This window comes from Xenophilus azovorans DSM 13620 (assembly GCF_000745855.1).
Lineage (GTDB): Bacteria > Pseudomonadota > Gammaproteobacteria > Burkholderiales > Burkholderiaceae_C > Xenophilus > Xenophilus azovorans.
On the sequence record NZ_JQKD01000018.1, the window covers coordinates 54,655 to 108,709 of the forward strand.

Annotated in this window: 60 protein-coding genes (2 of these 60 running past the window's edge); 31 read left to right on the forward strand and 29 right to left on the reverse strand. The window is 70.6% G+C overall.

Features of this window, described 5'->3' with window-relative positions:
* Positions 1-29 carry the beginning of a Crp/Fnr family transcriptional regulator gene (locus Q392_RS11665; RefSeq protein WP_038206833.1) on the reverse strand. It extends 646 nt beyond the left edge of the window, so 29 of the gene's 675 nt are visible here — the first part of the coding sequence; its start codon is at positions 27-29; its stop codon lies off the left edge, out of view.
* Between the two features lie 177 nt (positions 30-206).
* Here Q392_RS11665 and trxB point away from each other — a divergent pair, with 177 nt between their 5' ends.
* The 3 genes from trxB to rpmG all read left to right on the forward strand — a co-directional run bounded on the left by trxB (position 207) and on the right by rpmG (position 1,815).
* Complete coding sequence (trxB, locus tag Q392_RS11670) at positions 207-1,166, forward strand: thioredoxin-disulfide reductase (RefSeq protein ID WP_038206837.1); 960 nt, start codon at positions 207-209, stop codon at positions 1,164-1,166.
* Between the two features lie 205 nt (positions 1,167-1,371).
* Positions 1,372-1,605 carry a 50S ribosomal protein L28 gene (gene rpmB, locus Q392_RS11675; protein ID WP_038206842.1) on the forward strand — a complete coding sequence of 78 codons (234 nt, stop codon included), beginning with the start codon at positions 1,372-1,374 and terminating at the stop codon, positions 1,603-1,605.
* A 36-nt stretch (positions 1,606-1,641) separates the two neighbouring features.
* Positions 1,642-1,815, forward strand: coding sequence for a 50S ribosomal protein L33 (gene rpmG, locus Q392_RS11680; RefSeq protein ID WP_007830291.1), 174 nt, complete (start codon positions 1,642-1,644; stop codon positions 1,813-1,815).
* Between the two features lie 172 nt (positions 1,816-1,987).
* Here rpmG and Q392_RS11685 read toward each other — a convergent pair whose 3' ends face one another.
* The 4 genes from Q392_RS11685 to purN form a co-directional block, all read right to left on the reverse strand.
* The gene (locus tag Q392_RS11685; RefSeq protein WP_038206858.1) at positions 1,988-3,199 is read right to left on the reverse strand and encodes a DesA family fatty acid desaturase; all 1,212 of its coding nucleotides are present in this window, start codon (positions 3,197-3,199) and stop codon (positions 1,988-1,990) included.
* Between the two features lie 130 nt (positions 3,200-3,329).
* On the reverse strand, positions 3,330-4,604 hold the full coding sequence (locus Q392_RS11690; RefSeq protein ID WP_038206861.1) for an RsmB/NOP family class I SAM-dependent RNA methyltransferase: 1,275 nt from the start codon (positions 4,602-4,604) through the stop codon (positions 3,330-3,332).
* Positions 4,605-4,654: 50 nt separating this feature from the next.
* A complete protein-coding gene (locus Q392_RS11695) occupies positions 4,655-4,993 on the reverse strand; it encodes an I78 family peptidase inhibitor (RefSeq protein ID WP_245610702.1) in 339 nt (112 codons plus the stop codon).
* A gap of 34 nt (positions 4,994-5,027) precedes the next feature.
* Positions 5,028-5,645, reverse strand: a complete 618-nt coding sequence (gene purN / locus Q392_RS11700) for a phosphoribosylglycinamide formyltransferase (protein ID WP_038206863.1) — start codon at positions 5,643-5,645, stop codon at positions 5,028-5,030.
* A 151-nt stretch (positions 5,646-5,796) separates the two neighbouring features.
* Between purN and Q392_RS11705 the strand changes: the two genes are divergently transcribed.
* The 4 genes from Q392_RS11705 to Q392_RS11720 all read left to right on the forward strand — a co-directional run bounded on the left by Q392_RS11705 (position 5,797) and on the right by Q392_RS11720 (position 10,377).
* Positions 5,797-6,978, forward strand: a complete 1,182-nt coding sequence (locus Q392_RS11705; RefSeq protein ID WP_038206866.1) for an acyl-CoA dehydrogenase family protein — start codon at positions 5,797-5,799, stop codon at positions 6,976-6,978.
* Positions 6,979-6,993: 15 nt separating this feature from the next.
* Positions 6,994-8,109 carry an acyl-CoA dehydrogenase family protein gene (locus Q392_RS11710; RefSeq protein ID WP_038206869.1) on the forward strand — a complete coding sequence of 372 codons (1,116 nt, stop codon included), beginning with the start codon at positions 6,994-6,996 and terminating at the stop codon, positions 8,107-8,109.
* 91 nt (positions 8,110-8,200) lie between these two features.
* Positions 8,201-9,580 carry an alpha/beta fold hydrolase gene (locus tag Q392_RS11715; protein WP_038206873.1) on the forward strand — a complete coding sequence of 460 codons (1,380 nt, stop codon included), beginning with the start codon at positions 8,201-8,203 and terminating at the stop codon, positions 9,578-9,580.
* A 14-nt stretch (positions 9,581-9,594) separates the two neighbouring features.
* Positions 9,595-10,377 carry an enoyl-CoA hydratase gene (locus tag Q392_RS11720; protein WP_038206876.1) on the forward strand — a complete coding sequence of 261 codons (783 nt, stop codon included), beginning with the start codon at positions 9,595-9,597 and terminating at the stop codon, positions 10,375-10,377.
* A 7-nt stretch (positions 10,378-10,384) separates the two neighbouring features.
* On the opposite strand, the gene Q392_RS11725 is transcribed toward Q392_RS11720, so the two are convergent.
* Positions 10,385-10,942, reverse strand: a complete 558-nt coding sequence (locus tag Q392_RS11725) for an HNH endonuclease (RefSeq protein WP_038207032.1) — start codon at positions 10,940-10,942, stop codon at positions 10,385-10,387.
* Positions 10,943-11,096: 154 nt separating this feature from the next.
* Between Q392_RS11725 and Q392_RS11730 the strand changes: the two genes are divergently transcribed.
* The 3 genes from Q392_RS11730 (at position 11,097) to lspA (ending at position 15,621) form a co-directional block, all read left to right on the forward strand.
* Positions 11,097-12,134, forward strand: a complete 1,038-nt coding sequence (locus Q392_RS11730; protein WP_038206879.1) for a bifunctional riboflavin kinase/FAD synthetase — start codon at positions 11,097-11,099, stop codon at positions 12,132-12,134.
* Between the two features lie 122 nt (positions 12,135-12,256).
* Positions 12,257-15,106 (forward strand): isoleucine--tRNA ligase, encoded by a 2,850-nt coding sequence (gene ileS / locus Q392_RS11735; RefSeq protein ID WP_038206882.1) that lies wholly within the window; start codon positions 12,257-12,259, stop codon positions 15,104-15,106.
* Positions 15,106-15,621, forward strand: a complete 516-nt coding sequence (lspA, locus tag Q392_RS11740) for a signal peptidase II (protein WP_038207035.1) — start codon at positions 15,106-15,108, stop codon at positions 15,619-15,621. The genes ileS and lspA overlap by 1 nt, the downstream gene beginning before the upstream one ends.
* A 3-nt stretch (positions 15,622-15,624) precedes the next feature.
* Here lspA and phnE (Q392_RS11745) read toward each other — a convergent pair whose 3' ends face one another.
* The 4 genes from phnE (Q392_RS11745) to phnD are packed head-to-tail and all read right to left on the reverse strand — an operon-like array spanning position 15,625 to position 19,052.
* A complete protein-coding gene (gene phnE / locus Q392_RS11745) occupies positions 15,625-16,467 on the reverse strand; it encodes a phosphonate ABC transporter, permease protein PhnE (protein ID WP_051953304.1) in 843 nt (280 codons plus the stop codon).
* Entirely contained in the window at positions 16,460-17,269 is an 810-nt protein-coding gene (gene phnE / locus Q392_RS11750) for a phosphonate ABC transporter, permease protein PhnE (protein WP_038206887.1), read from the reverse strand. Before phnE (Q392_RS11750) ends, phnE (Q392_RS11745) begins: the two co-directional genes overlap by 8 nt.
* Positions 17,266-18,051, reverse strand: a complete 786-nt coding sequence (gene phnC / locus Q392_RS11755) for a phosphonate ABC transporter ATP-binding protein (protein ID WP_038206890.1) — start codon at positions 18,049-18,051, stop codon at positions 17,266-17,268. The genes phnE (Q392_RS11750) and phnC overlap by 4 nt, the downstream gene beginning before the upstream one ends.
* On the reverse strand, positions 18,048-19,052 hold the full coding sequence (gene phnD / locus Q392_RS11760; RefSeq protein WP_051953307.1) for a phosphate/phosphite/phosphonate ABC transporter substrate-binding protein: 1,005 nt from the start codon (positions 19,050-19,052) through the stop codon (positions 18,048-18,050). The genes phnC and phnD overlap by 4 nt, the downstream gene beginning before the upstream one ends.
* A 188-nt stretch (positions 19,053-19,240) precedes the next feature.
* On the opposite strand from phnD, the gene Q392_RS11765 reads away from it, so the two are divergent.
* The 6 genes from Q392_RS11765 (at position 19,241) to Q392_RS11790 (ending at position 25,348) form a co-directional block, all read left to right on the forward strand.
* Positions 19,241-19,921, forward strand: coding sequence for a response regulator transcription factor (locus Q392_RS11765; RefSeq protein ID WP_038206892.1), 681 nt, complete (start codon positions 19,241-19,243; stop codon positions 19,919-19,921).
* Positions 19,918-21,345 (forward strand): sensor histidine kinase, encoded by a 1,428-nt coding sequence (locus Q392_RS11770; protein ID WP_157007934.1) that lies wholly within the window; start codon positions 19,918-19,920, stop codon positions 21,343-21,345. The genes Q392_RS11765 and Q392_RS11770 overlap by 4 nt, the downstream gene beginning before the upstream one ends.
* 12 nt (positions 21,346-21,357) lie before the next feature.
* Positions 21,358-23,022: a Na/Pi cotransporter family protein gene (locus Q392_RS11775; protein WP_038206895.1), complete on the forward strand. Its 1,665-nt coding sequence runs from the start codon at positions 21,358-21,360 to the stop codon at positions 23,020-23,022.
* Positions 23,023-23,067: 45 nt separating this feature from the next.
* Positions 23,068-24,423, forward strand: coding sequence for a tetratricopeptide repeat protein (locus tag Q392_RS11780; protein ID WP_038206898.1), 1,356 nt, complete (start codon positions 23,068-23,070; stop codon positions 24,421-24,423).
* A 71-nt stretch (positions 24,424-24,494) separates the two neighbouring features.
* Entirely contained in the window at positions 24,495-25,124 is a 630-nt protein-coding gene (locus tag Q392_RS11785) for a GDSL-type esterase/lipase family protein (RefSeq protein WP_038206901.1), read from the forward strand.
* A complete protein-coding gene (locus tag Q392_RS11790; protein WP_425425178.1) occupies positions 25,121-25,348 on the forward strand; it encodes an oxidoreductase-like domain-containing protein in 228 nt (75 codons plus the stop codon). Before Q392_RS11785 ends, Q392_RS11790 begins: the two co-directional genes overlap by 4 nt.
* A gap of 2 nt (positions 25,349-25,350) precedes the next feature.
* Here the strand turns inward: Q392_RS11790 and Q392_RS11795 are convergent, their stop codons facing one another.
* Both Q392_RS11795 and Q392_RS11800 read right to left on the reverse strand, forming a co-directional pair.
* Positions 25,351-26,022 (reverse strand): histidine phosphatase family protein, encoded by a 672-nt coding sequence (locus Q392_RS11795; RefSeq protein WP_038206905.1) that lies wholly within the window; start codon positions 26,020-26,022, stop codon positions 25,351-25,353.
* A gap of 32 nt (positions 26,023-26,054) precedes the next feature.
* Positions 26,055-27,236, reverse strand: coding sequence for a Yip1 family protein (locus Q392_RS11800; RefSeq protein WP_169748301.1), 1,182 nt, complete (start codon positions 27,234-27,236; stop codon positions 26,055-26,057).
* An 85-nt stretch (positions 27,237-27,321) separates the two neighbouring features.
* On the opposite strand from Q392_RS11800, the gene Q392_RS11805 reads away from it, so the two are divergent.
* The gene (locus Q392_RS11805) at positions 27,322-28,035 is read left to right on the forward strand and encodes an alpha/beta fold hydrolase (protein WP_038206908.1); all 714 of its coding nucleotides are present in this window, start codon (positions 27,322-27,324) and stop codon (positions 28,033-28,035) included.
* A 3-nt stretch (positions 28,036-28,038) separates the two neighbouring features.
* On the opposite strand, the gene Q392_RS11810 is transcribed toward Q392_RS11805, so the two are convergent.
* The 7 genes from Q392_RS11810 to Q392_RS33630 all read right to left on the reverse strand — a co-directional run bounded on the left by Q392_RS11810 (position 28,039) and on the right by Q392_RS33630 (position 32,851).
* Positions 28,039-28,269: a hypothetical protein gene (locus Q392_RS11810; protein ID WP_051953311.1), complete on the reverse strand. Its 231-nt coding sequence runs from the start codon at positions 28,267-28,269 to the stop codon at positions 28,039-28,041.
* Between the two features lie 122 nt (positions 28,270-28,391).
* Positions 28,392-29,144: a 5-oxoprolinase subunit PxpA gene (gene pxpA, locus Q392_RS11815; RefSeq protein WP_038207052.1), complete on the reverse strand. Its 753-nt coding sequence runs from the start codon at positions 29,142-29,144 to the stop codon at positions 28,392-28,394.
* 32 nt (positions 29,145-29,176) lie between these two features.
* Positions 29,177-30,190, reverse strand: coding sequence for a 5-oxoprolinase subunit C family protein (locus tag Q392_RS11820; protein ID WP_281173408.1), 1,014 nt, complete (start codon positions 30,188-30,190; stop codon positions 29,177-29,179).
* A complete protein-coding gene (gene pxpB, locus Q392_RS11825; RefSeq protein WP_051953319.1) occupies positions 30,187-30,855 on the reverse strand; it encodes a 5-oxoprolinase subunit PxpB in 669 nt (222 codons plus the stop codon). The genes Q392_RS11820 and pxpB overlap by 4 nt, the downstream gene beginning before the upstream one ends.
* A 12-nt stretch (positions 30,856-30,867) precedes the next feature.
* Positions 30,868-31,371 carry a pantetheine-phosphate adenylyltransferase gene (gene coaD, locus Q392_RS11830; protein WP_038206910.1) on the reverse strand — a complete coding sequence of 168 codons (504 nt, stop codon included), beginning with the start codon at positions 31,369-31,371 and terminating at the stop codon, positions 30,868-30,870.
* 60 nt (positions 31,372-31,431) lie between these two features.
* Positions 31,432-32,055 (reverse strand): 16S rRNA (guanine(966)-N(2))-methyltransferase RsmD, encoded by a 624-nt coding sequence (rsmD, locus tag Q392_RS11835; protein ID WP_038206912.1) that lies wholly within the window; start codon positions 32,053-32,055, stop codon positions 31,432-31,434.
* A gap of 10 nt (positions 32,056-32,065) precedes the next feature.
* Positions 32,066-32,851 carry an IclR family transcriptional regulator gene (locus tag Q392_RS33630; protein ID WP_038206915.1) on the reverse strand — a complete coding sequence of 262 codons (786 nt, stop codon included), beginning with the start codon at positions 32,849-32,851 and terminating at the stop codon, positions 32,066-32,068.
* 99 nt (positions 32,852-32,950) lie between these two features.
* Between Q392_RS33630 and Q392_RS11845 the strand changes: the two genes are divergently transcribed.
* Both Q392_RS11845 and Q392_RS11850 read left to right on the forward strand, forming a co-directional pair.
* On the forward strand, positions 32,951-33,907 hold the full coding sequence (locus tag Q392_RS11845) for a tripartite tricarboxylate transporter substrate binding protein (RefSeq protein ID WP_038206918.1): 957 nt from the start codon (positions 32,951-32,953) through the stop codon (positions 33,905-33,907).
* A 13-nt stretch (positions 33,908-33,920) separates the two neighbouring features.
* Positions 33,921-34,799 carry a TauD/TfdA dioxygenase family protein gene (locus tag Q392_RS11850; RefSeq protein ID WP_038206921.1) on the forward strand — a complete coding sequence of 293 codons (879 nt, stop codon included), beginning with the start codon at positions 33,921-33,923 and terminating at the stop codon, positions 34,797-34,799.
* A 10-nt stretch (positions 34,800-34,809) separates the two neighbouring features.
* Here the strand turns inward: Q392_RS11850 and Q392_RS11855 are convergent, their stop codons facing one another.
* Positions 34,810-35,448 (reverse strand): LysE/ArgO family amino acid transporter, encoded by a 639-nt coding sequence (locus Q392_RS11855; RefSeq protein WP_038206925.1) that lies wholly within the window; start codon positions 35,446-35,448, stop codon positions 34,810-34,812.
* A 75-nt stretch (positions 35,449-35,523) separates the two neighbouring features.
* Here Q392_RS11855 and Q392_RS11860 point away from each other — a divergent pair, with 75 nt between their 5' ends.
* On the forward strand, positions 35,524-36,432 hold the full coding sequence (locus Q392_RS11860; protein WP_038206928.1) for a LysR family transcriptional regulator ArgP: 909 nt from the start codon (positions 35,524-35,526) through the stop codon (positions 36,430-36,432).
* A 102-nt stretch (positions 36,433-36,534) separates the two neighbouring features.
* Here the strand turns inward: Q392_RS11860 and Q392_RS11865 are convergent, their stop codons facing one another.
* Both Q392_RS11865 and Q392_RS11870 read right to left on the reverse strand, forming a co-directional pair.
* A complete protein-coding gene (locus tag Q392_RS11865) occupies positions 36,535-37,908 on the reverse strand; it encodes a M16 family metallopeptidase (protein ID WP_051953313.1) in 1,374 nt (457 codons plus the stop codon).
* Positions 37,909-37,916: 8 nt separating this feature from the next.
* The gene (locus Q392_RS11870) at positions 37,917-39,377 is read right to left on the reverse strand and encodes a M16 family metallopeptidase (protein ID WP_051953315.1); all 1,461 of its coding nucleotides are present in this window, start codon (positions 39,375-39,377) and stop codon (positions 37,917-37,919) included.
* Between the two features lie 29 nt (positions 39,378-39,406).
* Here Q392_RS11870 and ftsY point away from each other — a divergent pair, with 29 nt between their 5' ends.
* The gene (gene ftsY / locus Q392_RS11875) at positions 39,407-40,615 is read left to right on the forward strand and encodes a signal recognition particle-docking protein FtsY (protein WP_038206934.1); all 1,209 of its coding nucleotides are present in this window, start codon (positions 39,407-39,409) and stop codon (positions 40,613-40,615) included.
* Between the two features lie 22 nt (positions 40,616-40,637).
* Here ftsY and Q392_RS33395 read toward each other — a convergent pair whose 3' ends face one another.
* On the reverse strand, positions 40,638-40,973 hold the full coding sequence (locus Q392_RS33395; RefSeq protein ID WP_169748302.1) for an FHA domain-containing protein: 336 nt from the start codon (positions 40,971-40,973) through the stop codon (positions 40,638-40,640).
* 198 nt (positions 40,974-41,171) lie between these two features.
* Between Q392_RS33395 and Q392_RS11885 the strand changes: the two genes are divergently transcribed.
* The gene (locus tag Q392_RS11885) at positions 41,172-41,642 is read left to right on the forward strand and encodes an Mpo1 family 2-hydroxy fatty acid dioxygenase (RefSeq protein ID WP_038206936.1); all 471 of its coding nucleotides are present in this window, start codon (positions 41,172-41,174) and stop codon (positions 41,640-41,642) included.
* 134 nt (positions 41,643-41,776) lie between these two features.
* Complete coding sequence (gene rpoH, locus Q392_RS11890; RefSeq protein WP_038206938.1) at positions 41,777-42,712, forward strand: RNA polymerase sigma factor RpoH; 936 nt, start codon at positions 41,777-41,779, stop codon at positions 42,710-42,712.
* Positions 42,713-42,770: 58 nt separating this feature from the next.
* Here the strand turns inward: rpoH and Q392_RS11895 are convergent, their stop codons facing one another.
* From Q392_RS11895 to Q392_RS11920, 6 genes are read right to left on the reverse strand one after another with little or no spacing between them, the layout of a single operon-like run.
* Entirely contained in the window at positions 42,771-43,580 is an 810-nt protein-coding gene (locus Q392_RS11895) for a DNA alkylation repair protein (RefSeq protein WP_038207071.1), read from the reverse strand.
* 17 nt (positions 43,581-43,597) lie between these two features.
* Positions 43,598-44,224, reverse strand: a complete 627-nt coding sequence (locus Q392_RS11900; protein ID WP_038206941.1) for an SCO family protein — start codon at positions 44,222-44,224, stop codon at positions 43,598-43,600.
* 3 nt (positions 44,225-44,227) lie between these two features.
* The gene (gene cyoE, locus Q392_RS11905) at positions 44,228-45,133 is read right to left on the reverse strand and encodes a heme o synthase (RefSeq protein ID WP_038206944.1); all 906 of its coding nucleotides are present in this window, start codon (positions 45,131-45,133) and stop codon (positions 44,228-44,230) included.
* A complete protein-coding gene (locus tag Q392_RS11910) occupies positions 45,130-46,404 on the reverse strand; it encodes a COX15/CtaA family protein (protein WP_038206946.1) in 1,275 nt (424 codons plus the stop codon). The genes cyoE and Q392_RS11910 overlap by 4 nt, the downstream gene beginning before the upstream one ends.
* A complete protein-coding gene (locus Q392_RS11915; RefSeq protein ID WP_038206949.1) occupies positions 46,401-47,111 on the reverse strand; it encodes an SCO family protein in 711 nt (236 codons plus the stop codon). Before Q392_RS11915 ends, Q392_RS11910 begins: the two co-directional genes overlap by 4 nt.
* A complete protein-coding gene (locus Q392_RS11920; protein WP_038206952.1) occupies positions 47,071-47,880 on the reverse strand; it encodes an SURF1 family protein in 810 nt (269 codons plus the stop codon). The genes Q392_RS11915 and Q392_RS11920 overlap by 41 nt, the downstream gene beginning before the upstream one ends.
* A gap of 54 nt (positions 47,881-47,934) precedes the next feature.
* Between Q392_RS11920 and Q392_RS11925 the strand changes: the two genes are divergently transcribed.
* The 8 genes from Q392_RS11925 to Q392_RS11960 form a co-directional block, all read left to right on the forward strand.
* Positions 47,935-48,156, forward strand: a complete 222-nt coding sequence (locus tag Q392_RS11925) for a twin transmembrane helix small protein (protein WP_038206956.1) — start codon at positions 47,935-47,937, stop codon at positions 48,154-48,156.
* Positions 48,157-48,477: 321 nt separating this feature from the next.
* Entirely contained in the window at positions 48,478-49,677 is a 1,200-nt protein-coding gene (locus tag Q392_RS11930) for a tyrosine-type recombinase/integrase (RefSeq protein WP_023114164.1), read from the forward strand.
* Complete coding sequence (locus tag Q392_RS11935) at positions 49,674-50,738, forward strand: PDDEXK nuclease domain-containing protein (protein WP_023114165.1); 1,065 nt, start codon at positions 49,674-49,676, stop codon at positions 50,736-50,738. Before Q392_RS11930 ends, Q392_RS11935 begins: the two co-directional genes overlap by 4 nt.
* A 352-nt stretch (positions 50,739-51,090) precedes the next feature.
* A complete protein-coding gene (locus tag Q392_RS11940) occupies positions 51,091-51,483 on the forward strand; it encodes a hypothetical protein (protein ID WP_023114166.1) in 393 nt (130 codons plus the stop codon).
* Between the two features lie 83 nt (positions 51,484-51,566).
* Complete coding sequence (locus Q392_RS31970) at positions 51,567-51,824, forward strand: metal-sensing transcriptional repressor (protein ID WP_003111693.1); 258 nt, start codon at positions 51,567-51,569, stop codon at positions 51,822-51,824.
* Positions 51,825-51,833: 9 nt separating this feature from the next.
* Positions 51,834-53,138 (forward strand): MFS transporter, encoded by a 1,305-nt coding sequence (locus Q392_RS11950; RefSeq protein WP_038206985.1) that lies wholly within the window; start codon positions 51,834-51,836, stop codon positions 53,136-53,138.
* Between the two features lie 268 nt (positions 53,139-53,406).
* The gene (locus tag Q392_RS11955; protein ID WP_023114168.1) at positions 53,407-53,757 is read left to right on the forward strand and encodes a DUF2958 domain-containing protein; all 351 of its coding nucleotides are present in this window, start codon (positions 53,407-53,409) and stop codon (positions 53,755-53,757) included.
* A gap of 65 nt (positions 53,758-53,822) precedes the next feature.
* Positions 53,823-54,055, forward strand: partial view of a hypothetical protein gene (locus Q392_RS11960; RefSeq protein WP_023114169.1) — the 5' portion only. The gene runs 46 nt beyond the window's last position; only the first 233 of its 279 coding nucleotides appear in the window; its start codon is at positions 53,823-53,825; its stop codon lies beyond the right edge, outside the window.

Below are 54,055 nucleotides of genomic sequence, written 5' to 3' on the forward strand. Positions count from 1 at the left end.
AGCAGCTCAAGGTTGGACAACATCGACATGCACGAACCCCCAGTGACTGATTGTTTTGTGCGTCCCTGCCCCGGCCCTCATGGCCTGAGGCAATCGCACGCATAGAAAATGACCGGACCGCCCGTCTTGAACCAGGCGGGATACTCCCGTATCTGCCTGTGAAAATGTACACGGTGCAGCCGTCTTTCTCCTAGGGTTCACAGTTTATGTCCTCTCCCCAGCACGCCCGCGTCCTCATCCTCGGCTCCGGCCCGGCCGGCTACACGGCCGCCGTCTACGCCGCCCGCGCCAACCTCCAGCCCCTGCTCATCACCGGCCTGACCCAGGGCGGCCAGCTCATGACCACCACCGAGGTCGACAACTGGCCGGCCGACGTGCACGGCGTCCAGGGGCCGGACCTGATGCAGCGCTTCCTGGAGCACGCGGAGCGTTTCAAGACGCAGATCGTGTTCGACCACATCGGCCAGGTCGACCTCGGCAAGCGCCCGTTCACGCTCACCGGCGACAACGGCACCTACACCTGCGACACGCTGATCGTCGCCACCGGCGCGTCGGCCAAGTACCTGGGCCTGCCTTCCGAGGAGGCCTTCATGGGCCGCGGCGTCTCGGCCTGCGCCACCTGCGACGGCTTCTTCTACCGGGAGCAGGACGTGTGCGTGATCGGCGGCGGCAACACCGCCGTCGAGGAGGCGCTGTACCTGGCCAACATCGCGCGCAAAGTCACGCTGGTGCACCGGCGCGACAAATTCCGCGCCGAGCCGATCCTGGTCGACAAGGTGATGAAGAAGGTCGCCGAGGGCAAGATCGAGCTCAAGCTGCACAGCGAGCTGGACGAGGTGCTGGGCGACGACAGCGGCGTGACGGGCATCCGCATCCGCAACGCCCAGACCGGCGCCACCGAGCAGATCGACCTGAAGGGCTGCTTCATCGCCATCGGCCACCATCCCAACACCGACATCTTCCAGGGCCAGTTGGAGATGAAGGACAACTACATCCTCACCCGCTCCGGCCTGCAGGGCTTCGCCACCATGACCAGCGTGCCCGGCGTGTTCGCGGCCGGCGACGTGCAGGACCACGTCTACCGCCAGGCCATCACCAGCGCCGGCACCGGCTGCATGGCCGCGCTGGACGCCCAGCGCTTCCTGGAGCAGGACGGGGTGCTGTAAGCCGCCTCGACGGCCTCCTCCTTGGCGGGAGGCTCGTCTTCCTGCTAGAATGCTTGGCTTTGCCGAGATTGGCACGCCTTCGGCGTTCCCGGCAGACAGGTTACCGCCACCTGCTTTCTGGCGAGGTCAGGCCGTTCGCACCCCAGCGCCCTTTTGTGAAGGGCACCCGCGCGGTGCCGGCCGTGTTCATTGAAAGAGTGTCCTCATGGCACGCGTATGTGAAGTCACGGGCAAGGGCCCGATGGTTGGGAACAACGTCTCCCACGCCAACAACAAGACCAAGCGCCGGTTCATGCCGAACCTGCAATATCGCCGCTTCTGGGTCGAGAGCGAGAACCGCTGGGTGCGCCTGCGCGTCTCCGGCGCTGCACTGCGCCTGATCGACAAGAAGGGCATCGACGTCGTGCTCGCCGACATGCGCGCGCGCGGCCAGGCCTGATTCGCCCGGCCCCATCACTGACAGGAGCACCACACCATGGCTACGAGCAAAGGCGGCCGCGAGAAGATCAAGCTGGAGTCCACCGCGGGCACCGGCCACTTCTACACCACGAGCAAGAACAAGAAGACGATGCCCGAGAAGATGTCGATCATGAAGTTCGACCCGAAGGCCCGCAAGCACGTCGAGTACAAGGAAATCAAGCTGAAGTAATTCAGCTTCTTCCCCATCAAAAAGCCCCGCATCGCGGGGCTTTTTTGTCATAGATCGCGCGAAGCAACGCGCAGCGCGATCCCTCCATGCAAAAGGCCGGATTCACTCCGGCCTTTTGCATCTGATCGAGACCCACTCTGAAGTCGCTCAGCGACTTCGGAGTGATGAGCTGTCAGGCGCGCACCGCACGCAGGCGCACGGAGAACTCCTGCAGCGCGGCGATGCCGCTGGCTTCCGCGCGGTGGCACCAAGCCGCCAGATCGGCAGCGAGTTGCTCGCGCGACTGCGAGGTGTTCATCCACATCTGGCGCAGTTCCTCGCGCATGGTGACCATCTTGTCCAGCACGGGGTGGGTGGCGCGGGCCTGGGCCAGGTGGGCGCGGGCCGCGGCCGGCACCTTGTCGTCATCGCGGTGCAGCCAGCGCTTGGCCGCCTTGAGCACCGCCAGGTCGGCGCCCTTGCCCTGCAGCTGCGCGATCTCCTGCTTGCAGGTGCGGCGCATCTCGCGGGCGTAGCGGGCCATCACCTCGTAGCGGTTGGCGATCACGGCCTCCAGCGTCTTCTCGTCGGCCACCGGCTTCACGTCGCCCATCTGCAGGCGCGGCGGCACCTTCTTGACCTTGGCCCAGCCCACCGCCTGCATCATGCGGATATAGACCCAGCCGATGTCGAACTCGTACTTCTTGACCGAGAACTTGGCCGAGGTCGGGTAGGTGTGGTGGTTGTTGTGCAGTTCCTCGCCGCCGATGATGACGCCCCATGGCGTCAGATTGGTGCTGGCGTCGGGCGCCTCGAAGTTGCGATAGCCCCAGTAGTGGCCCAGGCCGTTGACGACGCCGGCCGCCCAGAAGGGAATCCACAGCATCTGCACCGCCCACACGGTGGCGCCGACGCCGCCGAACAGAGCCAGGTTCAGGATCAGCATCAGGCCGACGCCCTGCCAGCCGAAGCGGCTGTAGACGTTGCGCTCCATCCAGTCGTCGGGCGTGCCGTGGCCGAACTTCTTGAGGGTGTCCTGGTTCTTGGCCTCGGCGCGATACAGCTCGGCGCCGCGCCACATCACGGTGTCGATGCCGCGGGTCTGCGGGCTGTGCGGGTCGTCTTCCGTCTCGCACTTGGCGTGGTGCTTGCGGTGGATGGCGACCCATTCCTTGGTCACCATGCCGGTGCCGATCCAGAGCCAGAAGCGGAAGAAATGGGATGGGATGGGGCCCAGGTCCATCGCGCGGTGCGCCTGCGTGCGGTGCAGGAAGATGGTCACCGCCATGATGGTGATGTGGGTCGTGGCCAGGGTGTAGAGGACGATCTCCCACCAGGTCAGGTTCCACAGACCATGGCCGAGCCAGTCGAGGGCCGAGCTCAGGACGGCGGAATCAGCAAACATATCGATTAACTCCAGACGGCGCGGCGAAGGCCGGCCTCAAGGTGAATCCGCCGATTTTAAGGCCGAGGGGTGTTCTCAACCCCTTGTTTTCCCTCAGAAAAGTGGCGAATTCAGGGCTTTGGAGACAGCTTCAGGCGCGCCGGTTCCAGATGGCGGCAAAGAATCCGTCCGTGCCGTGCCGATGCGGCCACAGCCGCAGGTACAGCGCACCGCCCTCCCCGCCCGCGGCCAGGGAGGCGGCCTCCCGCACCTTGAGCTGCGCCAGCACCTGCCCGGCCGGCAGCGGCGCGAAGTCCCCGTGCGCCGCGCCGAAGGCCTCGGCGATGGCCTCGTTCTCCTCCCGCAGCAGGCTGCAGGTGGCGTAGACCAGCCGCCCGCCCGGCTTCACCAGCCGCGCCGCGCTGGCGAGGATGGCGGTCTGGCGCGCGGCCAGCTCGCGCACCGCCTCGGGGTTCTGGCGCCACTTGAGGTCCGGGTTGCGGCGCAGGGTGCCCAGCCCCGAGCAGGGCGCATCGACCAGCACGCGGTCGATCTTGCCGGCCAGGCGCCCGACGCGCTCGTCGCGCTCGTGTGCCAGGGCGGCGGGATGCACGTTCGCCAGGCCGCTGCGCGCCAGCCGCGGCTTGAGCGCGTCGAGCCGGTGGGCGGAGGTGTCGAAGGCATAGAGCCGGCCGGTGTTGCGCATGGCAGCGCCCAGGGCCAGCGTCTTGCCACCGGCACCGGCGCAGAAGTCCACCACCATCTCGCCGCGGCGGGCGTCCGTGAGCAGGGCCAGCAGCTGTGAGCCCTCGTCCTGCACCTCGATCGCGCCGCGGGTGAAGGCATCGAGCTTCTGGATCGCCGGCTTGCCCGCCAGGCGCAGGCCCCAGGGCGAGTACGGCGTCTCGCCGGCCTGCAGGCCGGCGGCAGCCAGTTCTTCGCGCACAGCCGCACGCTTGGCGGCCAGCAGGTTGACCCGCAGGTCGAGCGGCGCCGGCTGCAGCAGCGCCTCGGCCAGCGCGGGGAAGTCGTCGCCGACCTGCGCCTGCAGGGCGTCGGCCAGCCAGTCCGGCAGGTTGTGCCGATGCGGCGCCGACAGTTCGTCGGGCGGCACGGCGTCGCAGGCTTCCAGCCAGCGCGCCTCGGCCTCGGTCAGTGCGCTGCGGAGGAACTCCCTCTCGCCAGGGAAGCCGAGGATCGCCAGGCGGCGCTCGCGTGGGCCGCTGCCCGAGCGGGCCAGGTGCTCGAACAGCCGCCTGCGCCGCAGCACGGCATAGACGGTCTCGGTCAGTGTGGCGCGCTCGCGCGAGCCCAGTTGGCGATGCTCGCGGAAGTGGCGCGAGACCACTGCGTCGGCAGGATGGTCGAAGGTCATCACCTGCGCCACCAGTTGGGCGCAGGCGTCGAGCAGGGCGCGGGGGTGCACGTCAGTGCCGTCCGGCCGCCCGAAGCGATGAGCGCGGGGCCGGTCTCATTTCAGCCGCAGCCCAGCGCCTTGACGCGGTTGCGTGCCGTGAGCTGCACGCTCAGCCGCGTGGGGTTGAGTTCCATGGTCGCCGGCTGGCCCGGCTTCAGCGCCCGCACCACCTGCGCGTTGGCGCGGTGGCGCAGCGCCGCCTCCAGTTCGGGCGTGTAGGGCTGGCCGATGGCGAACTGTGCGCCAGTTGCATCGCACAGGGGCGGCGGAGGCTCCGGCGGCGCCGCGGGAGGGGGCGGCGGCGCGGACGCCGGCGGGGGCGGTGGTGCGGCACACCCGGCCAGCGCGACGGCGGCCAGCAGGGGAATCAGGGCGATCCGGCGGTGCATCGGGTGCATACGGGCTCCTTGGTCGGAATGGGAAGAAGAGAAGTCACTCAGCCGGCCGCGCGGCGACCTGCGCAGCCAGCCAGCCGGCGATGGCGCGCGGATAGAGGCGATGCTCCTGCGACAGCACGCGCTGCGCCAGCGCCTGCGGCGTGTCGCCCGGCAGCACCGGCACCACGGCCTGGCCCAGGATGGGCCCGTGGTCCAGTTCGGTCGTGACCTGGTGCACCGTCGCGCCGGCCACGGTGCAGCCGGCCTCGATGGCGCGCCGGTGCGTGTCCAGGCCCGGAAAGGCGGGCAGCAGCGAGGGATGGATGTTGACCAGCCGGCCGGCGTAGCGCTGCACGAAACCCGGCGTGAGGATGCGCATGAAGCCGGCCAGCACCACCAGCGCCGGGCGGTGCGCGTCGATGCGCTCGGCCAGGGCGGCGTCGAAGTCCTCGCGGCGGTCGAAGTCCTGGTGGCGCACGGCTACGGTCTCGATCCCCTGCTCGCGCGCGAAGACGAGGCCCGCGGCGTCCGGCCGGTTGCTCAGCACCAGCGACACGCGGGCGCCGTAGCGCGCCTGCCAGCGCTGCGCCTGCGCCGCCCGCACGATGGCGGCCATGTTGGAGCCGGTGCCGGAAATGAGGATGACCAGGGGACGGTCGGCGCGGCCCGTCATCGGCGGATCTGCGCGGCGCAGGCCGCGCCCGGACGGGGAGTGAAACGATGGCGCGAGGGATGCATACTGGCCGCGGATTATCCCGTGTCGCCCGGCGGACTCGGCCGCACGAACGACCGTGCTAAAAACCCCGGCTTCTCTGGAGACCCCCATGGATTTGGCCTTTACCCCCGAAGAACAGAAGTTCCGCGAGGACGTCCGCGCCTGGGTCGCGGAACACCTGCCCAAGGAGACTGCCCACAAGGTGCACAACGCGCTGGAACTGACGCGCGAGGACATCCAGGGCTGGGCGAAGATCCTCGGCAAGAAGGGCTGGCTCGGCTACGGCTGGCCCAAGGAGTTCGGCGGCCCCGGCTGGACTGCCGTGCAGCGCCACCTGTTCGAGGAAGAGTGCGCCCTGGCCGGCGCGCCGCGCATCATCCCCTTCGGGCCGGTGATGGTGGCACCGGTGATCATGGCCTTCGGCTCGCCCGAGCAGCAGAAGCGCTTCCTGCCCGGCATCGCCAGCGGCGAGGTGTGGTGGAGCCAGGGCTACAGCGAGCCGGGCTCCGGCTCCGACCTGGCCTCGCTGCGCACCCGCGCCGAGCGCAAGGGCGACAAGTACGTCGTCAACGGCCAGAAGACCTGGACCACGCTCGGCCAGTACGGCGACTGGATGTTCAACCTGGTGCGCACCAGCACCGAGGGCAAGCCGCAGACGGGCATCAGCTTCATCGTGCTGGACATGAAGTCGCCCGGCATCACGGTGCGCCCCATCAAGCTGATGGACGGCGGCTTCGAGGTCAATGACGTGTTCTTCGACAACGTCGAGGTGCCGGCCGAGAACCTGATCGGTGAGGAGAACAAGGGCTGGACCTACGCCAAGCACCTGCTCAGCCACGAGCGCACCAACATCGCCGACGTGAACCGCGCCAAGCGCGAGCTGGAGCGCCTCAAGCGCATCGCCAAGGCCGAGGGCGTGTGGGACGATCTGCGCTTCCGCGACGAGATCGCCAGGCTGGAGGTGGACATCGTCGCGCTGGAGATGCTCGTGCTGCGCGTGCTCTCGGCCGCCACCTCGGGCAAGAACTCGCTGGACATCGCCGGCCTGCTCAAGATCAAGGGCAGCGAGATCCAGCAGCGCTACTCGGAACTGATGATGCTCGCCGGCGGCCCCTTCTCGCTGCCGCTGATCCGCGAGGCCATGCATGCCGGCTGGCAAGGCGACTTCCCCGGCGGCAATCCGACGCTGGCGCCGCTGGCCTCGACCTACTTCAACATGCGCAAGACCACGATCTATGGCGGCAGCAACGAGGTTCAACGCAACATCGTCGCCCAGACCGTGCTGGGCTGACAGGAGACAGACACCATGGACTTCGATTTTTCCGACGACCAGCAGCAGTTGCGCGACGCCGTCGCCAAGTGGGTGGACAAGGGCTACAGCTTCGAGCGCCGCCGCGCCATCGAGGCCGCCGGCGGCTTCTCGCGCGAGGCCTGGGACGAACTGGCCGAACTGGGCCTGGGCGGCCTGCTGATCCCCGAGGACGACGGCGGCCTGGGCATGGGCGCGGTCGAGATGATGGTGGTGATGGAAGAGCTGGGCCGCGGCATCGTGCTCGAGCCGCTGGCGCAGTCCTTCATCGCCGGCGCCGTGCTGGCCGGCCATGCCGACGAGGCCACGCGCACCGAATGGCTGCCGCGCATCGCCGGCGGCCAGGCGCTGGTGGTGCTGGCGCAGCAGGAGAAGAAGGCACGCTACAGGCTCGACGTGTGCGAGGCGCAGGCCGCCAAGGCGGGCAGCGGCTACACGGTCACGGGCGCCAAGAGCGTGGTGCCGGCCGGCGACCAGGCCGATGCCTACCTGGTGCCCGCCCGGCTCGACGGGAAGATCGCCCTCTTCCTCGTGCCGCGGTCCGAGGACGGCGTGGCCGCCCGCGGCTACGGCACGCAGGACGGCAGCCGCGCGGCCGAGGTCGTGTTCGACAAGGCGTCCGCCGCGCTGGTCGCGGCCGACGGCCTGCCGGTGCTGGAGCATGCGGTGGACATCGGCATCGCCGCCGCCTGCGCCGAAGGCGTGGGCGCGATGGACAAGATGCTGGCGCTGACCGTCGAGTACCTCAACACCCGCAAGCAGTTCGGTGTGCTGATCGGCAGCTTCCAGGCGCTGCGCCACCGCGCGGCCGACATGAAGATGCAGCTGGAGCTGGCGCGCTCGATGAGCTACTACGCCAACCTCAAGCTGGGCGCCCCGGCCGCCGAGCGCCGCCAGGCCGCGGCGCGCGCCAAGTACCAGCTCGGCGTGTCGATGCGCTTCGTCAGCCAGTCGGCGGTGCAGATGCACGGCGGCATCGGCGTGACCGACGAGTACGTCGGCAGCCACTACTTCCGCAAGCTCACGCAGATGGAGATGACCTACGGCGACACGCTGCATCACCTGGGCGAGGTGTCGGCCCGCATGCAGGACACGGCCGGCGTCTTCGCCTGAGGCCGCGCTTCGACGAACGACGCACCGCGCCCGCCGGCACCGCGCCGGCGGGCGTTTTTGTTTATAAGGCAGGCTTCAGGAGACACGTCCCATGACCCAGCGCAGACAACTCGTGATCGGCGCGCCCGCCCTGCTCGCCCTTGCCGCCTGTTCCACCATGCCTGCCTCGAACGACCGTCCGCCCATCGTCTTCGTGCACGGCAACGGCGACTCGGCGGCGCTGTGGCAGACGACGATCTGGCGCTTCGAGTCCAACGGCTGGCCGCGCAACCGCCTGTTCGCCTTCGACCAGCCGATGCCCCTGGCGCGCGACGACGACGCGGTGGCCCAGCCGGGGCGCAGCTCGACCGCCGAGTCCATGGCCTTCCTCAAGGCGCAGGTGCGTCGCGTGATGGACGCGACGGGCGCCGCCAGGGTGATCCTGATCGGCAATTCACGCGGCGGCAACACGATCCGCAACTACGTGCAGAACGGCGGCGGGGCGGCGCACGTGAGCCACGTGGTGCTGGGCGGCAACCCGGCGCACGGCATCTGGGCCGTGCCAGGTTTGCGTGAAGGCAGCGAGTTCTCGGGCCTGTCGCCCTTCATGAAGCAGCTCAACGCGCCCAAGGGACCGAACGGCGACGAGGTCACGCCCGGCGTGCAATGGCTCACCCTGCGCTCTGACAACAACGACAAGTACGCGCAGCCCGAGGGCACCTGGATCGGCGCACCCGGCAAGCCCACGAACGTCAGTCACGACGGACCGGCCCTCAAGGGCGCGACCAATGTGGTCCTGCCAGGGGTGGACCATCGGGAGACCTCCTTCTCGCCGGCTGCCTTCGCCGCCGCATGGCGCTTCCTCACCGGCCAGGCGCCGCAGCGCACCGACATCGCGCCCGAAGCCGAAGTGGTGCTCGACGGCCGCCTGACCGGCCTGGGGCTGGACAGCAACAACCCCGCGAGCGGCGACTTCGCCAACAACCTGCCGGTCGTCGGCGCGCGGCTGGCCGTCTACGCCGTCGACCCCGCCACCGGCGCGCGCCGGGGCGAGGCGGTGTGGCACAAGGTCATCGGCCCGGACGGCCGCTGGGGGCCGTTCACCGGCCGCAGCGCCGCGAGCTACGAATTCGAGATCAGCGCGCCCGGATACGCCACCACGCACGTCTACCGCAGCCCCTTCCCGCGCTCGAGCAGCGTCCTCAACGTGCGCCCCGAGCGGCCGGCCGCGGCAGACCGCGACGCGAAGGCGCTGGTCATCTTCACCCGCCCGCGCGGCTACTTCGACGCCCGGCGCGACCGCATACGCCTGGACGGGCAGACGGCCCTGCCCGGCGTGCCGCCCAGCGGCGCCGGCATCGCGACCAGCCGGCTGCGGCTGGCCGGCGACGTGCAGCGCAGCGTGGCCGGCGAATTCAACGGCGAGCGCATCGTCGGCCTGGCCTGGCCCTTCGCCGGCGGGCATCTGAGCGTGCTCGAGCTGACCTATTGAGCCTGGAGCCCCCGATGAACAGCGAGCCCGTCCTGATCGAGACGCGCGATGCACGCGGCGTCGCCACGCTGACGCTGAATCGGCCGCGGGCCTTCAACGCGCTGTCGGAGGAACTGATCGCCGAACTGCACGCGGCGGCCGGGCGCCTGCAGCGGGACGAGGGCCTGCGCGCCGTCGTGATCGCCGGCGCGGGCCGCGCCTTCTGTGCCGGCCACGACCTGCGGCAGATGCGCGCCACGCCGCGCGAGGCGTACTACCGGGACCTGTTCGCCCGCTGCAGCGCCATGATGCTGGCCCTGCACGCGCTGCCGGTGCCGGTGATCGCACGCGTGCACGGCATCGCCACCGCGGCCGGCTGCCAGCTGGTGGCGCTGTGCGACCTGGCGGTGGCGTCGAGCGAGGCGCGCTTCGCCACCAGCGGCATCGACGTCGGCCTGTTCTGCGCCACGCCCAGCGTCACGCTGTCGCGCAACGTCGGCCGCAAGGCGGCCTTCGAGATGCTGGTGACGGGCGACTTCATCGGCGCCGAGACCGCACGTCAGCGCGGCCTGGTCAACCGCGTGGCCGCGCCTGACACCCTGGACGCGGAAGTCGAGGCGCTGCTGTCGCGCATCCTCGACAAGCCGCGCGTCGCGCTGGAGCTGGGCAAGGCGCTCTTCTACCGTCAGCTCGAAACCGGCCTGTCCGATGCGCTGGCCGACGCCAGCCGCACGATGGCCTGCAACATGGCGCACGAGACGGCGCTGGAAGGCGTGCAGGCTTTCATCGACAAGCGCCCACCCGCCTGGCGGGGCTGAGGCCGGCCTACCCGTGCAGCCGCGAATTGCGCGGCAGGTGCGCCATCAGGAACTCCATCTGGTCCGCCAGGATGCGGCGGTTGCGCAGGATGAAGTCTTCCCACAGGCTGGGCACGTAGGGCGTGTACAGCAGCGGCATGCCGGCCTGCTCGGGCGTGCGGCTGCTCTTGCGGTGGTTGCAGGGACGGCAGGCGGTGACGACGTTCATCCAGTGGTCCACCCCGTTCTGCGCGAAGGGCACGATGTGCTCGCGCGTGAGCTCTTCCTCGTGGAAGTGGCCGCCGCAATAGGCGCAGATGTTGCGGTCGCGGGCGAAGAGCTTGCTGTTGGTCAGGCCCGGGCGCAGGCTGAAGGGGCTGATGCGCGGCACGCCCTTGGTGCCGATGATGCTCGCCACCGCGATCTGCGACTGCGCCCCCGTGACGGCGTTGTGCCCGCCACGGAACAGGGCCACCTGGCCGCCGGCCTCCCAGCGCACTTCGTCCGCCGCGTAGTGGGTCACCGCCTGCTCCAGCGAGATCCACGACTGCGGCAGCCCCTGGGCCGACAGCTTCAACACCTTCACCACACAAGCCTCCTCTCGAAACAAGAAAAGAACCGACGGGAATGCATGCATCGCTCGGATCCGATGCAACGATCGCGCCACAATATAACGCGTTCATGACATTCCGGCTGCGAACGCCCGCCAGGCGTACGCGAGCCGCTATCAAAAAACAAGCATGCAGATATTCCGTGGCTTCCGTCATCCGGGCGTGGCGCCCGCCTGCGCCCTGACGATCGGCAACTTCGACGGCGTCCACCGCGGCCACCAGGCCATGCTGGCGCTGCTGAACACCGAGGCGCGCCATCGCGGCCTGCCCAGCTGCGTGCTCACCTTCGAGCCGCATCCGCGCGACTACTTCGCCGGCGTGACGAAGAAGCCCGAACTCGCGCCCGCGCGCATCGCCACCCTGCGCGACAAGCTGACGGAACTGGCCTCCAACGACGTCGCGCAGACCATCGTGCTGCCCTTCGACGCCGTGCTGGCCAGCCAGCCGCCGCAGCAGTTCATCCGCGACGTGCTGATCGAGGGCCTGGGCGCGCGCTACGTGCTGGTGGGCGACGACTTCCGCTTCGGCGCCAAGCGCGCAGGCGACTACGCCATGCTCGACGCAGCCGGCCAGGTGCACGGCTTCGACGTGGCAAGGATGAACAGCTACGAAGTCCAGAACCTGCGCGTGTCCAGCTCGGCCGTGCGCGAGGCGCTGGCCGAGGGCCGCATGGCGGACGCCGCCGCGCTGCTGGGCCGGCCCTACTCCATCTCGGGCCACGTGGTGCATGGGCGCAAGCTGGGTCGCGCGCTGGGCGCCAGCGCCCCGGGCGGCAGCGACGGCTTCCGCACCCTCAACCTGCGCTTCAAGCACTGGAAGCCGGCCGCCAGCGGCATCTTCGCCGTGCAGGTGCACGGGCTGGCCGAGCAGCCCCTGCCCGGCGTGGCCAACCTGGGCGTGCGGCCCTCGCTGGACGCCAACGACGTCAACGGCGGCCGGGTGCTGCTGGAGACGCACTGCCTGGAATGGCCCGCCGGCCTGGGCGAGGAAGGGGCCTACGGTAAAATCATCCGGGTGGACCTGCTGCACAAACTGCACGACGAGCTGCGCTACACGAGCCTGGAAGCCCTGACCGCGGGCATCGCCAAGGACCGCGACGACGCGCGCCGCTTCTTCGCGTCCACCCATGCCGAGACGCGGCGGCAGACCACCCGCGACCGAATTTAGCCCCCGCACGCCCGCGCCGTGCTGCCGCCCTTCGACAAGCTCAGGGCGGACGGCCCCTCTCCCCCGCCGACGCCCCGTGCCGTTCGGGCTGAGCCTGTCGAAGTCCCCTGTCCCGTCTTCCCATGTCTGACGCCGCTTCTTCTCCCACCGACTACCGCGCCACGCTGAACCTGCCCGACACGCCCTTCCCCATGCGCGGCGACCTGCCCAAGCGCGAGCCGGGCTGGGTGAAGCAGTGGAACGAGGAAGGCCTGTACCAGCGCCTGCGCGACGCGCGCTGCGGCCGGCCCAAGTTCATCCTGCACGACGGCCCGCCGTACGCCAACGGCCAGATCCACATGGGCCACGCGGTGAACAAGATCCTCAAGGACATGATCACCAAGGCACGCCAGCTCGAAGGCTTCGACGCGCTGTACGTGCCCGGCTGGGACTGCCACGGCCTGCCGATCGAGAACGCGATCGAGAAGAAACATGGCCGCAATCTCAGCCGCGACGACATGCAGGCGAAGAGCCGTGCCTATGCCACCGAGCAGATCGCGCAGCAGATGGTCGACTTCCAGCGCCTGGGCGTGCTGGGCGAATGGACGCACCCCTACAAGACGATGGACTTCGCCAACGAGGCGGGCGAGCTGCGCGCCTTCAAGAAGGTCATCGAGCGCGGCTTCGTCTACCGCGGCCTGAAGCCCGTGTACTGGTGCTTCGACTGCGGCTCCTCCCTGGCGGAGTTCGAGATCGAGTACGCCGACAAGAAGAGCCAGACGCTGGACGTGGCCTTCAAGGCCCACGAGCCGGCCAGGGTCGCGGCTGCCTTCGGGCTGAACAAGGCGCCGGCCAAGGACATCTTCGCCGTCATCTGGACCACCACCGCCTGGACCGTCCCGGCCAACCAGGCGCTCAACCTCAACCCCGACCTGAACTACGCGCTGGTCGACACCGAGCGCGGCCTGCTGATCGTGGCCGACTCGCTGGTCGAGATGTGCATGAACCGCTACGCGCTGGACGGCAAGGTGGTGGGCCTGGCGCCCGGCCGCGCGCTGGGCGGACTGGCATTCGAGCACCCGCTGTACGACGTGCACGAGGGCTACCGGCGCCTGTCGCCCGTGTACCTGGCCGACTACGCCACCGCCACCGACGGCACCGGCCTGGTCCACTCCTCGCCCGCCTACGGCCTGGACGACTTCAACTCCTGCGTGGCGCACGGCCTGGCCTACGACGACATCCTCAACCCGGTGCAGGGCAACGGCAGCTACGCGGCGGACTTCCCGCTGTTCGGCGGCCAGAACATCTGGAAGGCGGTACCGCACATCATCGAGGCACTGCGCGAGGCCGGCCGGCTGCTGGCCACCGAGACCATCACCCACAGCTACCCGCACTGCTGGCGCCACAAGACGCCGGTGATCTACCGCGCCGCGGCGCAGTGGTTCATCCGCATGGACGAGGGCGAGGGCGTGTTCACCAAGCCCGGCGAGAAGCCGGCCAGGACGCTGCGCCAGATGGCGCTGGAGGCCATCGAGCACACGGGCTTCTACCCGGAGAACGGCAAGGCCCGCCTGCACGACATGATCGCCCACCGGCCCGACTGGTGCATCTCGCGCCAGCGAAGCTGGGGGGTGCCGATCCCCTTCTTCCTGCACAAGGACTCGGGCGAGCTGCACCCGCGCACGATGGAGATCCTCGACCAGGCCGCCGACATCGTCGAGAAGGGCGGCATCGAGGCCTGGAGCCGCGTGACGGCCGAGGAGATCCTCGGCGCCGAGGACGCGCCGCACTACACCAAGAGCAGCGACATCCTGGAAGTGTGGTTCGACTCCGGCTCCACCTTCTTCCACGTGCTGCGCGGCACGCACCCCGCGGTGCACCACGACACCGGCCCCGAGGCCGACCTGTACCTGGAAGGCCACGATCAGCACCGCGGCTGGTTCCACAGCTCGCTGCTGCTGGCCTGCGCGCTGGAGGGCCGCGCGCCCTACCGCGGCCTGCTGACGCACGGCTTCACCGTCGACAGCCAGGGCCGCAAGATGAGCAAGTCGCTCGGCAACGGCATCGACCCGCAGGAGGTGACCAAGAAGCTGGGCGCCGAGATCATCCGCCTGTGGGTGGCTGCCAGCGACTACTCGGGCGACATCGCCGGCGACGACAAGATCCTGGCCCGCGTGGTGGACGCCTACCGCCGCATCCGCAACACGCTGCGCTTCCTCTTGGCCAACACCAGCGACTTCGACATCGGCAGGGACGCGGTGCCGCTTTCGGAGCTGTTCGAGATCGACCGCTGGGCGCTCTCGCGCGCGGCCGAGTTCCAGCAGGAGGTGCTGGCGCACTACAAGGTCTACGAGTTCCACCCGGTGGTCGCCAAACTGCAGGTCTTCTGCTCGGAAGACCTGGGCGCCTTCTACCTCGACGTGCTGAAGGACCGCCTCTACACCACGCAGCCCGGCTCGCTGGCCCGCCGCAGCGCGCAGACGGCGCTGTGGCACATCACCCAGGCCATGCTGCGCTGGATGGCGCCCTTCCTCAGCTTCACCGCCGAGGAGGCGTGGAAGTTTGCCGGCACCTCCGAGTCCATCTTCATGGAGACCTTCTGCGACCTCGGCACGGCCGACGAAGGGCTGCTGGCCAAGTGGGCCCGCATCCGCGAGATCCGCGACGCCGTGAACAAGGAGATCGAGGCGGTGCGCGCCGAGGGCGGCGTGGGCTCCTCGCTGCAGGCCAACGTGCAGCTGACGGCCGCACCGGAAGACCACGCGCTGCTGGCCGCGCTGGGCGAGGACCTGAAGTTCGTCTTCATCGCCTCCGTGGTCGAGCTGCTGCCCGGCGAGGCGCTGGCGATCCGCGTCACGCCCAGCCCCGACACCAAGTGCGAGCGCTGCTGGCACTGGCGCGCCGACGTCGGCAGCGACGACGCGCACCCGACGATCTGCGGCCGCTGCGTCGCCAACCTGTACGGCGCCGGCGAGGCGCGCAGCCGCGCATGATGGCCGCCGCCCCCGCCCCTGGCGCGTCGCCCCTGGCCCGCGCCGGCATCTGGCCCTGGCTGGCGCTGGCGCTCGTGATCTTCATCGCCGACCAGTGGACCAAGGTGCTGATCCTGGGCCACTACCGGCTGGGCGACTACACGCCGGTCACCGGCTTCTTCAACATCGTGCGGGCCCACAACACCGGCGCGGCCTTCTCCTTCCTGGCCGGCGCCTCGGGCTGGCAGCGCTGGCTGTTCACCGCCATCGGCGTGGGCGCGGGCGTGTTCATCATCTGGATGCTGGTGAAGCACCGCGGCCAGGCCCTGTTCAGCTTCGCGATGGCCTGCATCCTCGGCGGCGCGGTGGGCAACGTGGTGGACCGGCTGATGCACGGCTACGTGGTGGACTTCCTGGACTTCCACTGGGCCGGCCGCCACTTCCCGGCCTTCAACCTGGCCGACAGCGCCATCACGCTGGGCGCCGTCTGCCTGATCCTGGACGAGCTGCGCCGCATGCGGCGCGGCGCAGCCTAGGGCTCACAGCACCCGGCGGCGCACCTGCGTCACCACCACCTCGGCGATCACCACGACCGCGAAGATCGCCAGCAGCACCATCGCCACGCGGTCCCACTGGAACAGGTTCATCGCCGAGTCCAGCGCCATGCCGATGCCGCCGGCGCCGACCAGGCCGAGCACGGCCGATTCGCGCACATTGATGTCCCAGCGCAGCAGCACGATCGAGGCGAAGGCCGGTTTCACCTGCGGCCAGTAGCCGTACCAGATGCGGGCGAGCCAGCCCGCGCCCGCGGCCTCCAGCGCCTCGATGGGGCCGCGCGGCGTCTGCTCGATCGCTTCGCCCAGCAGCTTGCCGACGAAGCCGATCGAGCGGAAGCCGATGGCCAGCGTGCCGGCCAGCGGCCCCGGCCCGAACACGGCCACGAAGAGCAGCGCCCACACCAGCGAGTTGACGGAGCGCGAGGTGACCAGCGCGATGCGCGCCAGCAGGTTCACCGCGCGGTTGCGCGTGAGGTTGCCCGCCACCAGCAGCGCCAGCGGCACCGCCAGCAGGATCGACAGCAGCGTGCCCAGCGAGGCGATGTGCAGCGTCTCCATCAGCGCCTGGTGGATGCCTTGCGGGTAGTACGCCGTGTCCGGCGGCCACATGCGCACCAGCAGGTCGGCCATCTGGACATGGGCGTCGAGCAGGAACTCGGGAATGATCTCGATGGTGCGCACCGATTGCACCACCGCCGCCACCAGCACCAGCCAGACGAAGAAGCGAACGGTGCGCTGCACCGGCGTGTAGCGCTGCCAGATGCGCGGTGCACCGGCCGGGGCCGCGCGGCCGTCCGGCATCGCGGGAGACAGGGCGTCAGACATCGAGCGCTTTCTTGAGGGCGTTGGTGCCGATCTCCGCGGCGACGATGATCGCCACGATGGTCGCCAGGATGGTGAACACGAAGCCATAGTCGAAGCGCTGGAAGGCCGAGAACAGCGCGCCGCCGATGCCGCCCGCGCCCACGATGCCGACCATCGTCGAGTTGCGCAGGTTGGAGTCGAGCTGGTAGGTGGCGAAGCCGACGAAGCGCGAGAACACCTGCGGCAGCACGCCGAACGCGATCACGTTCATGAACGAGGCGCCGGTGGCGCGCACCGCCTCCACCTGCTTGGGCGAGATCTCCTCGATCGCTTCGGAGAACAGCTTGCCGATGAAGCCGATCGAGGCCACCGTCAGCGCCAGCACGCCCGCCAGCGCGCCGAAGCCCACCGCCTTGACGAAGATGATGGCCACGATCACCGGGTGCAGCGAGCGGCACACGGCGACGATGAAGCGGGCGATCCACGTCACCCATGCGGGCATCAGGTTGCGCGCCCCGAGAAAGCCGACCGGCAGGCTCAGCGCGATGCCCAGCGCGGTCGCCAGCACGGCGATCTGCAGGCTCTCGACGATGCCCTTGCCGAGAATGTCCCACTTGTCCAGGTCGGGCGGGAACATCTTGCCGATGAGCCGGGCGCCGTGGCCCAGCCCCTCGCTGAAGCGCTGCCAGGAGAAGTCCAGTTGCGACAGCGCGTAGAGCGTGTACAGCGCCAGCAGCACGCCCGCCGCGCGCACGCCGGCGCTGGCGCGGAACGGCGCGCCCGTGCGCGCGGGCGGCAGCGGCGGCGAGGCAGGCGCGCTCATTGCAGCCAGTCCTCGCCGCCGTAGATGGTCTTCAGCATGGTCTCGTCCAGCCCGGCGCCGTCGCCGTCGTAGACCACATGCCCGCCCGACATGCCGATGATGCGGTCGGAGAAGCGCCGCGCCAGGTCCACGTCGTGGATGTTGACCACCACCGGGATGCCCCGCGCCCGCCCCTGCTCGCGCAGCAGCGTCATGATCTCCACCGAGGTCTTCGGGTCCAGCGACGAGGTCGGCTCGTCGGCCAGCAGCACGCGCGGCTGCTGCATCAGCGCCCGTGCGATGCCCACGCGCTGGCGCTGGCCGCCGGACAGCGCGTCGGCGCGCTGATGGGCGAAGGCGCCCAGGCCCACCGTGTCGAGCAATTCGTAGGCGCGGTCGATGTCGGCCTGCGGAAACCGGCGGCGCCAGGCCGCCCACGCGCCGACGTAGCCCAGGCGGCCGGTCAGCAGGTTCTCCATCACGGTCAGGCGCTCGACCAGGTTGTATTCCTGGAACACCATGCCGATGTGGCGGCGCTGGGCGCGCAGGGCGGCGCCGCGCAGCACCGACATGTCGACCCGCTCGCCGTCGTGCTGGAGCCAGATCGATCCCGCGGTCGGGTCGATCAGGCGGTTGATGCAGCGCAGGAGCGTGGACTTGCCGGTGCCCGAGGGCCCGATGACCGAGGTGAGCCCGGTGCCGGCGATCTCCAGGCTGATGCCCTTGAGCACCGGCTGGCCCGGCTTGTAGGCCTTGACCAGGTCGCGGATCTCCAGGGCGCCGGTGGTCGGCGTGGCACTCACTTCTTCTGCTTCGCGGATTCGCGCTCGTAGGCAGCGCGGTTGAACTTCTCGCCGGCCGAGTCGGCCACGTCGCGCACGATGGCGAACTCCTTCTGGTAGGTGATCGGGAAGAAGCGATCCGCGCCGTCGAAGGCCTTCTGCATCTCCGGCGTGAAGCGGTAGTCGTAGAAGCACTTGAGCATCTTGTCGCGGAAGGCCGGCTCCAGGTCGTGCGCATAGGCGAAGGACGAGGTCGGGAACTTGGTGCTGCGGTAGATCACGCGGAAGTCGTCTTCCTTGATCTCGCCGCGATGCGCCATGCGCTCGAACACGTCCGAGGCGACGGCCGCGGCGTCGTAGTCGCCCGAGCGCACGCCCAGCACCGACTGGTCGTGCTTGCCCGAGAAGATGACCTTGTAGTCCTTGTCGGGCGTCAGGCCCTCCTTGGGGAACAGGGCCACCGGCGCCATGTGGCCGGAGTTGGACGAGGGCGAGGTGTGGGCCAGCTTCTTGCCCTTGAGGTCGGCCAGCTTCTGGTAGGGGCTGTCCTTCTTCACCACCACGATCAGGTTGTAGCCCTGGAAGCGATCGGCGTAGCCCTTGACGGCGAAGGGCACCGCGCCGGCGATGTTGACGGCGAAGGCCGTCGGCCCGGTGGAAAAGCCCGCCACGTGCAGGCGGCCCGCGCGCATGGCCTCGATCTCGGCCGCGTTGGACTGCACCTGGAAGAACACCACGCGCTTGGCGGTGCACTGCGCCAGGTGGTCGGTGAAGGGCTTGAAGATCTTCTCGTACACCGCCGGGTCTTCCACCGGCGTGTAGGTGAACACCAGCGTGTTGGGGTTCTTCAGCTTGCCCGCGTCGGTGGGCGTGTCGGCCACCAGGTCCTTGTTGGCGTCGCAGTACTGGGTGTCGAGGTCGCCCCGGTTCGGGCAATTGTCCTGGGCCAGCGCGGCGGTGCCCGCCAGCAGCCCCAGCAGGCCGAGCAGGCCGCCCAGGGCCGCGGTCGTCAGTGGTCGCATGCGTATGTCTCCTTGCAGATGGACGGGTCGGCTGACCCGGCAGCGGCGACTCTAGGGCGTGGCCGGCATGGCCGGCCGGCCCGGCTTTCGGGCGGCTGTCTGCCGGCTTTCAGTTCGCTTGCAGAAAGAGGGCGGGCTTTCCCGGATGCAAGGCCGGGCGGGACGCGGCGCCCGTATGCTCGACGCGCATGAAGATCCTGCTCGTCGAGGACGACTTCGACCTCTCCGGCGCGCTCACCCGCGCGCTGGCGCGGCGCGGCTTCGACGTCCATTGCACCGGCGACGGGCTGGAAGCCCTCGGCCTGGCGCGCCACCACGCATTCGACGCCATCGTGCTGGACTGGTCGATTCCCGGCATCGACGGGCTGCGCGTGCTGCAGCGCCTGCGCGGCGGCGGCGACGGCACGCCGGTGCTCATCCTCACCGCGCGCGGCGCCGTCAGCGACCGCGTGGTCGGACTGAACAGCGGCGCCGACGACTACCTGGCCAAGCCCTTCGATCTGGACGAGCTGGAAGCGCGGCTGCATGCCATCGCGCGCCGGCGCAGCGCGGGCGACGAGGTGGTCTGCGGCCGCCTGCGCTTCGACCGGGGCACCCAGACCCTGTTCCGCGAAGAGCGCCCGCTGGACCTGTCGCCGCGCGAAGGGGCGCTGCTGCGTGCGCTGATGGCGCGGCCCGGGCACGGCGTGACCAAGGAGCGCCTGCTGGCCATGGTGTTCGGCGCCGGCGAGACGGTGCAGCCCGACGCCATCGAGGTCATCGTGCACCGCCTGCGGCGCAAGATCGCCGGCAGCGGCGCCGAGATCATGACCCTGCGCGGCGTGGGCTACCTGCTGTGCGAGGCGGCGGCCCCGCAGGCTGCGCCGTGACCCCGGCCGCGCCGCGCCAGGACGCTCCGGCACGCAAGCCGGCCGGCAAGCTGCGCACCTATCTGCTGCTGTGGACGCTGCTGCCGATCGCCGCCTTCATGCTGATGGACACGGCCACCCTGTACCGCAGCACGCGCGCCGCGACCGACCGCGCCAACGACCGCCTGCTGGAAGCCACCGCGCGCCAGATCGGCGACCGCATCCACGTGGAGCGCAACCAGCTGTCGATCACCGTGCCGCTGGCCATGATCGAGGCGCTGGAAGGCGCCGGCGGCAGCCGCATGTACTGGCGTGTGCTCGATTTCGAGGGCCGCCAGCTCGCGGGCGACGATGCGCTGCCGCTGCCGCCCGCAGGCACCCGCGGCCCCGGCCTGCAGGCCCACTACACCGCCACGGTGAACGCCCAGCCGGTGCGCGCCTTCGCGCTGCAGCAGCCGATCGAGATGTCGCAGGGACGGGGCGTGGTGCGCATCCTGGTGGCCGAGACGCTGGAGGCACGCCACCAGCAGCACGCCGCGCTGCTGCGCGGCATGCTGGCCCGCCAGGTGGTGCTGATGCTGCTGATCGCCACCGTCGTCGGCGTGGTGGTCCACCGCGGCCTGCGGCCGCTGCGCGCGCTGCGGCGCGAACTGCATGCGCGCCCGGCCGACGACACCGCACCCCTGAACGCGCGCGGGCCGGAAGAACTGCTGCCGGTGATCGAGGAACTCAACGCGCTCTTCGCCCGCCAGCACGGCGTGCTGGAGCAGCAGCGCCGCTTCGTGGCCGACGCATCGCACCAGTTGCGCACCCCGATCACCGTGCTCAAGACACAGCTGCAGTCGGCGCTGCGCGAACCGGCGCCCGATGCCGGCGTGCTGGCCGAACTCTCGCGCACGGTCGACCGCATGGCGCACCTGGCCAACCAGCTTCTGAACAAGGCACGCCTGGAACACGCCGGCGAGCCGGCAGAGGCCCACCCGCTGGACCTGGGCGGGGTGGTGCGCGAGGCGGTGCTCGAACTCTCCCCGCTGATCGCCGCGCGCCACCTGGACTTCGCGCTGGAGGAGGCCGCGCCGGTCACGGTGCGGGGCCAGCCGTGGCTGGCCACCGAGCTGGTGAGCAACCTGCTGTCGAACGCGATCCGCCATACCCCCGAGGACGGCAAGCTGGGCGTGCGCCTGGACCAGGCCGACGGCCACGCGCGCATGACCGTGTGGGACAGCGGCCCCGGCATCACCGAGGACGCGCGCGCCTGGCTGTTCCGCCCCTTCGCGCCGGCCGGGACGGTGCGCGGCGCCGGCCTGGGGCTGGCGATCTGCCTGGACATCGCCAAGGCCCTGCAGGGCAGGATCGAACTGGTCAACCGCCTGGCGCCCGATGGCCGCGTGGCGGGCCTGGACGCCATCGTCTGCTGGGAGCAGGCGCCGCAACGGGGCGTATAGTCCCCCGCTTCCATGAAGCATCTGTTGAATCTGCTGGCGGCCATCGCGCTGCTGGTATGGGGCACCCATCTCGTTCGCACCGGTGTGCTGCGGGTGTTCGGCGGCAACCTCCGGCGCTTCCTGCAGCACAGCCTGGCCAACCGCTTCTCGTCCGCCCTGGCCGGCATCGGCGTGACGGCGCTGGTGCAGTCGAGCACCGCCACCTCGCTGATGACCTCGTCCTTCGTCGGCCAGGGCCTGGTCACGCTGCCGGCGGCGCTGGCCGTGATGCGCGGCGCCGACATCGGCACGGCGCTGATGTCGGTGCTGTTCTCCACCGACCTGTCGTGGCTGTCGCCGCTGTTCATCTTCACCGGCGTGGTGTTCTCCATCACGCGGCCGGCCAGCGCGGCCGGACGCTTCGGCCGCGTGCTGATCGGCCTGGGGCTGATGCTGCTGGCGCTGCAGCTCGTGGTGGCGGCCACCGGGCCGCTGTTCGAGGGCGAGGCGATGCGCGCCATCATCGCCTCCATCACCAGCGACGTGCTGCTGGAGATCACCGTCGGCGCCGCGCTGGCGGTGGTGGCGTACTCCAGCCTGGCGGTGGTGCTGCTGGTAGCGGCCATGGCCAGCTCGGCCGTGGTGCCGCTGGACGTGGCGCTGGGCCTGGTGCTGGGCGCCAACCTGGGCAGCGGCCTGCTGGCGGTGCTGACCACGGCCAAGTCCAGCGTCGCGGTGCGGCAGGTCACGGTGGGCAACCTGCTGTTCAAGGTGCTGGGCGTGGCGATCGCGGCCCCCTTCATCGGCCTGTGGCTGCAGTACGTGCGGCCGCACGTGGGCGGCGCCACGCAGCTGGTGGTGCTGTTCCACCTGGCCTTCAACGTGCTGGCGAGCATCGCCTTCATCGGGCTGACGACGCCGGTGGCGCGGCTGGTCACCCGGCTGCTGCCGGCGCCGCCGCAGTCGCCGGTCAGCACGCGGCCGCAGCACCTGGACCCGTCCGCCCTGTCCACGCCCACGCTGGCCATCTCCAACGCCGCGCGCGAGGCGCTGCACCAGGCCGACGTGGTGGAGAGCATGCTGATCGGCATGCTCACCGTCATCCGCACCAACGACCTGCGGCTGGCCGAGGAGCTGCGCAAGATGGACGACACGGTCGACCAGCTCTACTCCGACATCAAGTACTACCTGACCAAGATCTCGCGCGAGGCGCTGGGCGAGGAAGAGAGCAAGCGCTGGACGGACATCATCAGCTTCACCATCAACATGGAGCAGGTGGCCGACATCATCGAGCGCGTGATCACCGACATCGAGGACAAGAAGATCAAGCCGCAGCGCAACTTCTCGGAGGCCGGCATGGCCGAGATCGTGGAGCTGCACGAGCGCCTGGTGGCCAACCTGCGGCTGGGCATGAGCGTGTTCCTCAACGGCAACGTGCGCGACGCGCAGAAGCTGCTGGAGGAGAAGGCGCGCTTCCGCGACCTGGAGCGCGCCTACGCCAACACCCACCTGGAGCGGCTGATGGACCGCACCACGCCCAGCATGGAGACGAGTTCGCTGCACATCGACCTGATCAGCGACCTCAAGCGCATCAACTCGCACATCTGCTCGATCGCCTACCCGATCCTCGACTCGGCCGGCGCGCTGGCGCCCAGCCGGCTGCGCGAGTCGCGGCTGACGCCGCTGGAGGAGCGTTGAGCGCCGGGCGCTGAGCCGCCGGCGTCCGGCGGCAGAATCGGCGGCATGCCCGCCGCCCCACCCTCCACCGCCGACGCGCTCGGCAACCCCGTCCACGTCCGCGACGCCGCCAGCCTGGCGCTGGTGGACGACTTCGTCATGGGCTTCCTCTCGTGCGAGGCCCGCGCCGCCCGGCTGGTGCTCGAGCCGAGCGGCGACGACAGCCCGCTGGTGCAGGCCTACGCCGCCACGCTGCACATGTTCGCGGAGTCGCGCGAGGCCGCGGCCAACGCACGGCCCTTCATCGAGCGCGCGCAGGCCGGCGCCCGCCACGCCACGCCGCGCGAGCAGCGCTACATCGCCGCCGTCGCCGCCTGGGTGGCGGGCGACCTGGCGCGCGCCATCACGCTGCACGAGGAGCAGGCGCGCGAGTTCCCGCGCGACCTGGTGTCTGTCAAGCTCGGCCAGTACCACTGCTTCAACCTGGGCGACTGCCCCGGCATGCTGCGCCTGGCACTGGCCGCGCGGCCGCACGCGGCCGACGTGCCCTACCTGCATGGCATGCTGGCCTTCGGCTACGAGCAATGCCACCTGATGCGCGAGGCCGAGGCCAGTGCGTTGCACGCCATCGCCATGTGCCGCAAGGAGCCGTGGGCGCACCACGCGCTGGCGCACGTGATGCTGACCGAAGGGCGCCTGTCCGAAGGGCTGGCCTTCATGGAGGAGATGAGCGCGACCTGGACCGGCCTGAACTCCTTCATGGTCACGCACAACTGGTGGCACCTGGCGCTGTTCCTGATCGACCTGGGCCGCGGCGGCGAGGCGCTGGCGGTGCACGACGCGCACTGCTGGGGTGTGGAGCCCGACTACTCGCAGGACCAGATCGGCGCCGTCTCGCTGCTGGCGCGGCTGGAGATGGCCGGCGTCGACGTCGGCGACCGCTGGCAGGCGGTGGCCGAACGTATGGCCGGGCGCACGCGCGACCACGTGCTGCCCTTCCTGGACCTGCAGTACCTCTACGGCCTGGCCCGCGCCGGGCGGCCCGAGGCCGATGCGCTGCTGGCGAACATCGAGGCCCATGCGCCCCGGGCGCCCGAGGCCGGCCGCGCCGCCTGGCAGCGCGTGTGCGTGCCGGCGGCGCACGGTCTCGTGGCGCACGCGCGCGGCGACATGGCCGGCGCCGCCGAGGGGCTGGGGCAGGCACTGCCGCGCATGGTCGAGATCGGCGGCAGCCACGCGCAGCGCGACCTGTTCGGGCAGATCTGGCTCGACGCGCTGATGCGCCAGCGCACGCCCGCCGCCCTGCGCACCGCGCAGGACGTGCTGCAGCAGCAGTGCAACGGCCAGCCCGAATCGCGGCGGCTGGCGCGGCAGGTGGCCGGCGTGTATGCGGCGCTCGGGCTGCCTTCGGTGGTGTCATGAGCCCCCGCCCGGCCGTTCCGAAGGGGGCTCGCACCGGAGCCGCAGGCGAAGGTACGCCAGTCCGTCCGGCCATGCGCCGCCGTCACATCTTTCCCGCGATCGCCGCATTGGCCTGGCTCGCCGGCTGCGGCCGGCGGCGCGGCCAGGCGGCCATCCTGCCGGCAAGCGCGTCGGTGCTGGCGCTGGGCGACAGCCTCACCGCGGGCTATGGCGCCCCGGACGGCGCCGACTGGCCCGCGCAACTGGCGCGGCTGACCGGCTGGGAACTGCACAACGAGGGCGTCAACGGCGACACCGCCGAAGGCGCGCTGGCGCGGCTGGAGCCGCTGCTCGCGGCGCAGCGCTTCGATGCGGTGCTGGTCGGCATCGGCGGCAACGACATGCTGCGCGGCGTGCCGGCGCAGTCCACGCGGACGGCCATCGCCGAGCTGCTGCGCCAGGCCAAGGCCCACACGCCGCATGTGGCGCTGATCGCCACACCGGCGCCCGACGCGATGCGCGCCGCCGTCGGCGTCCTCGCGGATGCGCCCTTCTACGCCGAGCTGGCCCGCGAGGCGCAGGTGCAGTTGCTGGCCGGCGTGTACGCGGGCGTGCTGTCGGACGCCGCGCTGCGCTCCGACCGCATCCACGCCAATGCCCAGGGCTACGCCCGCATCGCGGAGGAGATCGCCGCGCAACTGCGCGAGGCCGGCTGGCGGTGAGCAACGACGAGGTGCCGCCGCCTGTGGCCGGCGATCTGGCCGCGGCCCGAGCGCGTTTCGCCGCCTGGCAGACACGGGCCGCGGCGGCCGGCGTCGCCCTGCGCCCGCCGCCGCCCGAGCCCGCCACCTGCTGCGGCCGCGGCTGCAACGGCTGCGTGTGGGAGGGCTTCTACGCCGCCGCGGCGTGGTGGTGCGAGGACGCGCAAGCCGCCCTCGCGCGCTGACGTCAGTCGCGCTTCAGGTGCCGGGACTGGTCGTAGCTGGGCTGCGGCCCCAGCCCCGTGAGGTGCGCGGTGTCGGCCCAGTCGAGGATCTCCACCGCCTCGGGCCGTGCCGGATCGGCGATGCGCACGCGGTTGACGCCGGCGTTGGGGATCTCGCTGCGGCGCGGGCCGTCCAGGCCCAGGCTGCGCGCGGTGCGCCAGACCATGTCCAGCACGCCGCCGTGCGTCACGACCAGCACCACCCGGCCGGCATGCTGCCCGGCGATGCCGCCCAGCGCCGCCATCACCCGCGCATGGAATTCGCGGGTGGACTCGCCGCCCGGCAGCGCGCGGTCGGCCTGGAAGGCCAGCCAGTCCTCCCAGGCGCGCGGGTGGCGCGCCTGGATCTCCTCGGCACGCAGCCCCTCGCCGACGCCGAAGTTCTGCTCGCGCAGGTCGATGGTGGTGCGCACCGGCAGGCCGAGCTGCTGCGCCGCCGGCGCGGCGGTCTGCTGCGTGCGCAGCAGGTCGCTGCAGGCGATGTGGTGGACGGTCTCGCCGGCCAGGCGCAGGCCGAGCCGGCGCGCCTGCTCGTGGCCGGTGTCGTTGAGGGGGACGTCGATGTGGCCCTGGAAGCGCAGCTCGCGGTTCCAGTCGGTCTCGCCGTGGCGGATGAGGATGAGGTCGGTGGGCATGGAACGGCCTGCATTGTCCACCGCCCGCGGCGTCATGGCTGGCGCTGCAGCGCCTCCAGCCGCGCCAGCGGCAACCGCGTCACGGCCTCGCGCACACGGTCGATGCCCAGGTGGTCGCCGCGGCCCTCGACGAGGATGCCGTTGCGCAGGATGACGGCGTACTCCGACCGGTGGCCGTCGGTGGCGTAGTCCTCGCGCACGGTGCGCCCGTCCTGCGGATAGACCTTCTCCACCTTGCCGTCGGCCTGCCGGTCCAGCGTGGTGCCGCCCCAGGCGGCCGCTGACATGAGCGAGGCCAACCCGCCCGTGTCGCTGATCAGCAGCTCGATGCGCTCGTCGCCGGCGCGGTAGCGGGCCCGCGCCTGCGAGTGGCCCACGCCGGCCACCGCCTGCGAGCGCGCCTCGATCGATTCGCGCGCCAGGGCACCGAGCGATTCGGGCAGCATCGCCCTGAGCTGCTGCGGATCGATGGGCGGCAGCGCGGCGCCCGCGGCCGCCTGCTGCGCCGACTGCTCCATCCGGCTGGCGGCCTCGGCCATGCGCCGGGCCGCCTCCTCCATCTGCGCGCCGTCGATGCGCAGCTCGCCGCCCGGGGTCTGGATGGTCACCGCTGCGTTCCCGTCCGCGCCCGCCACGCGCAGCGCCGGCGGCGCCAGCAGCGAGATCACCGCACCTACAGCCAGCGCGGCCGCCACGCTGCATGCCGCCAGCACCGCGGTGTAACCGGCGGCCTTCTCCGGTGGGCACCCCATCAGCACCGGCGCGCCAAGCCAGACCAGATAGAACGAATACAGCGCCGCCAGCACACCCAGCAGCGACAGCGCCGGGACGATGTTGAACAGGCCAGCCACGAAGGCAGCAGTGCTCGCATAGCCCACCAGCTTGAGCGCCTGCCAGCGGCTACGCCGGCCGCCGAAAGTTGGTGCCAGCACATCGGCCAGCAGCGCCAAGCCGAACAACATCGCCAGCGTCAGCACATAGCTCGCTGCGGCAGACAGGAGGCCGGTCGCCCAGGGCACGCGGTAGCGCACGCCGAAGGCGCTCACACCCACCAGCGACAGGCCGATGAAGCCGGCCAGCGCCGGCAGCGCGGCCAGCACGGCGAGGTAGCGGCGGTAGAGGCCGGCGGCATCGCCGGCCTCGGTGTCGATGACGGGCCAGGTGCTGCGCGGACGCAGCAGGATGTCCTGGACTCGCTGGACGATGGCGTTCACGGAGGCGCTCCCTTTTTCCTGTGCAGATGGACCTGGGCAGGCAGTGTAGGAGCACGCCCGCGCGGGCCGATGCCAGAATGCGCCGATGCCTTCCCCTCGTCTCGTCTTCCTTCCCGGCCTGGCCTGCGACGCGCGGCTGTGGGAGGCGCAACTGCCCGCCGTGCCGGCCGCGCTGCGGCCGATGGTGTCCGACGCGCACATGCGCCATGCCTCGCTGCCCGCCATGGCGGCCGCGATGCTGGAGGAGACGGAAGGGCCGCTGCTGCTGTGCGGCGCCTCCATGGGCGGCATGGTCGCGATGGAGGCGGCGCGCCAGGCGCCTGGGCGCATCGCCGGGCTCGCGCTGCTGGGCACCAACGCCGCGCCGGAAACGCCCGAGACCTATCAATTGCGCGCCGACGCCATCGAGCTGTTCGAGCGCGGCGACGTGCGCGACGTGATCGAGCCGAACATCGTGTTCGCCTTCCATCCGGCGCAGGCGGCGCGGCCGGAGCTGACGGGCCGCTACCTGCAGATGATCCTGGACGCCGGCGCCGGGCAGCTGATCCGCCAGAACCGCGCCCTGATGGAGCGGCCCGACGCCCGCGTCCACCTGGGCCGGCTGCGCTGCCCGGTGCTGGTGCTGTGCGGCGACACCGACCGCCTCACGCCGCCGGCCGCCTCGCGCGAGATCGCCGCGCTGCTGCCGCAGGCCGAGCTGCACTGGCTGCGCGAGTGCGGCCACATGCTGACCATGGAGCGGCCGGCCGAGGTGAACGCGCTGCTGGGCGAGTGGCTGCGGCGCGTGGCGCCGGCCTGAGGTTCAGGGCGGCTCGATCCGCTGCTGCGGCCCCTGGACGGGGCTGCCCAGCCGGCGCAGCGCCGCCATGCCGGCCACGAGCGCCGATGAATAGCTGTCGAAGCTGTCCTCGGCCTCGACCAGGCGGACGTAGGTGGGAAAGGGGCCGATGTCGCCCGATCCCTCCATCAGCCGCCAGATGAAGCGGCCGCCCGGCGCCTGGCGCACCGTCAGCGCAATGTCGCGCAAGCCCATCGATTTCTCCCTGACTGTTCTTTCTTGGATGGGCGGGAGTTGTAACGGCGCTGCCGCGCCGGCACAAGGAAACAAGTCACGCGCGGCGCACGTGGCCCGCGGCGGGGCGTGTCTTCGTCTTCTCAGCGCGCGCCGCCGGCCACCGGCCGCACGGCGATGCCCTCGGCATCGAGGCGCTGGCGGATGCGCCGCGCGAAGGCCAGCGCATGCGCCCCGTCGCCGTGCAGGCACACGCTCTGCGCGTTGACGGGCACGCTGCTGCCGTCGATGGCGGTGACGCGGCGGTCGCGCACCAGCGACAGGGTCTGCGCCAGGGCTTCTTCCTCGTCCTCGATCAGCGCGCCGGGCCGGCCGCGCGGCACCAGGCTGCCGTCGGGCATGTAGCCGCGGTCGGCGAAGACCTCCTCCACCGGCGTCAGGCCCGCCTGGCGTGCTGCCTCGATCATGCCGCTGCCGGCCAGGCCGAAGAAGCGCAGCGACGGGTCGAACAGGCGCACCGCCTCGCACAGCGCCGCAGCCAGCTCGGGCTCCTTCACCGCCTGGTTGTAGAGCATGCCGTGCGGCTTGACGTGCGCCAGCCGGCCGCCCTCGGCGCGCACGATCGCGTCGAGCGCGCCGATCTGGTAGAGCATGTTGGCGACGATCTCCTCCGGCGGCAGCTGCATCGCGCTGCGGCCGAAGTTCTCGCGGTCCGGAAAGCTCGGATGCGCGCCCACGGCCACGCCGCCCGCCAGCGCCCAGCGCACGCACTCGCGCATGGTCTTCGCATCGCCGGCATGCCAGCCGCAGGCGATGTTGGCGGAGCTGACCAGTTGCAGCAGCGCCTCGTCGTTGCCGGCGCCTTCGCCGAGGTCGGCGTTCAGATCGACTTGCATGGTGGTATGGCCTCGCGTGGGTGCGGCCCAGTCTACGCCGCCGTCGGCCAACCCATCGCCGCCAGGCCCCGATGCACCGATGCGAGGTAGCGCTTCTGCGCGGCCCAGGCAGCCAGGGCGGCGGCGGCATCCACCTCCTTCAGCCGCAGCTTCGCGCCCAGCGGCGCCTGCGCCAGCTTCCACAGGTCGGCGCGGATGACGACCGCGATGCGCGGGTAGCCGCCGGTGGTCTGCGCGTCGCCCATCAGGATGATCGGCTGGCCCGAGGGCGGCACCTGCACCGTGCCGGGGATGACGGCCGAGGACAGCATGTCGCCCTCGCGCTGGCGCGTCAGCGCCGGGCCTTCGAGCCGGCTGCCCATGCGGTTGCTCTGCGGCGTGATGCGCCACGTCGCGGTGTGGAAACGGTGGCGCTCGGCCTCGCTGAAGTGCCCGCACTCGGGGCCCGGCGTGGTGCGCAGGGTGATGCATTCGGGCGCGGCCTCGCCTTCGCACAGGTCCTCGTCCCAGGCGGGGCCGTGGATGCCGAAGGGGCGCCGGCCGCGCTGCCCGTCGTCCAGGCGGCTCGCGCCCAATGGCAGCACGTCGCCCTTCTTCAGCGGGCGCCCCTCCAGCCCGCCGAAGCCAGCCTTCAGGTCGGTGCTGCGCGAGCCGAGCACCGGCGCCACGCCGATGCCACCGGCGACCGCCAGCCAGGTGCGCAGGCCCGCCTTGTGCGGCGAGGCGTTGGCGCCGCCCAGGCGCAGGTGCTGCCCGGCGCGCACCGGCACGCTCCACAGCGGCCACAGCGGCCGGCCGTCCAGCCGCGCGCCGAAGTCGTCGCCGGCCAGCGCGATGCGGGTGTCGGCGTCGAAGCGCAGCTCGCAGTTGCCCAGCGTGAGTTCGAGGCCGGCGGCGCCGTCCTCGTTGCCCGCCAGCCGGTTGGCGAGCGCGAGGCCCAGCGCATCGAGCGCACCGCCGGGGCAGATGCCCAGCTCGCGCCGGCCGTAGCGCCCCAGGTCCTGCACCGAGGCGAGCATGCCGGGGCGCAGCACCGTGATCGTCACAGCGCGACGCTCCGCGCGACGAAGCGCACCCGGTCGCCCGGGCGCAGCAGCGTGGGCGGCTCGGCCGCGGGGTCGAACAGTTCGAGCGGCGTGCGGCCGATGAGCTGCCAGCCGCCCGGCGAGACCAGCGGGTAGATGCCGGTCTGCGCGCCGCCGATGCCCACCGAACGCGCCGGCACGGCGGTGCGCGGCTCGCTGCGGCGCGGCGTGGCCAGCTCCGGCGCCAGCCCGCCCATGAAGGCGAAGCCGGGCAGGAAGCCCAGCAGGTACACCACGTAGGCGCCCGCCGCGTGGCGGCGCACCACCTCGTCGGGCGGCAGGCCGGTGTGGCGCGCCACGTCGTGCAGGTCGGGGCCGTGCTCACCGCCGTAGTCGACGGGGATCTCGACGGTGCGCGCGGCGCCCTCGTCCTCGGCGGCCAGCTCGGGCCACAGCGAGAGCACGCGCAGCTCCAGCTCGCCGGCGTCGAGCTGCTCCGGGTCGTACAGCAGGGTCAGGTTGTTCATGCCGGGCAGCGTCTCCTGCACCTCGGGCCAGCGCCGCGCCGCGCGCGCCAGGGCCCAGATGCGTCGCTGCGCGTCGAGCGTGGCCGGCGGCGGCAGCTCGGCCAGCAGCGCGGCCTCGCCCAGCGGGTGCAGCCGCAGGTGCGGCGCGGACGCAGCCACGGCGCGGGCCACCTACTCCCGGCCCTGGCTGCGCACCTTGTCGGCCAGCCGCTCCTGCACGTGCGGCGAGACGAACTTGTCCACCTCGCCGCCGAGCATCGCGATCTCGCGCACAAAGGTGCTGGAGATGAACTGGTACTTGTCGCTGGGGGTGAGGAAGACGGTCTCCACCTCGGGCATGAGCGAGCGGTTCATGCCGGCGAGCTGGAACTCGTAGTCGAAGTCGGTGACGGCGCGCAAGCCGCGCACCATCGCCTTGCCGCCGCGCGCGACGACGAAGTCGCGCAGCAGGCCCGAGAAGCTCTCCACCGTGACGCGGTCCCCGAAGGGCTCCACCACGTTGCGCGCCATCTCGATGCGCTCGGCGAGCGAGAACAGCGCCTTCTTGTGGTGGCCCGCCGCCACCGCGACGATCACGTGCGAGAACAGCTGGGTGGCGCGCCGCACCACGTCCTCGTGGCCCAGGGTCATGGGGTCGAAAGTGCCGGGATAGACCGCGATCACTTGGGATGTCATGGGGTTCCTCCTGCGGGCTGGGTCCGGCGCATTATGTACGCCGTGCGAGGGAGCCCCTTTTCAGGCGCCCTCGAGCGCGTGCAGCAGATGGGCATGCACGGCCCCGGCCCGCAGGTGCCGCAGCGGCACGAGGCCCAGGGGCGCGAGTTCGGCGGCGGTCCACTCGCGGGCCGCCTCCAGGTAGACCACGCCGCCCGGCCGCAGCGCGCGCGCCGCCGCGGCGAGGCAGCGCGCGTACAGCGCCGCCTGGTCGAAGGGCGGGTCGAGGAAGACCACGTCCCAGTGGCCGGGCGCCGATGCTTCCAGCCGCGCCGCGCCGTCGCCGCGCTCGATGCGCACGGCCTCGGCCTGGAGCTTCTCGCGCACCGCCTTCATCTGCGCGACCAGCGCCGCGTCCTGCTCGCACAGCAGCACCTCGGCCGCGCCGCGCGAGGCGGCCTCGAAGCCCAGCGCGCCGGTGCCGGCGAACACGTCCAGGCAGCGCCAGCCCGGCAGCGCGCCGCCGCCCGCGCCGGCCAGGCTGGCGAGCCAGTTGAACAGCGTCTCGCGCACGCGGTCGGGCGTGGGCCGCAGGCCGGGGCGGTCGGCCACCGGGAGGCGGGTGCGCTTCCACTGGCCGCCGATGATGCGCAGCTCGTGCGCCCGGGCGGCGCGCGGCGCGGATTTGTGGGGTTGGCCCTTCATCCGGGCGAGCTTAGCGGCCCTCGCGCCGGCCTTCAGGGCCGTGGCCCGCTTCCGACTCGATCGCCCGCTGCACCTCGAGCAGGCGCGGGCCGACCTCGTCGAGGAACCTCTGCGCAGGCAGCATGTAGGCCGGCCCGCCGACGCTGACGCCGTAGAGCTCGCCCCGCGGGCCGCGCAGGCTGAACCCCAGCGCGTGGATGTCCGGATGCCACTCGCCGAAGGACACGCTGAAGCCCCGCTCTCGGTGCTCGGCCAGCGCTTCGTCGAGCCGGGCGCGGGTGCGCGCATCGACGCCGGCCGCGAGCAGGTCCTCGCGCAGGGCGTCGCGCTGCGGCGGCGGCAGCGCCGCCATGTAGGCCCGGCCCATCGCCGAGGTGGCGATGGCCATGCGCAGGCCCACGTCCATGCGCGAGAGGATCAGCGCCGTGCGCGGGTGCACGGTGTCGATGACCAGCATGTCCGGGCCGTCGCGCACGCCGAGGTGGACGTTGCCGCCGGCCGCCTCCGCCAGCTCGGCCAGGTGCCAGCGGGCCTGCTGGCGGAAGTCGAAGCCCCGCAGGTAGGCATTGCCCAGGTGCAGCGCGGCGGGGCCCAGGGTGAAGCGCTCGTCGGGCGACAGGCGCAGCAGCCCGGCGGACTGCAGCGTCGAGGTCAGGCGCGAGACGGTCGCCTTGGGGATGCCGGAGCGTTCGGCCAGCTCCCGGTTGGAAAGCGGCGCCTCGGCGTCCGCCACCGCGCGCAGCAGCGCCAGCCCGCGCGCCAGCGCGCTCACCTCGTCCCTGGCCTCGACTCCCATACTTTCCCCATGTTTTCAAAACATCGTTTCATTTTATGGATACTTCGTCTATGATTTTTTGAAACCACGTTCCATTTAATCAGCAAAACAGGAGACACCTTGAACTGGATCAAGCTCGGCGCGGGCCTGCTGGCCGCCGCCCTTTCCCTCGGCGCGGCCGCGCAGGACTTCCCCAAGGCGCCCGTGAAGATCGTCATCCCCTTCCCGCCCGGCGGCCCGACCGACACCGTGGGCCGGCTGCTGGCCGTGAAGCTGCAGGAGCGCTGGGGCCAGCCGGTGGTGATCGACTACAAGCCCGGCGCCGGCACCGTGATCGGCGCCGATTTCGTCGCCAAGTCGGCACCCGACGGCCTGACCTTCGGCATGGTGAACTCCTCGCTGGCGGTCAACCCGACGCTGCGCAAGCGGCTGCCGTACGACACGGCGCGGGACCTCGCCGGCATCACGCAGCTGTTCAACATGCAGTTGGCCATCGTCGCCCGGCCGGATGCGCCCTTCGACAACCTCAAGCAGCTGATCGCCTACGCCCGCAGCAACCCCGGCAAGCTGAACTACGGCACGCCGGGCGCCGGCAGCACGACCCACCTGGGCGCGGAACTGCTCAAGCGCGAGGCGGGCTTCGAGATGCAGCACGTCGCCATGAAGGGCAGCGCCCCGGCCCACACCGAACTCATGGGCGGGCGGCTCGACCTGGTGGTCGACCCCTTCCTGTCCGTGCTGCCCTACGTGCAGGCCGGCAAGATGAAGCTGATCGCGACCATGGGCGCCCGGCGCGTGAGCGGCCACGACTACCCGACGGTCGCGGAGGTGCTGCCCGGCTTCGACGTCGGCGCGCTGCTCGGCTTCGTCGCGCCCGCGGGCACGCCCAAGCCGGTGCTGCAGAAGATCTACGCCGACACCCGCAAGGCGCTCGCCAGCCCCGAGATGAAGCAGCGCGCGCAGGAGTACGGGCTGGAGATCGTGGGCAGCAAGCCCGAGGAATTCGACGCCTTCATCGCCAGCGAAATGAAGCGCTGGGGCAAGGTGGTCGTCGATGCCCACATCGAAATCGAGTGAGAGTGACCGCGCCATGACCCTGCAACTGAAACCCCTGCATCACGTCTTCGTCGCCGAGGCCTCCGGTATCGACCTCACGCAGCCGCTCACCGAGGGCGACGTGCGCGCCATCAACCGGGCCATGAACGAGCACGCCGTGCTGGTCTGGCGCGGGCAGCCGTTGACGGCGCAGCAGCAACTCGACTTCGCCCGCGCCTTCGGCCCGCTGGACATCGGGCTCAAGCGCGTGTTCAAGCGTCCCGAGCGGCTGGAGGACGAGCGCCTGATCGACATCTCCAACGTGGACGCGCAGGGCAACGTGGCGAAGCGCGACTCGCCGAAGAACCTGTCCAACTTCGCCAACCAGCTGTGGCATTCGGACAGCTCCTTCATGGATCCGCGGGCCGCTTATTCGATGCTGCACTGCGTGATCAAGCCGAGCTGGGGCGGCGACACGGAGTTCGCCGACCTGCGCGATGCCTACGACACGCTCGACGCGCGCACCAAGGCGGAGATCCAGGGCCTGAAGGCCGAGCACTTCGCGCTGCACACCCGCATCCTGCTGGGCGACGACGCCTACACCGACGACCAGAAGAAGGAGATCCCGCCGGCCGTCTGGCCCCTGGCCGACACGCATCCCGGCTCGGGCCGCAAGGTGCTGTTCGTGGGCGTGCACGCGCGGCAGATCATCGGCTGGCCCACCGCCGAGAGCCGCATGTACCTGCAGGACCTGCTGGAGCACGCGACGCAGCGCGAGCGGGTCTACCGGCACGCGTGGCAGGTCGGCGACCTGGTCATGTGGGACAACCGCAGCACCCTGCACCGCGGCCGCCGCTACGACATCGCCGAGCGCCGCGAACTGCGCCGCACCACCGTCAACGACACGCCCGAGGCGCTGCTGCGCGCGGCCTGAGCCGGAGCGCTCAGCCCGCGGCGCGCCAGGCCAGGCCCGCGGCCAGCGCCAGCATCACGGCGCCGATGCCCATGTCCAGCCGCTGCCAGGCGCGCGGCCGGGCGAAGGCCGGCGCCAGCGCGCGGGCGCCGAAGCCCAGCAGCGCGAACCACAGCGTGCTGGCCAGCGCCGCCCCGGCCACGAAGGCCGCGCGCGCCGGCGCCGCATGCTGGGCGCCGACGCTGCCGGCCAGCAGCACGGTGTCGAGGTAGACGTGCGGATTGAGCAGCGTGAAGGCCGCCGCCTGCGCCAGCACCGCGCCGCGCGAGGCCGGGGCAGGCACGCCGCCGGCCGCCTGCAGCGATGCCCCGGCGATGCGGCTGCGGCGCAGCGCGCGCAGGCCGTACGCGGCCAGGAAGCCCGCGCCGGCCCCGGCCAGCGCCCGCGCCAGCAGCGGCCGCTCGCCCAGCGCGCCGGCCATGCCGGCAACGCCCGCCGCCACCAGCAGCGCGTCCATCAGCGCGCAGAAGGCCACCACCGCGCCGACATGCTCGCGCCGCAGCCCCTGGCGCAGCACGAAGGCGTTCTGCGCGCCGATGGCGACGATCAGGCCCAGGCTCAGCAGCAGGCCCTGGGCGAAGGCGAAGAAGGAAGGCGAGGCGGCCGGCATGCGCCGAGCTTGCCCGCCCCGCGCCGTTCAGACAAACTGAATCTGCTTCATCCGATTCAGTTTTTCTTCATCCGCATGCTCGACTACGCCGCCCTCTCCGCCCTGCACGCCGTGGTGCGCGAGGGCAGCTTCGAGCGCGCCGCGCGGGCGCTGAACGTCACGCCTTCGGCCGTCTCGCAGCGCGTGCGGCTGCTGGAGGAGCGCGTCGGCTGCGCCCTGGTGCGGCGCGGCCCGCCCTGCACCGCCACCGACGCAGGCCAGCGCCTGTGCCGCCACGTGGACGAGGTGCGGCTGCTGGAGCACGAGCTGGGCGGCGCCCTGCCCGCGCTGCCGGCGGCCCGCGGCGGCCCGGCCGCGCCGCCCGCGCGCGTGCGGCTGCCGGTGGCCGTCAACGCCGACAGCCTGGCGACCTGGTTCCTGCCGGCGGCGGCGCGCTTCGCGGCCGGCGCGCCGGTGCTGCTGGACCTGGCGGTGGACGACCAGGACCACACCGCCGAGCGCCTGCGCAGCGGCACGGTGCTGGCGGCGGTGACGGCGCTGGCGCAGCCGGCGCCCGGCTGCAGCGTGCGCGCGCTGGGCGCGATGCGCTACGTGGCCGTCGCCAGCCCGGCGGTGGCGGCGCGGCACTTCGCCCGCGGCGTGGGCGCGCGCAGCCTGGCCGAGGCGCCCAGCCTGCGCTACGACGCCAAGGACGAGCTGCAGGCGCACTGGGCGCGGCGCGCGTGCCGCCGGCCGGTGGCGCTGCCCGAGCACCGCGTGCCCTCCTCGCAGGCCTTCCTGGAGGCGGCGCGGCTGGGCATGGGCTGGGGCCTGCTGCCGCTGCTGCAGGCGGCGCCCGCCCTGGCCGACGGCAGCCTGGTCGAGCTGGTGCCGGACAGCGCGCTGGACGTGCGCCTGTACTGGCAGCACGCGCGCGCCGCCTCGGGGCTGGTCGAGGAATTGACCCGCGCCGTGGCGGCGGCCGCGCGCGAGGCGCTGCACTGAGCGGCAGGCGGCGCCCGCCTCACGCTCATTTCAGGCGCTTCTTGCGCCCGACGCACGGGCACTGGAGCCCTGTTTGACGACCCGAATTCACTGAGCCGAGGCTTACTGAGCCCCCGGCTTCGCACCGACGATCACCGTCACCATCCGCTCCGGCTGCAGCTTGCGCTGGAAGGCGGCCTTGACGTCGGCCGCAGTGACGGCGTTGACGCGCGCCGTCCAGGTGTCGAGGTAGTCCAGCGGCAGGTCGTTCCAGGCGATGTTGGCGATGTTGCCGAGCAGCTTGCGGTTGCTGTCCAGCAGCAGCGGGAAGCCGCCGACGAGGTTGTCCCTGGCGGCCTTCATTTCGTCCTCGGTGGGGCCGTCGGCGACGAACTTCGCCAGCACCTCGCGGGCCACCGCCACCGCCTCGTCGGCCTGGTCGGGCCGGGTCTGGAAGCCGATGCGGAAGGCGCCCGCATGCAGGCCCGGCGAGAAGGCGCTGTAGACGCTGTAGGCCAGGCCGCGCTTCTCGCGCACCGCCTCGGTCAGCCGCGAGACGAAACCGCCGCCGCCCAGGATGTAGTTGCCCACGGTCAGCGCGAAGTGGTCCGCATCGCGCCGCGCATAGCCCGGCTGGCCGATGAGCACATGCGCCTGCGCCGAATCGAAGGGGATGCGCTCGGTGGCGGCACGCGCCAGCGGCGGCACCTCGGGCACCGGCGGCAGGGCCGGGCAGGCGCCCTCGCCCGCCGGCAGGCGCGCCAGCAGGCGGCGGGCGATGTCGTCGGCCTGCGCGCGCGTGACGGCGCCCACCACGGTGAGCTTGGCGCGGCAGGGCAGGATCGCCTCGGCATGGCGCCGCCGCATGTCGTCGGTGGAGATGGCGGCGAGCGTCGCCTCGGTCGCGTCGTCGCCGTAGGGGTGGCCGCCGTAGACGTCGCGCTCGAAGGTACGCGCGGCGATGGTGCCGGGCTTGGTGTTGGCCTCGCGGATGGCGGCGGACAGCCGCTCGCGCTCGCGCCGCCAGACGTCCTCGGGGAAGGCGGGCTCGCCGATCTCGCGCGCCGCCAGCGCCACCGCCTTGGCCAGCAGCGCCGGATCGGCCAGGCTGCGCAGGGTGAAGCTCATGCGGTCGGCGCCGGCGCCGACGTTGAACTCGGCGCCCAGGTCGGCCCACGCCTCGCCGAGCTGGTTCTGGTCGAGCGCCGGCTCGCCGCCGCGCGCGGCCACGCCTTTCTCGATCATGCCGGCCGTCACGGCCGCCAGGCCGGCCTGCGCCGCCGGGTCGCGCCGGCTGCCGGCATCGAAGTCGATCTGCACGTCGACGATGGGCAGCGCGTCGGTGGCGGCCAGGTAGACCTGCGCGCCGCCGGGCAGCTGCCAGCGCTCGATCGGCACGCCGGCCTGCGCGCCCAGGGCGCAGCAGGCAGTGGCGACGGCCAGGGCGGCCCGCGCGGCCAGCGCCTTCAGCGCGGTGCGGGAAGGAGAAGAAGGCATCGGGCGACTCATTGCATCGCCCCCTGCGGTGCGGCGAAGCCCCGCGCGCGGGCGGCCTTCGGGTCCGGCGGCAGGGGCCGCAGCGTGGCGACGGTCAGTTCGTCGTCGCCGAACCAGCGCGCCGCCACGGCCTGCACCTCCTGCGGCGTGACGGCCGCCAGGCGGGCCATGATGCGCTCGCTGGCGTCCAGCGGCAGGCCCTGTACCCAGTTGCTGCCCAGCTCGCGCGCCTGCGCCATCACCGAATCGCGCTTGTAGGTCTCGCTGGCCAGCCATTGCGTCTTCACCCGCGCCAGTTCGGCCGCGTCCACGCCTTCGCGCGCGATGCGCGCCACCTGCTCGCGCAGGGCCGCCTCCACCTCTTCGGCGGTGCGGCCGGTCGCCGGCACGCCGGCCAGGGTGAACAGCTGCGGCCCGCGCCCGGTGAAGCCGTACCACGCCGCGGCGCTGTCGGCCACGCGGTGCTCGCCCTGCGTGAGCGCCTTGTCCAGGCGTGAGCCGGCGTAGCCGTCCAGCACCGCCGACAGCACCACCAGCGCCCAGGCGTCGCTCGGCGCGTCCAGCGCCTGCGGGTCCGCCTGCGGCGCGCGGAAGGCGAGCGAGACGTACGCCTGCTCGGCCGGCGCCTTCAGTTCGACGCGGCGGACGCCGCGCTGCGCCGGCTCGGTGCGCGGCTTGCGCGGCGGCACGGCGCGCGCGGGAATCGCGCCGTAGTACTTCTCGGCGAGGGCGCGCACCTTCGCCACGTCCACGTCGCCGACCACCACCACGGCGGCGTTGGCCGGCACGTACCAGCGCTGGAAGAACGCGCGCGCATCCTCCGGCGTCATGGCGTCCAGGTCGCTCATCCAGCCCACCACCGGGCGGCGGTAGGGCGAGGCGACGAACACCGCCGCGTTCTGCAACTCGCCCAGGCGGGCACGCGGCTGGTCGTCGGTGCGCATGCGGCGCTCCTCCTTGACCACCTCCATCTCGCGGCGGAACTCGTCGTCCGGCCACTGGTTGTGGGCGAAGCGGTCCGACTCCAGCTTCATCACCTCCTCCAGCCGGTCGGCGGGGATCTGCTGGTAGTAGCCGGTGGCGTCGCGCGAGGTGAAGGCGTTCTCGCGCCCGCCCAGCGCCGCCACCCGACGCGAGAACTCGCCGGGCTTGAGCAGGGCGCTGCCCTTGAACATCATGTGCTCCAGCACGTGGGCCACGCCGGAGCTGCCGTCCACCTCGTCCATCGAGCCCACGCGCACCCACAGCATCTGCACCGCCGTCGGGGCGCGCCGGTCGGGCAGCACGATCAGCGTCATGCCGTTCGCCAGCGTGAACTGCTGCGGCTTGACGGAAGCGGTGGGGAGGGCGGCGGGCGCCTGCGGGGTGTCGGGCGCCTGGGCCGACGCGGCCGGTGCCAGCAGCCCGGCCAGGGCTGCCAGCAACGCCACGCCGGCCGCGGTGCGGCGTGGCGAGGGGGGTCGTTTCATAGAATCCGTCGATTCTAGAAACGCCTCGAATGTTCAGTTTTTTCAAGAAGAAGCCGCCGGCTGAAGCCCCCGCCGCGCCGCCGGCTGCCCCCGTCGAGGCCACGCCTCCCGCCGCCGCCCCGGCGCCTGCACAGCGCTCCGCCTTCCGTCCTTCGAACTGGTTCGGCGGCGGCAAGGCTCCCGAGCCCGGCGCCGCGCCTTCGCCCGCGCCCCAGCCCGAGGCCGAACCGTCGGTGCAGGAGGCACCGGCACCGGTCGCCGCGCCCGCGCCGGCCGCCCTGCCCGCGGCCCCTGTGGCGGCACCTGCGGCCGCCACGACCGAGCGCCAGGGCTGGATGACCCGCCTGAAGAGCGGCCTGAAGAAGACCGGCAGCGGCATCCAGGCCGTGTTCGTCAACGCGCAGATCGACGACCAGCTCTACGAGGAACTGGAGGACGCGCTGCTGATGGCCGACACCGGCATTCCCGCCGCCGCGCACATCCTGCAGGACCTGAAGGACCGCGTCTGGCGCACCAGCGCCACCACGCCGCAGGCGGTGCGCACGCAGCTCGTCGAGGCGGTGGCCGCCGTGCTCGCGCCGCTGGAAAAGCCGCTGGAGGTGGGCCGCCACGTGCCCACCGTGATCATGGTCGCCGGCGTCAACGGCGCCGGCAAGACCACCTCCATCGGCAAGCTGACCAAGCACCTGGCCAACGAGGGCTGCACCGTGCTGCTGGCGGCGGCCGACACCTTCCGCGCCGCCGCGCGCGAGCAGCTCGCCGTGTGGGCCGACCGCAACCTGGTCGAGATCGTCAGCCAGCAGGGCGGCGACCCGGCCGCCGTGAGCTTCGATGCCGTCAACGCCGGCAAGGCGCGCGGCAAGGACGTGGTGCTGGTCGACACCGCCGGCCGCCTGCCGACGCAGCTGCACCTGATGGACGAACTCAAGAAGATCAAGCGCGTCGTGTCCAAGGCCGACGGGACGGCGCCGCACGAGGTGCTGCTGGTGATCGACGGCAACACCGGCCAGAACGCGCTGGCCCAGGTGCAGGCCTTCGACGACGCGCTGGGCCTGACCGGCCTGGTCGTCACCAAGCTGGACGGCACCGCCAAGGGCGGCGTGCTGTGCGCCATCGCCCAGTGGGGCCAGCAGCGCAAGGGCGGCCCGGTGCCGGTCTACTTCATCGGCGTGGGCGAGAAGCTGGAAGACCTGGAGACCTTCGACGCGCGCGAGTTCGCGCAGGCGCTGGCGGGCTGAGGGGGCCTGCGGCCGCGCCCCTTCAAAGGCAGGGAGCGACGGTCGCGGGCTCGTCGTGCTGCACCGCGAGGCTCTCGTCGAGGTAGCGCATGTCCACGTCGCCCACGCGGATCACGTCGCGGTGGTGCAGTTGGCAGCGCTCGATGCGGCGCCCGTTGACGTGGGTGCCGTTGCTGCTGTCGAGGTCGCTCAGATAGACCCCCTCGTCGCGCAGCGAGATCAGCGCGTGGACGCGGCTGACCAGCGGCGCGTCCAGCGGCAGATCGCTGCTGTGCGCGCGGCCGATGGTCATCCTCGGCCGGTCGAGTTCGATGATTTGACGCTCACCCCCGTGACGGGTGACGATCAGCTTGTGCATGGTGACCTGGCTCCCCCTGAAAGTCCCTGAACATGATCCGTGACAGCCGCGCCGCACGTCGGCAGCGCCATGGACCGCATGGTCGGTCACCGCAAGGGGCCAGCGTGAGCGAAAAGTTGACGAAGTGTTGACTTTCGTTTCAATTTTCGAGGCCCCGTGAACTTTTACCAGGGCCATGCCGACAAGGAGACAGACACGATGACGACGCAGACCACCCCCTCCTGGACCGCGGGCGAAGGCGCCCGGCGGATCGACGTGCTGCTGGCGCACTACGGCGAAAGCCACCGCCATCCGGTGAACGAGTTCATCCACGTGCTGGCCATCCCGGCGATCATGTTCAGCCTGGTCGGGCTGCTGTTCGCCCTGCACCCCTGGGTGGCCTACGCCTTCCTCGCCCTGAGCCTGGTGTACTACGTGCGCCTGCGCTCGCCGGTCTTCCTGGTGGTGATGGTGCTGTGGACGGCGCTGATCCTGGCGGCCGTGCACGCGCTGGGCGGGCGGGTGCTGCCGGTGTCGGTGGCCGTGTTCGTGGTGGCCTGGATCTTCCAGTTCATCGGCCACAAGGTCGAAGGGAAGAAACCTTCCTTCTTCGAGGACCTCCAATACCTCTACGTCGGCCCGCTGTTCGTCGCCGCGCTGGGGCTGAGGCGGCTGGGCATCCGCTGGTAGGGGGTGTCTCGCGGCGCTGGCCGGCAGAGGATCAGAAAAACTATCAATTTCTTCATGGTCATTGGGAACTCCCGTTTTAGCACTCTCTCTAACCGAGTGCTAACATGAAATACCAACCAAGGAGCATCCCCGATATGACAAGTCTGTCTGGATCTTCCGCCAACCAGTTGGCCGTGGCCAACCCGTGGGCTGTCGTGCCCTCGCTCGGCAATCTGGACGCCTACATTTCCGCCGCCAACCGGCTTCCCCTGCTGACGCAGGAGGAGGAGCAGCGCTATGCGCGCCGGCTGCGCGACCACAACGACCTTGAGGCCGCCGGGGCGCTGGTACTGTCGCACCTGCGGCTGGTGATTTCCATCTCCCGTCAGTACCTGGGCTACGGGCTGCCGCACGGCGACCTGATCCAGGAAGGCAACGTCGGCCTGATGAAGGCCGTCAAGCGCTTCGACCCGGACCAGGGCGTGCGCCTGGTGAGCTACGCCATCCACTGGATCAAGGCCGAGATCCACGAGTACATCCTGAAGAACTGGCGCATGGTGAAGGTGGCCACCACCAAGGCCCAGCGCAAGCTGTTCTTCAACCTGCGGTCGATGAAGCAGGGCTTCAAGGCCGAGGCGGCCGACGCCGACACGCACCGCGAGACGCTGAACACCGACGAGATCGGCGAGGTGGCGCGCCACCTGAACGTGAAGCCGGAGGAGGTGGTCGAGATGGAGACCCGCATGTCCGGCGGCGACGTGGTGCTGGACCCCTCCCCCTCGGACGACGGCGAGGAAGCCTACGGCCCGATCGCCTACTTGGCCGACGCCTCGCAGGAGCCGACGGCGCAACTGGAGTCGCGCCAGCGCGAGCGCCTGTCCACCGATGGCATCGCCACGGCCCTGGAGACGCTGGACCCACGCAGCCGCCGCATCGTCGAGGAGCGCTGGCTCAAGGTCAACGACGACGGCTCGGGCGGCATGACGCTGCACGAACTGGCGGCGGACTACGGCGTCTCGGCCGAGCGCATCCGGCAGATCGAATCGGCCGCGATGAAGAAGATGAGGAAGGCGCTGGCCGAATACGCCTGAGCGCCCTGCCCTCCACGAACCCGGCCCCGGCCGGGTTTTCTTTTTGCCCGGCGCGCCGCTATGGCAACGAGCGCAGCGCCCGGCGCACAACGTAGCGGGTGGCGGCCGTGTCGCTCTCGCGCAGCCAGCGCGCCCCCAACTCGCGCACCCACGCGCCCTGGCTCTTGCCCGCGTCGTTGAGCCAGTTGGCCACGGAGTTCTGCACGTAGCGGCTGGCGTCCGCGCGCAGCGGCTCCAGGAGCGGCAGCGCGCGCCAGGGCTCGCGCTGCAAGGCGGGGATCGGCGCGCACCACACGCCGCGCGGGCGGGTCAACTCGGTGGCGAAACGGCGGATGTTCTCGTCGGCGTCGGCCGTCCAGGGCACGAGCCGGCCGATGGCCTCGTCGATGGCGGCGATCGCCGCATCGCGCACCGCCATCCAGGCGAACTCGCGCACGCCGAAATGCGGGTCGGCCGCAAAACGCCGCACGGCCGCCAGTTGCTGCGGCAGCGCCAGGCCGGAGATGCAGACCCAGTGCGTGGCCCAGCCGCGCGCGGCATCGCTCGGATGCGAGGCCAGCCGGTGGGCGACGGCGTCGCGCTCCGGATGCTCCGCAGCGAGGTCGTACAGCGCGCGGGCGATGTGGGTGTGGCGCTGCATGGGCTTGAAGGCATCCAGCATCGCCAGCGTGTCGGCCAGGCGCTCGTGCGCCGGATCCAGGCCGATGTCGGCCGCCACCCGGCGGGCCAGGCGGGGCGTGTCCAGCGCCAGGAACTCGTTGAGGTTGACGGTCTCCAGCCGTCCGTCGCTCAGCGCCTCGAGGACCTCGGGCGGGATGAGCGCGATGCGGAAGGCTCCCTTGCGCGCGCGCAGATGCTCGACCGACATGCCGCGCGCCGCCCGGCTCACCCGGCGGATGCCGCCAGCAGCGCCTTCACGTCGGCCAGCATCGCGTCCGCGCCGGCGCCGTAGCGCGCGTACAGGCGCAGGCGCCCTTCGGGGTCGTACACGTAGCTGGCGGCGGAGTGATCCATCGAGTAGCTGGTGGGCGTCTTGCCGTCCACCTTCTTGTAGTAGACCTTGTAGTCCTTGGCCATCGCGGCCAGTTCCTCGGGCGTGGGGATGAGGGCCACGAAGGCCGGGTCGAAGGCCTCCATGTAGGCCTTCATCACCTCCGGCGTGTCGCGCTCGGGATCGACGGTGACGAACACGACCTGCAGCCGCTCGCCCTCCGCACCCAGCTTGCGCTTGACTTCGGCCATCTCGGCCATGGTCGTCGGGCAGACGTCAGGGCACTGGGCGTAGCCGAAGAACAGCACCACCACTTTGCCGCGGAAGTCGGCCAACGTGCGTTCCCGGCCCGAGGTGTCCTTCAGGCGGAAGTCGCGCGCATAGTCGGCGCCGGTGATGTCCACGCCGTTGAAGCTCGGCTTGGATTCGGTGCAGCCCGCCAGCGTCAGGCCGGCGAGCGAGGCAGCGCCGGCCCAGCCCGCCAGGGCGGCCATCGATCGGAGTGCGTCGCGCTTGTGCATGGGTCAGAGCAGGTAGTGGTCGACGAGCAATGCGGCGAACAGCACGCTCAGGTGGATCAGCGAGAAGCGGAAAGTCTTGCGCGCCAGCGCGTCGGAGTACGAGCGCCACAGCGCGAAGCCGTAGCCGCAGAAGCCCAGGCTCACGGCCGTTGCCACCGCCAGGTAGAACCAGCCGCTCATGCCGTAGATGAAGGGCAGCAGGCAGGCGGCGAACAGGATCAGCGTGTACAGCAGGATCTGCAGCCGGGTGAACTCGTTGCCGTGCGTCACCGGCAGCATCGGCAGCCCGGCCTTGCGGTAGTCCTCGACCCGGTACAGGGCCAGCGCCCAGAAGTGCGGCGGCGTCCAGAGAAAGATGATGAGGAAGAGGATGAAGGCCTCGGGTCCGACCTCGCCGGTCATCGCCGCCCAGCCCAGCACCGGCGGCATCGCGCCCGAGGCGCCGCCGATCACGATGTTCTGCGGCGTCAGCGGCTTGAGCACCACCGTGTAGATCACCGCGTAACCGACGAAGGTGGCGAAGGTCAGCCACATGGTCAGCGGGTTGACCGCGAACCACAGCAGCAGCGAGCCCGCCAGGCACAGCCCGGCAGAGAAGGTGAGCGTCTGCCGGTCGCTCAGCTCGCCGCGCGCGGTGGGCCGCCAGGCGGTGCGCTTCATGCGCGCGTCGATGCCCTTCTCGACCAGGCAGTTGAAGGCGGCCGCGGCGCCGGCCACCAGCCAGATGCCGAAGCAGGCGACGAAGGCGCGCCACACGTCGGCCATCGAGGGCACGCCCGGCACGGCCAACACCATGCCGATGAGCGCGCAGAAGACGATCAGCTGCACCACGCGCGGCTTGGTCAGCGCGTAGAACTGGCGCACCACGCTGGAGCGGGCTGCGGCCTGTGCGGACAGCGGCGTGCTCATCGCGCGGGTACCTCCTTCAGGACGACGGCCGGCTCATCCGCCGCGGCCGGCACGCCCTGGCGCCGGCTCTCGCACAGCGCCCAGGTCAGCACCACGGCCATGGCGGCGGCGCCGCCGGTGTGCAGCACCGCCGCGGCCAGCGGCCAGCCCAGCAGCACATTGCCCAGGCCCGTGGCCAGCTGCAGCGCCGCCAGCGCCGCCAGCCAGCGCCCCTGCGCCCGCAGCGCGGGCACACGCATCAGCCGCACGGCCGCCACAACCAGCACCGCCAGCACCACGTAGGCGACCAGCCGGTGCACGTAGTGGATGGCGGTGAGCGCTGCGAATTCGAGCGGCACGCCCTCGCGCGTGTGGCCGAGTTCGCGCCAGACCTGGAAGCCCTGCTCGAAGTTCATCGGCGGCCACCAGCTCCCCTGGCACTGCGGGAACTGGGTGCAGGCGAGCACCGCGTAGTTGGTGCTGACCCAGCCGCCCAACGCGATCTGCAGCACCAGCAGCGCCATGGCGGCCCACAGCAGGGTGCGCAGCCCGGCGCCGATCGACAGAGGTGCGCGGCCGGCGGCCGCCTGGCGGTAGCGCACAGCCTGGATGCACAGCAGCGCCAGCAGCAGCACGGCGCCCAGCAGGTGCAGCGTCACGATGGCCGGGTACAGCCGCCAGGTGACGGTGAGCGCCCCGAACGCCCCCTGGATGCACACCCACACCAGCGTGGCGGCAGGCCACCACGCGCTGATGGTGCCCCCAGGACCGGGCTGCGCCCGGCCCGCCCCCCGAGGGGGATGAGGAAGCTTGGGGCGGCCCGGCGTTTCCTCATGCGTGCCCTGCCCCCGCAGGACGGGCCTGGCACGCTGCCGGCGCCGCGCCCACCAGGTCAGGGCGGCCAGCGCCAGGATGAGCGCGCCGACGCCGGTGGCGAGGTAGCGGTGGACCATCTCCACCCAGGCCTTGGAATGGGTGACGGGGCCGGTGGGCTGCGCCGCCTGCGCCATGGCGATCTCGTGCCGGGCGCCCAGCGGGCTGGCGTTGCCGTAGCAGCCTGGCCAGTCCGGGCAGCCCAGGCCGGAATCGGTGAGCCGGGTGAAGGCGCCGAACAGCGTCAGGTCGAAGGTGAGGAACAGCGTCAGCACCGTCAGCGCGTGCAGCCGGCGGGCCGGCCCGCTGCCCGCGTTGCGGTGCCAGACCCAGAGCAGCGGCCCCAGCGCCAGCAGCGCGCCCACGCCGAGCAGCCAGGCGATGGGCGCGAGGTCGTACAGCGGCTGCGAGGTGTTCATCGGCCCGCGTTGTCCCAGGAGGAGGAAGCGCGCAGCAGGCGCTCCAGGTCGCGCTTGGCCTTGGCCGCGCCGGGCACGTCCATGCGCGCCGGGAAGCGCATCATCCAGTGGCCCATCGGGTCGACCACGAAGAAGTGCTCGGCCAGCGCATGCCCGGCCTGCGGCGCGAGCCATTGCGCGAGCTGCGCCGGGGGCACGCGCAGCACGGTGGCGTCGTGCAGGGCGTTGGCCAGGCGCTCGGGCACCGGCGCCTCGTCCGAGACCAGCCACACGCGGTCGAGGCGGCCCTTCTCGCGGCCCAGGCTCTCGCGCAACTGGCGCTGCAGGTACAGCTGCTGCTCGCACAGGGCATCGCAGGCGGCGTCGGCCACGGCGATCAGCAGCCACTGGCCCTTCAGGCTGCGCAGGTCCACCGCCGCGCCGTCGGGCGTGCGCGCGGTGACGGCGGGCAGCTCGCGCTGCGGATCGATCAGCTCGCCGTACACGCGGCGGCCTTCGGGGCGGATCACGTAGTAGGTGAAGTAGGAAGCGATGACCGGCGCCGCGCAGCACAGCAGCACGGCGATCATCTTCCAGCGGCCCAGCGCGGTGCGGCGCGCCTGCTCCTGCCCGCCGAGCGCCTCGCGCGGCGTGGGCATCGAATGCACGGTCAGGCCCAGCGGCTCGTCAGCGACGGCGGCGGGGAGCGATGAGTTGGAACCAGACATAGAGGATGACCAGCAGGCCGGCGAGGCCGAACCACTGGAAGGCATAGCCGTAGTGCTTTTCGATGCCGAGCGCCGGGGGCGGCCAGTCGCGCTGCAGGCCTTCCGAGGCGGGCCCGATCTGCTGGAGCGACACCTCGGTGCGCAGCGGCAGGCCGGTTTCGGTGCGGAAGGCCGCGAGGTCCAGATTCTGCCGGATGCGCGACACCGCTGCGTCAGCAGCCTTGGTGGGCCCGGGGTCGGCCGTGGCGGCCGGTTGGGCGGGCAGATCGGCGCCCAGTTGCAGGAGCTGCGACGGCGGCGGCTCGATGCGCGCCTGCACGTCCACCAGGCCGGTGGGGGTGTCCACCGGCGGGAGCTGCGTGCGGTCCACGAAGTTGCGCTGCACCCAGCCGCGCTGGACCATCACCGCCTGCTCGGTGCCCTCCAGCGCCAGCGGGGTGAGCACGTAGAAGCCCGCCACGCCGTGCATCTGCCGGTTGTCCAGGTAGACCGTCTGCGCCGGCAGCCACAGCCCGCGCAGGTGCACAGTGCGGTGCATCTCGGTGGCCGGCTGCTCGATGGACAGGAAGGTCTCCATGTCCAGCGGCGGATAGTCCTTCTGGGCCTCGATGCCGGCCTGCAGCGCCTCCTTGTAGGCTGCGCGCGAGAGCTGCCAGCGCCCCAGCGACAGGGTCAGCGCGATCATCGCCAGCGTGGCGAGCGTGACCAGCCAGAAACGCAGCGGGCTGCGCCGGGGCCGGCCCGGTTCTTCGAGCACGACGGGCTTCATGGACGGGTGGGGCAGCGGCGGCGCCGCAGCGCCGCGAGGCGGATAATCGGATTCATGAAATACATCGTGGCCCTGGCCTTCGTGGGCATCCTGGCCAGCCTGGGCGGGGCGCTCTACTTCATGCTGCGGGACGGCCGAGACGGCCGGGCCAAGACGGGCGGCATGGTGCGCGCGCTGACGGTTCGGATCGGCCTGTCGGTGCTTTTGTTCCTGTGCATCCTGCTGGCCTGGAAGCTCGGCTACATCCAGCCAGGGGGCCTGCCGGTCGGCCACTGAGGCCAGCTGCCGCGGCCCGGCGGCCACGCCCCAAGTAAAAAAGCGCCTTGCGGCGCTTTTTTGTCGCCGGGCCGCCCCAAGACAAAAAAGCATCCCCTCGGGGGATGGGGCAAGCGCGAAGCGGTTGGCCGAGGGGCCTTTTTTGTTTCACGATGACTCCAGCCCGGTAGTTCGCTGGACTGCGCCGTAGCTAGATACAGCAGGTTTATCAATAACTTACGCGCGTCCATCATATGCCGGTGCTTTCTGAAACTTGACCCGGTTTTCCCTCGCGCCGCTCCTATCTGGCTCCTGGAATCCGGGTTGTTCCGAGGAGTCATCATGGCAAAGATCAAGCTCACCAAGACCGCCGTGGAGTCGGCCCAACCCCAGGCCAAGGATGTTGAACTGCGAGATACCGTGGTGCCCGGCTTCCTGTGCAAGATTACCCCGACCGGCCGCCGGGTGTTCATGCTCCAGTACCGCACGAACTCCGGCCAGCCCCGCAAGCCCTCGCTGGGGCTGTACGGGGAGCTGACCGTCGAACAGGCACGAGTCAAGGCACAGGACTGGCTGGCCGAGGTTCGCCGGGGCGGCGACCCCGGCGGCGCCAAGGCCGAGGCGCGCAAGGCGCCCACGATGGCCGAGTTGTGCAAGAAGTTCATGGAGGACTACTCCAAGAAGCGCAACAAGCCCAGCACGCAGGACGGCTATCAGGGCGTCATAGACCGCAACATCATCCCGCTGCTGGGCCGCAAGAAGGTGCATGACGTGAAGCGGCCCGACATTGCCGGGCTGATGGAGAAACTGGCCTACAAGCCGACCGAGGCGAACAAGACCTTCGGCGTGCTGCGCAAGATGTTCAACCTGGCCGAAGTGTGGGGCTACCGCCCGGACGGCACGAACCCGTGCCGCCACGTCCCCATGTACCCGCCGGGCAAGGAAACCCGGCTCATCGTGGACGAGGAAATGGTGCGGATCTTCCGCCAGTTGGAGAAGCTGGAGGCGGAGGGGCTGGAGAACTACGTCATCCCGCTGGCGATCCGCCTGCAATTCGAGTTCGCCGCCCGGCGCTCCGAAATCTGCCCGCTCGAATGGAGCTGGCTGGACTTCGAGAACCGGCGCGTGGTGTGGCCCGACAGCAAGGTCGGCGGCATTTCCAAGCCCATGAGCGAGGAAGCCTATCGGCTGCTTTCGACGGCGCCGCGCCGGGAGGGCTGCCCCTACGTCCTGCCATCGCCGAACGACCCGGCCAAGCACCTGACCTTTGGCGAGCACTATGGCGGCTGGTGCCGGGTGCTCAAGGCCGCCGGCGTCCCGCACGTCGGCACGCACGGCATCCGCCATCGCTCGACCACCGACATTGCCAATTCGGGCGTGCCGACCAAAGTGGGCATGAAGCTGACGGGCCACAAGACCGTGGCGATGTTCATGCACTACGTCCACACCGAGGACAAGCCGGTGCGCGATGCGGCCGAGCTGGTGGCCAGCCGCCGCCAAGCCATCACGGGTGCGCGCCAGCTTGCGGAGGCGGCGGCATGAACACGCGCCGGTCATCCGCAGCATCGTCCGCAGCGCCTTCGGCGCTGCTGGGCGACATTCGGGCACTGATCGAGGCGGCGCGCAAGCGCGCCGCCTCGACGGTGAATAGCGAGCTGACGATGCTCTACTGGCGCATCGGCCAGCGCATCCGCACGCACGTCTTGGACGGACGCCGGGGCGCCTACGGCAAGGAAGTCCTGCCCACCCTGGCGGCGCAGTTGGTGAAGGAGTACGGCGGCAGTTTTGCCGAGCAGAACCTGCGCCGCATGGTGCAGTTCGCGGCCACCTTCCCCGACGAGCAGATTCTCGTATCACTGATACGAGAATTGAGCTGGACGCACTTCATCGCCCTGATCCCGCTGAAAGACCCGCTCCAGCGGGACTATTACGCGCAGATGGCGAGCGCCGAACGCTGGAGCGTCCGGACGCTGCGCGAGCGCATCGACTCGATGCTGTACGAGCGCACGGCGCTGTCTCAAAAGCCGGGCGAGACGATCGCGCACGAGCTGGCGACGATGCGCGATGCGCAGCGCATGTCGCCCGCCCTGGTCATGCGCGACCCGTACATCCTCGACTTCCTGGGGCTGCGGGACACTTGGCAGGAAGGCGACTTGGAGGCGGCGATCATCCGCGAAATGGAGTCGTTCTTGTTGGAGCTGGGCGCGGGTTTCAGCTTCGTGGCCCGGCAGAAGCGCATCCAGATCGACGGCGAGGATTTCCACCTCGACCTGCTGTTTTACAACCGCAAGCTGCGGCGGCTGGTGGCAGTGGAGTTGAAGGTCGGCGAGTTCAAGGCAGCTTTCAAGGGACAGATGGAGCTTTATCTTCGCTGGCTGGACAAGCACGAACGGGAGCCGGAGGAAGCCTCGCCGCTGGGGATCATCCTTTGCACCGGCAAGAAGCGCGAGCAGATCGAATTGCTGGAGTTGGACAAGTCGGGCATCCACGTCGCCGAGTACCTGACCGCCTTGCCGCCGAGGGGCGTGCTGGTGGAGCGGCTGCAACAAGCAACGCAACGGGCGCAGTTGCAGCTCGAGCAGCGCAAGACCGACAACGAATAGTCCTGTCCCAAGCAGTCGGGCGTCCCGGCGTACCGCCGTCGCGCTGTCGTGCTGCGCATCGAGCCTCGCTGCGCGAGTCTCGCCCCTGTCGGGCTTCCATCACTGACGCCTCCGGCCCGGCTCGCTGATCCGCGCCTGCGCGCTTCGCTTGCCAAAAACCCGCGTGCGTGGGGTGGTGTGAGGGGGCGGTCTTGCTGTGTCCCTTCACCGTATCACGGCGTTCTCGCCGTGCAAGGGCTGCGCGCGCCTTGCGCGCTTGCGTCCTGGCGGCCGTCTGCGACCCCTGACTGCTGCGCTGCGCCGTGAGGGCGACGGTTCCGGGCAATTCCGCCCTTGCAACCGGAGAACCGTCATGAACGACAAATCACACGTTTCCCTCGAACAGCACGTTTGCCTGGTCTGCGGCACGGCGTTCGACACCGGCGCGATCCTGCTGGACAAGCGCCTGCGCGCGAGCATGGAGCGCCACACGGCGACCGGCTGGGGCCTGTGCCCCGAGCATCAGAAGCTGGCCGACGATGGCTTTGTCGCGCTGGTCGAATGCGATCCGCAGCGCAGCGGGTCGCAGGCTGGCGGGCGCATGAAGCCCGAGCAGGCATACCGGACGGGCCGGCTGGCCCATCTGCGGCGCACGGTGTTCGCGCAGGTGTTCAACGTGCCGATCGCGGACGAGCAGGCTTGCGTGTTCGTTGAGCCTGGCGTGATCGAGCAGTTGCAGTCGATGACAGCGCCGGCGGCGGGCTGATTGCGTCGTGCGGCCTTCGGTGCGTCGCTCCTTCGCGGGCGGCGCACTTTTTCATATCCCCCCAGGGGGGATACAATTGCCACATGAACGCGACACACAAGCACTCAACCCATCCCGATCTCGTGAAGCGGCTGAAACGCGCCGATGGTCATCTTCGGCACGTCATAGGGATGATCGAAAGTGGCGAATCCTGTCTCGACATCGCCCGCCAGCTCGCGGCGGTGGAAAGCGCGGTGACGGCCGCAAAGCGCGTCCTGATCCACGACCACATCGACCATTGCCTGGCCCATGACGAAGACTCCGTTTTGACCGAAATGAAGGCACTGACCAAACTGCTCTGAGGCCCGCCGATGCTCTCCGTCCTGAAGAACCGTACCTATCGTCACCTGTTCGCCGCTCAGGTGATTGCGCTTGTCGGCACCGGCCTGATGACGGTGGCCCTTGGCCTGCTTGCCTACGATCTGGCCGGGGCGAATGCCGGCGCGGTACTCGGGACGGCACTCGCAATCAAGATGCTGGCCTATGTCGGAGTCGCCCCGGTCGCGCAGGCGTTCGCCGACCGGCTGCCGCGACGGTCGTTGCTCGTTGCCCTTGACCTAGTACGAGCATCCGTTGCGCTCTGCCTGCCCTTTGTCAGCGAAATCTGGCAAATCTATCTGCTGATCTTCGTCTTGCAGGCGGCGTCCGCAGGCTTCACGCCGACCTTTCAAGCCACTATCCCGGACATCCTTCCCGACGAAGACGAGTACACGAAAGCACTGTCGCTTTCCCGGCTGGCCTACGATTTGGAAAGCCTGATTTCCCCGATGCTGGCCGCCGCGCTACTGACGGTCATCAGCTTCCACAACCTGTTTGCCGGAACGGTTCTCGGCTTCCTCGTGTCAGCCGCGCTTGTGGTCAGCGTGAGGCTTCCCACAACCGTTCCCGGCCCGTGTCGTGGCATATGGGATCGTACTACGCGGGGCACGCGCATTTACCTCGCCACGCCGCGCCTTCGGGGTCTGCTGGCGATCAGCCTCGCTGTGGCAGCAGCGGGGTCAATGGTGATCGTGAACACGGTGGTCATCGTGAAGGCACGCTTTGGCCTGGGCGAATCCGAGGTAGCGTGGGCGCTGGCGGCCTTCGGAGGCGGGTCGATGGTTGCGGCCTTCGCGCTGCCTCGCCTGCTCGACAAGATTGCTGATCGACCTGTCATGATTGCGGGAGCGACGATGCTGGTTGTGGGAACGGCAGCCGGGGCAATGATTCCGACCTATGCCGTTCTGGTGGTGATCTGGTTGGTGGTCGGCTTCGGCTACAGCGTGGCGCAAACACCTTCCGGCCGGCTGTTGCGCCGCTCCGCTCATCCCGAGGATCGCCCCGCGGTCTTTGCCGCGCAATTCGCCCTGTCCCATGCGTGTTGGCTCATTTGCTATCCCTTGGCCGGTCGCTTCGGCGCTGCCTTTGGGCTGCAATCGACCTTCATCATCATGTCGCTGATTGGTCTTGTCGGAGTGGGACTGGCGCTGTGGCTCTGGCCCGCTAGTGATTCTTCCGACATCGCCCACGATCATCTACCGCCAGATCATCCTCACTTGCGCGAACAAGCAGACCGAGGCGGGCACCGTCATCCCATGATCGTTGACGATCTGCACCGGGACTGGGCGCGCATTTAAGAACTGCCCGCCTTTCACATCGCTGATGCCTCCGGCCCGGATTGCTATTCGGGCCTGCGCGCTTCGCTTGCCAAAAACCGCGTGCGTGGAGGTGCGAGGGAGGCGGTCTTGCTGTCCCCTTCATCGTGCCACGGCGTTCTCGCCGTCAAGGGCTGCGCGCCGATGGCGCTTGCGTCCTGGCGGCCGTCGTTGACCCCTGACTGCTTGCGCTGCGCCGTGCCCCGGAAGGGTCGGGCAATTCCGCCCGGCAACCTTTCAGGAGTTCACCATGAACAACGCACTCATCACTGACGAGCAGCGCATCGTGCTGCTGGCCAACGGCCGCGAATCCTTGGAGAACCCGGACTTCGATCCGGCACCCGTCGTCAAGCTGTTCACGCCGGATGCCGGCGCGACCTGGCTGCTGACCGAGATTGATCCCGATGACCACGACCACGCCTTTGGTCTTTGCGACCTGGGCCTGGGGATGCCGGAAATCGGCTGGGTCAGCCTGGGCGAGCTGGCGACCGTGCGCGGCAGGCTGGGCCTGCCGATCGAGCGCGACCTGTCTTTCCGCGCCGAGAAGCGGTTGAGCGCCTACGCGCGCGATGCCCGGTTGGTCGGGCGTGTCGTCGTCTGAACCAGCCCTTGGAGCGCCGCAAGGCGCTCCTTGCGCTTTCCCAACCTTCGCAGGAGATCAATGCCATGAGCAGCCATCACGACTACATCATCGAAATCACGGCGCAACACGATGCGCTCAAGCCGTTCGCGCCGGAGAACGGTCAGCCCTTGCGCTTCAAGATCGGCGACGCGGTGATCTACACCAACGAGTTTGGCGCGCAGTTCCGGCGCCGCGTCACCGGGTTCTACCAGCCTACCGAGCCTTCGGGGCTGTATGCGCGTGGCAGGCGCTACTACCTGAACTCGACTTCGCCTTG

Coding starts and splice junctions, on each gene's coding strand:
- Q392_RS11720 (WP_038206876.1), top strand. CDS start 9,595: ATGAACAGCGAGCCCGTCCTGATCGAGACGCGCGATGCACGCGGCGTC.
- Q392_RS11950 (WP_038206985.1), top strand. CDS start 51,834: ATGCTCTCCGTCCTGAAGAACCGTACCTATCGTCACCTGTTCGCCGCT.
- Q392_RS11885 (WP_038206936.1), top strand. CDS start 41,172: ATGACGACGCAGACCACCCCCTCCTGGACCGCGGGCGAAGGCGCCCGG.
- Q392_RS11715 (WP_038206873.1), top strand. CDS start 8,201: ATGACCCAGCGCAGACAACTCGTGATCGGCGCGCCCGCCCTGCTCGCC.
- Q392_RS31970 (WP_003111693.1), top strand. CDS start 51,567: ATGAACGCGACACACAAGCACTCAACCCATCCCGATCTCGTGAAGCGG.
- Q392_RS11855 (WP_038206925.1), bottom strand. CDS start 35,448: ATGCCGGCCGCCTCGCCTTCCTTCTTCGCCTTCGCCCAGGGCCTGCTG.
- Q392_RS11810 (WP_051953311.1), bottom strand. CDS start 28,269: ATGGGCTTGCGCGACATTGCGCTGACGGTGCGCCAGGCGCCGGGCGGC.
- Q392_RS11850 (WP_038206921.1), top strand. CDS start 33,921: ATGACCCTGCAACTGAAACCCCTGCATCACGTCTTCGTCGCCGAGGCC.
- Q392_RS11780 (WP_038206898.1), top strand. CDS start 23,068: ATGCCCGCCGCCCCACCCTCCACCGCCGACGCGCTCGGCAACCCCGTC.
- Q392_RS11935 (WP_023114165.1), top strand. CDS start 49,674: ATGAACACGCGCCGGTCATCCGCAGCATCGTCCGCAGCGCCTTCGGCG.
- ileS (WP_038206882.1), top strand. CDS start 12,257: ATGTCTGACGCCGCTTCTTCTCCCACCGACTACCGCGCCACGCTGAAC.
- phnE (WP_038206887.1), bottom strand. CDS start 17,269: ATGAGCGCGCCTGCCTCGCCGCCGCTGCCGCCCGCGCGCACGGGCGCG.
- Q392_RS11920 (WP_038206952.1), bottom strand. CDS start 47,880: ATGAAGCCCGTCGTGCTCGAAGAACCGGGCCGGCCCCGGCGCAGCCCG.
- Q392_RS11915 (WP_038206949.1), bottom strand. CDS start 47,111: ATGTCTGGTTCCAACTCATCGCTCCCCGCCGCCGTCGCTGACGAGCCG.
- Q392_RS11860 (WP_038206928.1), top strand. CDS start 35,524: ATGCTCGACTACGCCGCCCTCTCCGCCCTGCACGCCGTGGTGCGCGAG.
- cyoE (WP_038206944.1), bottom strand. CDS start 45,133: ATGAGCACGCCGCTGTCCGCACAGGCCGCAGCCCGCTCCAGCGTGGTG.
- rsmD (WP_038206912.1), bottom strand. CDS start 32,055: ATGAAGGGCCAACCCCACAAATCCGCGCCGCGCGCCGCCCGGGCGCAC.
- Q392_RS11710 (WP_038206869.1), top strand. CDS start 6,994: ATGGACTTCGATTTTTCCGACGACCAGCAGCAGTTGCGCGACGCCGTC.
- Q392_RS33630 (WP_038206915.1), bottom strand. CDS start 32,851: ATGGGAGTCGAGGCCAGGGACGAGGTGAGCGCGCTGGCGCGCGGGCTG.
- Q392_RS11705 (WP_038206866.1), top strand. CDS start 5,797: ATGGATTTGGCCTTTACCCCCGAAGAACAGAAGTTCCGCGAGGACGTC.
- Q392_RS11870 (WP_051953315.1), bottom strand. CDS start 39,377: ATGAAACGACCCCCCTCGCCACGCCGCACCGCGGCCGGCGTGGCGTTG.
- Q392_RS11865 (WP_051953313.1), bottom strand. CDS start 37,908: ATGCCTTCTTCTCCTTCCCGCACCGCGCTGAAGGCGCTGGCCGCGCGG.
- phnD (WP_051953307.1), bottom strand. CDS start 19,052: ATGCGACCACTGACGACCGCGGCCCTGGGCGGCCTGCTCGGCCTGCTG.
- purN (WP_038206863.1), bottom strand. CDS start 5,645: ATGACGGGCCGCGCCGACCGTCCCCTGGTCATCCTCATTTCCGGCACC.
- rpoH (WP_038206938.1), top strand. CDS start 41,777: ATGACAAGTCTGTCTGGATCTTCCGCCAACCAGTTGGCCGTGGCCAAC.
- Q392_RS11925 (WP_038206956.1), top strand. CDS start 47,935: ATGAAATACATCGTGGCCCTGGCCTTCGTGGGCATCCTGGCCAGCCTG.
- Q392_RS11695 (WP_245610702.1), bottom strand. CDS start 4,993: ATGCACCCGATGCACCGCCGGATCGCCCTGATTCCCCTGCTGGCCGCC.
- Q392_RS11955 (WP_023114168.1), top strand. CDS start 53,407: ATGAACAACGCACTCATCACTGACGAGCAGCGCATCGTGCTGCTGGCC.
- Q392_RS11900 (WP_038206941.1), bottom strand. CDS start 44,224: ATGCACAAGCGCGACGCACTCCGATCGATGGCCGCCCTGGCGGGCTGG.
- coaD (WP_038206910.1), bottom strand. CDS start 31,371: ATGACATCCCAAGTGATCGCGGTCTATCCCGGCACTTTCGACCCCATG.
- Q392_RS11795 (WP_038206905.1), bottom strand. CDS start 26,022: ATGCCCACCGACCTCATCCTCATCCGCCACGGCGAGACCGACTGGAAC.
- pxpA (WP_038207052.1), bottom strand. CDS start 29,144: ATGCAAGTCGATCTGAACGCCGACCTCGGCGAAGGCGCCGGCAACGAC.
- phnE (WP_051953304.1), bottom strand. CDS start 16,467: ATGTCTGACGCCCTGTCTCCCGCGATGCCGGACGGCCGCGCGGCCCCG.
- Q392_RS11730 (WP_038206879.1), top strand. CDS start 11,097: ATGCAGATATTCCGTGGCTTCCGTCATCCGGGCGTGGCGCCCGCCTGC.
- rpmG (WP_007830291.1), top strand. CDS start 1,642: ATGGCTACGAGCAAAGGCGGCCGCGAGAAGATCAAGCTGGAGTCCACC.
- Q392_RS33395 (WP_169748302.1), bottom strand. CDS start 40,973: ATGCACAAGCTGATCGTCACCCGTCACGGGGGTGAGCGTCAAATCATC.
- trxB (WP_038206837.1), top strand. CDS start 207: ATGTCCTCTCCCCAGCACGCCCGCGTCCTCATCCTCGGCTCCGGCCCG.
- Q392_RS11895 (WP_038207071.1), bottom strand. CDS start 43,580: ATGTCGGTCGAGCATCTGCGCGCGCGCAAGGGAGCCTTCCGCATCGCG.
- Q392_RS11775 (WP_038206895.1), top strand. CDS start 21,358: ATGAAGCATCTGTTGAATCTGCTGGCGGCCATCGCGCTGCTGGTATGG.
- Q392_RS11940 (WP_023114166.1), top strand. CDS start 51,091: ATGAACGACAAATCACACGTTTCCCTCGAACAGCACGTTTGCCTGGTC.
- Q392_RS11685 (WP_038206858.1), bottom strand. CDS start 3,199: ATGTTTGCTGATTCCGCCGTCCTGAGCTCGGCCCTCGACTGGCTCGGC.
- Q392_RS11785 (WP_038206901.1), top strand. CDS start 24,495: ATGCGCCGCCGTCACATCTTTCCCGCGATCGCCGCATTGGCCTGGCTC.
- Q392_RS11805 (WP_038206908.1), top strand. CDS start 27,322: ATGCCTTCCCCTCGTCTCGTCTTCCTTCCCGGCCTGGCCTGCGACGCG.
- lspA (WP_038207035.1), top strand. CDS start 15,106: ATGGCCGCCGCCCCCGCCCCTGGCGCGTCGCCCCTGGCCCGCGCCGGC.
- Q392_RS11765 (WP_038206892.1), top strand. CDS start 19,241: ATGAAGATCCTGCTCGTCGAGGACGACTTCGACCTCTCCGGCGCGCTC.
- Q392_RS11930 (WP_023114164.1), top strand. CDS start 48,478: ATGGCAAAGATCAAGCTCACCAAGACCGCCGTGGAGTCGGCCCAACCC.
- ftsY (WP_038206934.1), top strand. CDS start 39,407: ATGTTCAGTTTTTTCAAGAAGAAGCCGCCGGCTGAAGCCCCCGCCGCG.
- Q392_RS11910 (WP_038206946.1), bottom strand. CDS start 46,404: ATGAACACCTCGCAGCCGCTGTACGACCTCGCGCCCATCGCCTGGCTG.
- rpmB (WP_038206842.1), top strand. CDS start 1,372: ATGGCACGCGTATGTGAAGTCACGGGCAAGGGCCCGATGGTTGGGAAC.